Genomic DNA, 50,021 nt, shown 5'->3' with positions numbered 1-50,021 from the left:
ACGACCATGGACGTTGAGACGGGCGTTAGCGTGGGGCACGAGAACCTCCGGACGGTGTGTGACTTCGACAATCCACACCTCACCCGGAGGTTCTCCTCGTCGTCAACGCCTACGTGTCACCAACGTCCAGGCCGAGTACACCTAGCGGTCGCCCACGAGCTCGCTCACTCGACCACGACGGGGTCGTCGCCGGCTCGCGGTCGAGCGCTCGCCGACTCGGTCGGCGCGGCGCTCGGCGGGCCGCCCTTCCCGCGCCTCTCGGCGCGGAGCGCGTGGCGGTAGAACCACGCGCCGGCGATGCTGAAGGCGCCTGCACCCACCATGGCGACCTGCGTGGAGGTGCGCTCGGCGAGGAGGCCGAGCAAGGGAGCGGCGAGACCGAATGCGACCGAGGCGACCATCGAGTTCATCGACAGGACGGTGGCACGGTTGCGCGCCTGCGCCTCGCGGTGGAGCAGGGCCGAGTGCATGGGGCCCGCGGAACCGTGCACGAGGTAGGTCACGCCGTAGGCGGCGATGAGGGCGGCCGGGCCCGCCACGAGCCCCATGACGACGGCCCCGAGCCCGTTGAGGATGCGCGCGACGATGGCGGTCCGGGCCACGCCGATGCGCCGGCTCGACCACCCGCCCAGTGCCGCGCCGACGGCGAAGACCGCCCAGCCGGCCGCGGCCACCGGGCCCATGATGGCCCCGGCGCGCTCCTCGCCGCCGACGAGCTCGGCGAGCCGGATCGGCTGGAAGGTCTCGAAGACGATCATCGCGACCGACCAGAAGAGCTCGACGGTGACGATGCCGCGCAGCACCGCGTTGTCGCGCAGCAGGCCGAGGCCCTCACGGACGACGCTCGGGGACTGCTTGGCCGAGGCCAGGGCCCGTCGTGCCGCCGACGTGTCGAGGTGCTCGGCCGAGCGCGGCTCCCGCAGCAGCACGAGGACGGCGAGCAGGTGGAGGACGTTGAGGGTCACGAAGACGGCGACCGGCAGGACGAGCGCCGACGCGCCGGCGAACGGGTGCCACCACACGAGGCCACCCGAGACCAGCGCACCGGCCGCGATGCCGACACCGACCACCGTGCCCTGCGCGGAGAGCGCGCCGTCCACGTCGGCTCCGGGCCTGCTCGCGTGCACCGTGTCGACGAACCATGCCTCGAGCGGGCCGGAGTCGAGGGCCCGGAAGATCCCCGTGAGCACGGCGGCGAGCAGGAACGCCCAGAACGAGTGCGCGACGAGCAGGGTCCCGCTCGCGACGACGTTGACGACGGCGGAGACGACGAAGACGGGGCGGCGCCCGAAGACGTCGGCGAAGCCGCTCGTCGGCAGCTCCAGGGCGAAGATCGTCAGTCCGGCGGCCGACGTGACCGTCATCGCCTGCGCGACGGTGAGGCCCCGCTCCAGCTGCCAGAGCGTGAGCAGGCCGACGACCAGGCCCACCGGGAACCAGCGGGTGAAGGTCAGGACGACGAAGACGCGGCGCGCAGCGTCGGGGGACAGGACGGCATACGTGCTCGGCGCGCTCATCGGGACGACTCGCGTGCAGGGTCCGCCGGCGGGCGGTCGAGGTCGAGGGGGTACGCGAAGGCGTACACCGCGATCCGTCGGGCCTGCGGGTTGCCCTGTCCGACCCGGCGATAGCGCTCGATGAGCTCCCACATCTCCTCGCGCATGGCCTCGAGGGACTCCGTGGTCACGAGGACGGAGGCGTCGCTCGATCCGCACGCGTCCTGCCAGGCAGTGGGCCACGTCGTGGAGACGTCGAGCCAGCGGTCGTACTGCTCGCTGAAGTGACGGGCGTAGTCACGGGTCAGCCAGTTGAGGGCGGTCTCGGAGTCCTCGTCGCCCTCGAAGTCGCTCGGGTGCCACGAGTGGTACTCCGAGCTGGCTCGCCACAAGCGCCGTTTGCCCTCGCCCTCCTCGGTGTCCTGGACGAGCCCGACCGACTCGAGCTTGCGCAGGTGGTAGCTCGTCGCGCCCGAGTTCGTGCCGAGCAGGCTCGCGAGATCGGTGGCCGTCGAGGGGCCGTGCCGCCGCAGGGCACCGAGCAGGCGGGAGCGGAGCGGGTGGGCCAGCACGCGCAGGCTCGCCGGAGTGAGCCAGACGCTGTCGTCACCGGGAGCCTTCGAGGAGTCATCTGCAGCCATAGTGTGCACAATACCTTTGCATAGTCTCGCTGCACAAGATGTGTGCACAAGTGGGACATGCCGGCATCAGTGCAGGTCAGGCCGGGTTTCCGTGCCTGGTGCGCGGGATTTGAGGGCGTGACCCAGAGCCCGTAACATGGGTGAGGTTGTGCACCGGGCCGTCAGGCGAACCCGCCACACCCCACGGGAGCGGGCGACGCGGACCGAGCCCAGCGGCATTCACTGCTCCACCATTTCTTAAAGCGAAGGCAGACTCCATTGCGCACGTACACCCCGAAGCCCGGCGAGGTCACTCGCACGTGGCACGTCATCGACGCGACCGACGTCGTGCTCGGCCGTCTCGCGAGCCAGGCCGCTGTCCTGCTCCGGGGCAAGCACAAGCCGCAGTTCGCGCCGCACGTCGACACCGGTGACTTCGTCATCATCATCAACGCCGAGAAGGTCGCCCTCACGGGAGCCAAGCTCGAGCAGAAGAAGGCGTACCGCCACTCGGGCTTCCCGGGCGGTCTGCGTTCGACCTCCTACACCGAGCTGCTCGCCCAGAGCCCCGAGAAGGCCGTCGAGAAGGCCATCCGCGGCATGCTCCCGAAGAACTCGCTGGCCCGCCAGCAGCTCTCCAAGCTCAAGGTCTACCGCGGCGCCGAGCACCCGCACGCGGCGCAGCAGCCCGTCCCCTTCGAGATCACCCAGGTTGCGCAGTAAGCCCCCGGCTGCTGCGTAGAAAGCGACAAGACACGTGACTGACATCGTGAACGAGGAAGTCCTCGACACCGACGAGCCCGAGCTGACCGAGTACACCTCGGAGTCCGACGGCTCCGTGGTCGGCGAGCCGAAGCGCGCCCGTGAGGTCTCGACCCCCGGTGCCGCCACCGGCCGACGCAAGCAGGCCATCGCCCGCGTGCGCATCGTCCCGGGCACCGGCGAGTGGAAGATCAACGGCCGCACGCTCGACGCCTACTTCCCCAACAAGGTGCACCAGCAGATCGTCAAGGAGCCCCTGACGCTCCTCGAGCTCGACGGCTCCTACGACGTGCTCGTGCGCGTGCACGGCGGTGGCCCCTCCGGCCAGGCCGGCGCAGTGCGCCTCGGCGTCGCCCGCTCCCTCAACGGCATCGACGAGGAGCTCAACCGTCCCGCCCTCAAGAAGGCCGGCTTCCTCACCCGTGACCCCCGCGTCCCGGAGCGCAAGAAGGCCGGTCTCAAGAAGGCCCGCAAGGCGCCCCAGTACAGCAAGCGCTGACCTGGCTGCCCCAGCAGGACAGTCGAAGGCCCCCGAGCACTGCTCGGGGGCCTTCGTCGTCCACTGCGGGCGTCTGCGTCGGGTGGAGGAACGCTCACGGCCCACGGATGTTGGCTCGCTGCATCAGGGCGCGCGCCTGCGTGGCACCCTTGGGAGCATGCAGGCGTCCGTGGGCACTCCGGACCGCCGGGCCACGGGCGGCCTCGTCTCCGTCGTCGGCCTGCTCGCCCTGAGCGGCGCCGGCCTGGGTCTCGCGTGGACGACCACCGGCTCCGAACCTGCGGTCGTCGGCTGGTGGCTCGCCGTCGTCGGACTGGGGGTGCTCCTGCCGGGATGGGCGCTCACGCGCTGTCTGCACGCCTCGTCCGCGAGCCCCACCGACGTGGGTTGGGCCGGCCCGGTCGGAATCCTGGTCGCCCTGCTGACCTGGCTCGTCGCGCACCTGCTCGGAGTCGACCTGCCCAGTCTGGTCGTCGGACCCGCCCTCGCTCTGCTGCTCGTCGCGCTGCCGGCGACGCGACGGCGTCTGGTCGGATCGTCCGCCGCGAAGGTTCGCTGGCCCGTGGGGGCCTGGGCGGCTCTCACCGTGACGACGCTCCTGACGGTGCGGTGGATGTGGGTCGGCGGCCTCGCCGACACCGCGCCGACCCCGACGGCCCGGTTCCGGCACTACGACCAGGACCTGCTCTACCAGACCGCCCTCACCGGCGAGGCGCGACGCAACCTCGTGCCCGGCTACCCAATGGTGGACGGCGAGCCCTTGGGCTACCACTGGTTCTTCCATGCTCTCGCAGCCCAGCTCGGCGGCTCCGGACTGCACGACCTCGATGTCGTGACCAGGTTGCTCCCTGCGACGCTCGTCGTCATGGTGACGCTGCTGGCGGCAGCCGTGGGGTCGCAGGTGACCGGCCACTGGACCGGGGCCGTGGGAGCCACGGTCGCGGTCACGCTCGTCCGGCCGTTGGCCCCCGACCCGTGGCTCCAGGGACCGCTGGCCGTCGTCGGCACGTACTGGCAGCTGAGCCCGACGGCCACCCTGGGCTGGGTGCTCGGCCTGGCCCTCACCGGCTGCCTCGTCGCCGTCCTGCGCCGAGGCCCCTTCGACCGTCCGGTGCCCGTCTGGCTCCTGCCCCTCTTCGCGATCGGCGCGGCCGGGGCGAAGTCGGCACAGGTGCCCGTCATCGCCTGCGGGGTGGCCCTCGCGGGACTCGTGTGGGTGGTGGCCGCCCGGGGCCGGGGTGGGTGGCGGCGGACGGCCGCGATCCACGGCGGTGCTGTCGCCGGCCTTCTCGTCGTGATCGCCCTGGCGGTGCTCTTCCTCTATCCGGGTTCCTACGGCCTTCGTGTCGACCTCGGGGCGTGGCCGGCCAGCGCTGCCGAGCAGGTCTACGGCACCACGGGCGTGAGTCCCGTCGCCGTCGCGGCCGCGTCCCTCGTGGCGCTGGTGCGCCGCTGGGTCCCCATGCTGCTGCCGTGCGCGGGCCTGCTCGTCCTGCTGCGTCGTCGGCCGCTCGAACCTGCGGGGTGGATCGGCCTCGGGACGGTGGTCGGGGGACTGCTCCCTGCGCTGGTACTGACCCATCCGGCCGGTAGTCAGGTCTACTTCGCGGTGGCGGCTCTCCCGATCGGACTGGTGCTCTCGGGTGCCGGGGCGGGACTGTTCGTCCAGCACGTCGTCGCCGCTGACGGCCTGCACGGCCTGTCGAGGCCGCCGGGCCTGTCCGGCTGGGCGGGACCGTTCCGGCCGGGACGTGCCCTGTTCGTCCCGGGTGTCGTCGTGATCGGGGCGCTGGCCCTCGTCGCCGTGTGGCGGGTGACCCATGCCGCCTCCACGGCAGCCCCGGCGCCTCCGGCTCCGGCCACCCCCGGAGCGTCGGACAAGGGGTACCTGCTCTGGGGGTGGGCGTCAGGCACCCTGCTGCTCGTCGGGATGATCCTGCTCATCGTCACCCTCGGCTGGGCAGCGGTCGCCCGCCGCCGAGGCAGAAGACCGGCTGGTGCCTGGGGCGGCCTGCTCGCCCTCGGCGTCTTCGGCTGCGGACTGTGGGCCCTGACACCCGATCTCCGGATCGGCGTCGTCCCGGGGCCGCCGGTGTCGGCCGAGCCGGTGCCCGGCTCAGGAGAGCCGGTCATCAGCCCGGCACTCTTTGCCGCCGGGCAGTACCTTCGGGAGCACGCAGATCCTCACGACGTCATCGCGACCAACCGGGTCTGGAACGGGCCTTGGCCGGGCCCGTACGACCATCATGACAACCGCGACTTCTCGGTCGCCGCCCTGTCGGGCCTGCGCACCGACGTGTCTGGCTACGGCTACGCGCCGCGGATGGTCCGGTCACCCCCATCAGCCGACCTGCCCCCATTTCAGCAGCCCTTCTGGGACCCGGAACGCCTCGCCGAGGAGCTGACGCTCGTGACCGACCCGACCCGGGCGAGGCTCGACGCGGCGTATCACGGTCGCGGCGTGCGCTGGATCCTGGCCGATGAACGGTCCGGTCCCGTCTCGACGGTCCTCGCACGGCTCACCGACGTCGTCATGCACCGGGACGGAGTCTGGCTCGCACGGCTGCGCCCGCCCGGCTCGTGATCAGGTGTCGTCCGTGGTCGCGGCCCCACGACGGAGCACCAGCCGGAACCCCACACGGGCTCGGCGCGCCTCGTCGGGCGGTATTGTCGTGCGAGCACATCTGCGACCGCCCCCCCGGCCGCAACCCCTCGGGAAGGCAGAACACGCGTGGCTCGACTCTTCGGCACGGACGGCGTCCGTGGTGTGGCGAACAAGGACATCACCGCCGAGCTCGCGCTCGATCTCTCTGTCGCCGCGGCGCACGTGCTGGCGGAGGTGGGGGCCTTCAACGGCCACCGACCCGTTGCGGTCGTCGGGCGGGACCCGCGGGCGTCGGGGGAGTTCCTCGCGGCAGCGACCATGGCGGGCCTCGCCTCGGCCGGCATCGACGTGCGTGACGCCGGCGTGCTGCCGACCCCCGCCATCGCCTACCTCGTGGGGGAACAGGACGCCGACCTCGGTGCCATGCTCTCGGCCTCGCACAACCCCATGCCTGACAACGGCATCAAGTTCTTCGCACGGGGCGGCCACAAGCTCGCCGACGACCTCGAGGACCGCATCGAGGACCGGTTGCGCGACGAGTGGCAGCGCCCCACCGGGGGTGACGTCGGCCGCATCACGCCGCTCGCCGACGGCGCTGATCGCTATGTCGCCCACCTGTTGGCCTCCCTGCCGCACCGGCTCGAGGGACTGCACGTCGTCGTCGACGCTGCGCACGGAGCTGCCTCGCAGGTCGCCCCCCGCGCCTTCCGCGAGGCGGGTGCCCGGGTCACCGTCATCGGCGGCGAGCCCGACGGGCTCAACATCAACGACGGCTACGGCTCCACCCACACGGGGCGACTCAAGGAGACCGTCGTCGCGACCGGCGCCGACTTCGGCATCGCCCTCGACGGCGATGCCGACCGCTGCCTCGCGGTGGACGCCACCGGCTGCGAGGTCGACGGCGACCAGATCATGGCGATCCTCGCCCTGGCCATGAAGGAGCAGGGAGTGCTGCGCGGTGACACGCTCGTCGCCACCGTGATGTCCAACCTCGGCATGATCCAGGCGCTCGGCGGCGCCGGCATCAAGGTGCTGCAGACCGCCGTCGGTGACCGCTACGTCCTCGAGGGGATGAAGGGGGGCGGCTACTCCCTCGGCGGCGAGCAGTCCGGTCACGTCGTCATGCTCGACCACGGGACGACCGGCGACGGCACGCTCACCGGCCTCATGCTGGCCTCGCGGGTCGCCGCCACCGGCCGCACGCTAGCCGACCTCGCCGGAATCATGACCCACTTCCCGCAGGTGCTCGTCAACGTCAAGGACGTCGACAAGTCAGCGCTGGAGGCCAACGCCGCCGTGGCCGATGCCGTGCGCGCGGCCGAGGGCGAGCTCGGCGACACCGGGCGCGTCCTGCTGCGCAAGTCCGGCACCGAGCCGGTCGTCCGCGTCATGGTCGAGGCCGCCGACGGCGACCAGGCCGCTGCGGTCGCCGAGCGGCTCGTTGGCGTGGTCAGGGCTGAGCTCTCCCTCTGAGGCGGGCACGGCGACCTCACGCCCTGCCGCTGGCAGAATCGAGCACGTGAGCCACGCCAACGTCGTGCCCCTGCACCGGCGGATGCAGCCCCGGGACCCGCACGAGACGCACCGTGTGGCGACCCCGCTCGAGCTGTTCTTCGACCTGGTGTTCGTCGTGGCCATCGCGGGCGCTGCGGCCCAGTGGCACCACGGCCTCACGGAGGGCCGTCTCGAGGACCTCCTCAGCTTCGTCATGGTCTTCTTCGCCATCTGGTGGGCGTGGATGAACTACACGTGGTTCGCCTCGTCCTACGACTGCGACGACGTCCCCTATCGGTTGCTGACGTTCGCCATCATGACCGGTTCGCTGATGCTCGCCGCCGGCATCCCGGATCTCTTCGCCACGGAACAGTCGGGACTCGTCGTCGGCGGCTACGCCGTCATGCGCTTCGCGATGGTCGCCATGTGGCTCCGGGCCGCGGCGAGCCACCCCCAAGGCCGCGCGACCGCGCTGGCGTATGCCGTCGGCATCTCCGTCGTGCAGGTGCTGTGGATCGCCCGGTTGCTGCTCCAGGGCCACGCGGTGCTGCTCGGGTCCTTCTTCGCGCTGGTCGTCCTCGAGCTGCTCGTGCCGATCCTGGCCGAGCGGCGGGGCATCACGCCCTTCCACCCGCACCACATCGCCGAGCGCTACGCCCTGCTGACGCTCATCGTGCTCGGCGAAGTCATCCTCGCCTCGGTGCAGGCCGTCCAGGCAGCGCTCGGACAGGGCGCCGACCCAGGCCTGCTGCCACTGGTGGTGGGGGGACTCTTCGTCGTCTTCTCGATGTGGTGGCTCTACTTCAAGCGGGATCACGCCGGACTCTTCGGGCGCAGCATCCGGAGCACCTTCCTCGCCGGCTACGGCCACTACCTGGTCTTCGCCTCGGTGGCCGCCACCGGGGCGGCCCTCGCGGCGGCCGTCGACCGCGTCCAGGGCGAGGGGCACGCCTCGGTGCGCGTGGTCGGGCTCGCGCTGGCGGGGGCGGTCGCGGTGTACCTCTGGGGCCTCACGGCGATGCACGCCCTGGCCGGGGCGCCGACGTCGGAGACCCGGGTCGGTGTGGCGGTCGGTGTGGCGGTGCTCCTCGTCGCGGCGGTCGTGCCGGCGATCGGCATCACGGTGCTGATGATCGGCCTGCTGCTCGCAGCCGCAGTGGCCCACCACGTCTGGAGCACCCGCGACGCCGCCTGAAGGTGACGGGGAGTGAGCACTCGACACAGGGATCGCGTCGAGTGCCCACGTGCCCACGTGCCCACGTGCCCACGTGCCCACGTGCGTCCGGCGCGGTTAGTCGACGAGCCGGAGCAGACCCGAGTCGACGTCGTAGATGAAGCCGCCCACGAGCGTCCCCTCGGCGATGAGGGGATGGCTGCGGACCGTGGCGAGGTCCGCACGCAGGGCGCGCTCCTGGTCGGAGATCGCGTGGAAGCTCATCCAGGACGCGTCCTTGCCGGCGCTGGCTCCGACCCGCTCGCGCAGCTCCGCCTCGGTGTTCAAGGCCATGGCGCACCTGGTGTGCGGCACGATGAGGATCCGGTCCACGTTGAGCAGGTGCGTGGCGAGGACCAGCGCCTCGAGGGCTTCGGAGGCGACGCGACCGCCCGGGTTGCGGAAGATCTTCGCGTCCCCCGCCTTGAGGCCGACGAGGTTCAGGGGGTCGATGCGGGAGTCCATGCAGGTCACGATCGCCACGCCGGCACGGGCGATGCCGTCGAAGCCGGCCAGGTCGAAGCTGTCCGCGTAGGCTCGGTTCGCGGCGAGCAGGTCATCGAAACCCTTGCCGGCAGAAGCGACGTCGCTCATTCTGTGTCCTCTCTCGTCTGTCACTGGAGTCCGGGTCGCCGGGAGATGGTGAAGGCCATCGGCTTGCCCACCTCGGCGAAGAAGTCGTTGCCCTTGTCGTCGACGACGATGAAGGCGGGGAAGTCCTCGACATCGATCTTCCAGACTGCTTCCATGCCGAGCTCTTCGTATTCGAGCACCTCGACGTGCTTGATGCAGTCCTGCGCCAGCCGGGCGGCCGGACCGCCGATCGAACCGAGGTAGAAGCCGCCGTGCGCGTTGCAGGCGTCGGTGACCTGCTTGCTGCGGTTGCCCTTGGCCAGCATGACCTTCGAGCCTCCGGCGGCCTGGAACTGTTCGACGTAGGAGTCCATGCGGCCCGCCGTGGTCGGCCCGAAGGAACCGGAGGGCATGCCCTCCGGCGTCTTGGCCGGACCGGCGTAGTAGACCGGGTGGTCCTTGAGGTACTGCGGCATCTCCTCGCCGGCGTCGAGGCGTTCCTTGATCTTCGCGTGCGCGATGTCCCGGGCGACGACGAGCGGTCCGGTGAGCGACAGTCGCGTCTTGACCGGGTGCTTCGAGAGCTCGGCGAGGATGACGTCCATCGGCTGGTTGAGGTCGATCTTCACGACGACGTTGCGGCTCGTCGAGCTGACACCGACCGCGTCGTCCTCGTGCTCGCCGAGGTCGACCGACGCGGCGTCGGGAAGGAACCGCGCGGGGTCGGTCTCGAGCTGCTCGATGAAGACCCCGTCGGCGGTGATCTTGCCGAGCACCTGGCGGTCGGCCGAGCACGACACCGCGATCGCCACCGGCAGCGAGGCGCCGTGGCGGGGGAGGCGCACGACCCGCACGTCGTGGCAGAAGTACTTGCCGCCGAACTGCGCACCGATGCCGAACTGGCGGGTCAGCTCGAGGACCTTCTCCTCGAGCTCGGTGTCGCGGAACCCGTGGGCACTGATCGACCCCGACTTCGGCAGCGTGTCGAGGTACTTCGCCGAGGCGTACTTGGCTGTCTTCAGGGCGAACTCGGCGCTCGTGCCCCCGATGACGATGGCGAGGTGGTAGGGCGGGCACGCCGCCGTGCCGAGCGACCGCAGCTTCTCGTCGAGGAAGCGCATCATCGCCTCCTCGTTGAGGATGGCCTTGGTCTCCTGGTAGAGGTAGCTCTTGTTGGCCGACCCGCCGCCCTTGGCCATGAAGAGGAACTTGTACTGCGCCTCGTGGCCCGGGAGGGTGTCGGCGTAGAGCTCGACCTGGGCCGGGAGGTTGGAGCCGGTGTTCTTCTCCTCCCACGTCGTGATCGGCGCCATCTGCGAGTAGCGCAGGTTGAGGCGGGTGTACGCGTCGAACACACCCTCGCTGATCGCCCGCTCGTCGGTGCCCGCCGTCAGCACGTGCTGGCCGCGCTTGCCCATGACGATCGCCGTGCCGGTGTCCTGGCACATCGGCAGCACGCCACCGGCCGCGATGTTGGCATTCTTGAGCAGGTCGAGCGCGACGAACTTGTCGTTGTTGCTGGCCGCCTCGTCCTCGAGGATGTTGCGCAGCTGCTGCAGGTGGCCGGGCCGCAGGTAGTGGGCGATGTCGTGCATCGCCGTCTCGGTCAGCAGCCGCAGGGCCTCCGGGTCGACCTCGAGGAAGCTGCGTCCTCCCGGTCCCTCGACGGCGCGCACGCCCTCGGTCGTCAGCAGCCGGTACGGCGTCTCGTCGGCGCCGATCGGCAGCAGGTCCTCGTAGACGAAGTCGGGCACGACGTGCTCCTCGCGATCTTGGTGGGCTCGTGGTGATGAGGTATGCCGCCGAGCCCCGCGGCATACGACAGTCCCCTCCCAGCCTAGTGACGGCCGGGAGGGGACTGGCGAGCAGGTCGGTGCGGGGTCGCCGAGGCGGGTGCCTCAGCCCTTGACCGCGCCGGAGGTCATGCCACGGATCATGAACCGCTGGAGCGTCACGAAGACGATCATCGGGACGATGATCGTGATGAACGCGCCGGCCGTGAGGAGCTCCTGGCCCTGACCCTGCGTGCCGAGGAGCTGCTGGAGCTTGACGATGACCGTCGTGTTGTCGCTCGTGAGGAACAGCTTGGCGACGAGCAGGTCGTTCCAGACCCAGAGGAACTGCAGGGTCGCGAACGCCGCGATGGCCGGGATGGACATCGGCGCGACGAGCCTCCAGAAGGTCTGGAAGTGGCTGCAGCCGTCGATCTTCGCCGACTCGACCACGCTGCGCGGCAGCGTGCTCATGTAGTTGCGCAACGTGTAGATGCACAGCGGCATGCCGAAGCCCGTGTGGAGCAGCCACACCGCGATGTACTGGCCGCTGATGCCGAGGCCGCGCGGACCGAGGACGTTGAGCATCGGCTGGAAGGCCGCCTGGATGGGAACCACCATCACGGCGATGATGAGCAGGAAGAAGAACTCCTTGAACGGGAAGTCCATGAAGGTGAACGCGTAGGCGGCGAACGCCGCGAACATGATCGGGATCACCGTGGCCGGGATGGCGACGACGATGCTGTTGATGAAGCCGGAGCTGAGGTCGGCCCCCGTCCACGCGCCGGCGTAGTTGCTCGTCGTCCACTGGGAGCTGAACGGGTGGAGCAGCGCCGTCCACCAGCCGGAGGTCGCGGCGTCGTCGCGGGTGCGGAACGACGTGACGAGCAGGCCCAGCGTGGGGATCGTCCAGAGGAGCGCGAGGATCGTCATGGTGACGATCGAGAAGGGGCTCCTGGGTCGCCCGTCCTTCATCAGCTTGCGGCTCATCGCCCTGCCTCCTCGTCGCGGAAGTGCTTGACCTGATACCAGATGAGCGGGATGACGGCGATGAGGAGCACGACGACGATGGCCGTCGCCTGCCCGGCCTCGCTCGCCGCGAACAGCTTGTTGAAGAAGAGGTTCGCGATGACGTTGGTGCCGTAGGCGCCGTTGGTCGTGACGTAGACGATGTCGAAGATCTTGAGCACGGTGATGAAGACCGTCACGAAGACCGTGATGATCGTGCCCTTGATCTGCGGGATGACGACCCGCCAGAAGATCTGCAGCTCGCTCGCGCCGTCGATGCGTGCCGCCTCGACGGTGTCCTCCGGAACGCCCTTGATGGCCGAGCTGAGCAGCACCATGGCGAAGCCCGCCTGCAGCCAGATGAGGATCATCATGAGCAGGATCGAGTTGAGCTTGACGGTGTCGATGGCGAGCCACGTCTGCGGCTGACCGCCGAGGCCCACCCAGATCGCGTTGAGGAGACCGGTCTGGGCCTGACCGGGGTTGTTGTAGGCGTAGATGAGCAGCCACACGGCCGAGGCGCTCACGGCCGAGATCGCCATCGGCAGGAAGATCATGCTCTTGGCGACCTTCTCACCACCGGCCGACAGCTTGTCGGACAGGACGGCGACGATGACACCGAACGCCACGACGATCGCGGGGACGATGAGCAGCCACAGGATGTTGTTGACGACCGACTGCCAGAACTCGGGGTCCCCGAAGATCGTCTTGTAGTTCTGGAACCCGACGTAGGCGGTGCTGTCGGAGTTGGCGAACGAGTAGTTGATCGTCTGGAAGGTCGGGTAGATGAGCATGAGCCCGACGAGCAGCAGGCCCGGCAGCAGGAATGCGTAGGGGATGACGCCCTCAGACAGCCGCCGCGGCAGAGCCTCCACGAACATGTTGAGGAAGAAGAAGATCAGCGCTGCGCCGCCCACTCCGCCGACGATCGCGAGGACCGCGATGACGAACTTGCTGCCGAACTTGTCCGGGTAGTACCCGAAGGCGAGGAAGAGGTTCGCCAGGAACCAGACGACCACGATCATGCCGACGAGACCGAGGGCGATCTTCGCGGGGTTGGCCCGCAAGGCGGCGTTCGGATCCTCCACCCGCAGCTTCTGGCGCGGCGTTGCCGCGCTGGTGTCGGCGGTCATGACTTGGGCCAGGAGGCTTCGATGTTGTCAGCGGTCTGTTGCGACGACTGGCCGTTCTCCCACTTGACCATCTCGGTCCAGAACGTGCCCGAACCGACTGCCTTCGGCATGAGGTCGGAGCCGTCGAAGCGCAGGACGTTGGCCCTGTTGGCGATGGCCGCGATCTTCTTCGTCGTCTCGTTGGGGTAGTTGCTCGTGTCGAAGGTCTTGTGCGGCGAGAGCCAGCCCCCCGCCTTGGCCCACGGGCCGCCGAACTTGTCGGAGGTCAGGAACTGCATGACCTTCTGCGCGTCGGGGTCGGGGCCGTTGAAGAGCGCAGCGAGGTCGCCGCCACCGATGATCGCCTGACCGTCGAAGCCGCCGGCAAACTTCGGGAAGACGTAGATGCCGACCTGGTTGTCGAGGTCCGCCTGGACGTTCTTCGGGTAGAAGGTCGTGGCGAAGTTCCCTTGCCGGTGCAGGAGGCACTTCGGCGGGTTGGAGAAGGCCGGGGTCATCGCGTCGGCGAAGGCCGTGTTGAGCACGCCCTTCGTGCCGCCGAGGACCATCTTCGGGTCCTTGTTGAACTTGGCGGCCTCGTCGAGCGCTTTGACGACGCGCGGGTCGTTGAAGGGGATGCGGTGCGAGGTCCACTGGTCGTAGACGTCGGGGCCCCACATGCGCAGCATGAGCTCCTCGACCCAGTCCGTGCCGACCCAGCCGGTGGCCTGGGCGGACCCCCAGCCGATGCACCACGGGGTGACCCCGGTGGCCGCGATCTTGTCGGCGACGTTCTTCTGGAGGTCCTGGATGGAGGCCGGCGACGTCTCGTAGGCGGCCTTCTCGTAGGCCGCCTTGGGGTACCAGACGATGCTCTTGACGGCGTTGCGCATGGGCGCGCCGTAGACGCGGCCCTTGTAGCGGCCGGCGTCGAGGAAGCCGGGGAGTAGGGTGGCCTGGAGCTTGTCGTAGTCCAGGTAGGTGTCGATCGGCCAGACCTTCTTCTGCGCCGCGAACTCGAGCATGCCGCCCGGCTGCGGGAAGAGGCCGATGTCCGGGGCGTCGCCCGAGTTGACCTTCTGCTTGATGGTCGTCGTGAAGTCCTGGTCGGACGTGTACTTGATCTTGATGCCCGAGGTCTTCTCGAAGTCGGCCAGGGACGCGTTGAAGTTCTTCTCCTCGTCGCCGCCGAAGGCGCCGAGGATCGTCACGACCTTGTCGTTGGGGGCCGTCCCTCCGGTGATGAAGCCACCGGCCCCGCCGCCCGCGCCGCCACCGCCGGAGGCGTTGGGGTTCTGCAGGCAGCCGCCCAGCACCAGGGCTGCCGCGGCGACCACCCCACCCGCCTGCAGTGCCCGCCTGGGAAATCCGCTCATGGTCGCTCCTCGTCGTTGAGTTGTGCGTCGATCCCCACCAGATCAACGTGACCTGCGTCACGTGAAGGTAAGTCATTCCTACCGCGTCGTCGCAGGTCGGTCCAGTGATTCGGGTGGCCGTGACCTACCCGGTACCTGCGTTTGACCATCGTGCTGGGCCAGGGCAACCGCGGGGGAACCGGTGGGTCGTGCCTGCGTCGCGTGTGAAAGGTGTGACGGGAGGGGTCGAGCTGCGCTACGTGAGAACGGCGCGCGTCGGGGCGTAGGCCCCGGCGCGTTCGACGGTGAGCGCCCCGGCGCGCAGCGCGCGCTGCACGGCAGGCACCACGTCGGCGAGGACCGCGTCGTGGAGTCGCCCCCTCGCCGCCGGCCCGCCGAGCAGCCCGGCGTCGAGCAGACCCGAGACGAGACCGGCCATGAAGGAGTCGCCGGCGCCGACGGTGTCGACGACGTCGACGCTGGTCGCGGGCAAGGCCTGCCGCTCGCCGGTGCGGGAGACGTGGACGACGGCGCCAGCACCGCCGCGCGTCACGACGACGACGGCCGGGCCGAGCTCTGCCCACCTGCTCAGCACCTCGTCGAGCGCCTCGCCGGGACAGAGCCACTCGACGTCCTCGTCGCTGAGCTTGACGACGTCCGCGAGGGCGATGGAGCTCTCGACGAGGCGGCGGGCCTGCTCCGGTCGGCCCATCAGGGACGGCCGGGCGTTGGGGTCGTAGGACACCGTCGCGCCGAGCTCGCGGGCCGCCGCCAGGAGGGCGCGCACCTGGCTGCCGCCGGGTTCGAGGACGGCAGCGATGCTGCCGGTGTGGACGTGGTCGTATGCCGTGAGGCCCGGGACCGCGGCCACCTGCCACTCGAGGTCGAACACGTAGGTCGCGGCGCCGGTGGCGTCGATCGTCGCGTGGGCGACGGACGTGAAGGGCGCGCCCTGGGAGCCGGCGGTGAGTGTCACGCCGCGCTCGCGGCATACGTCCTCGATGCGCCCGCCCCGCTCGTCGGTCGCGATCCACGTCGCGAGGTCCACGGGGTGCTCGAGCGCGGCCAGCCCGAAAGCCACGTTGGCCGGGCTGCCACCGACGTGCTCCTCGGTCTCGCCGTCGGGTCTCGTGACGGCGTCGACGAGGGCCTCGCCGATGACGAGGGTGCGGACGTGCCCGGTGCGCTCGCTCACGTCGTGCGCCTCAGGCGTCGATCATGTCGGTGCTGCCGAACCAGCCCGGCCGGTCGAAGCGGTGCTCGCTGTCGATGGTGCGGATGGTGCCGCTGCGCGAGCGCATGACCAGGGAGTTGGTGCGCGCCGACTTCGCGCCGTAGCGCACGCCGCGGAGCAGCTCGCCGTCGGTGATGCCGGTCGCGACGAAGAAGCACTCGCCCACGACGAGGTCGTCGGTGGACAGGACGCGGTCGAGGTCGTGACCGGCGTCGAGGGCCTTCTGGCGCTCCTCGTCGTCCTTGGGCCAGAGCCTGCCCTGGATGACGCCGCCGGTGCACTTGATGGCGCACGCGGCGATGATGCCCTCCGGGGTGCCGCCGATGCCGAGGAGCAGGTCGACGCCGGTGTCGGGACGGGCCGCCATGACGGCACCCGCCACGTCACCGTCGACGATGTAGCGGATGCGGGCACCAGTGTTGCGGATCTCCTCGGCGAGCTGGTCGTGGCGCGGACGGTCCAGCATGACGACCGTGACGTCGGCCGGGGTCTCCCGCTTGGCCTTGGCGATGCGCCGGATGTTCTCGGCGACCGGGAGCCGGATGTCGACGACGTCGGCCGCATCGGGTCCGGTCGCGAGCTTGTCCATGTAGAACACGGCGGACGGGTCGTACATCGCGCCGCGGTTGGCGACCGCCATGACGGCGACGGCGTTGTTCATGCCCTTGGCGGTCAGCGTCGTGCCGTCGATCGGGTCGACGGCGACATCGACCTCGGGGCCGGTGCCGTCACCGACCTGCTCGCCGTTGAAGAGCATCGGGGCGTTGTCCTTCTCGCCCTCACCGATGACGACGACCCCGCGCATGCTGACGGTCGAGATCATCGCGCGCATGGCCTCGACGGCGGCACCGTCGGCCTTGTTCTTCTCGCCGCGGCCGACCCAGCGACCTCCGGCCATGGCTGCCGCCTCGGTCACCCTGACCAGCTCGAGAGCGAGGTTGCGATCCGGCTGGCTGTGCTTCATCAAGGTCCTCCGTCGGCGCAGAACAAGTCCGCGCCAGCCTAGCGGTGAGCACGGCCGGGTTTGGATGGTGTCCGGGAGTCGGGGACGATGGGGGGCATGAGCACCCCGTCGACCCCGTCGACACCCCCGGCAGAGAGCACCACGACCCCGGCGAGCGAGCCGACGGAGTCGACGGAGGCGGGGGAGGCGGTGCAGGCGACGGAGTCGGTGCAGGCGACGGTGCCGGCTGCTCCGCCGAGCCGCTACTCGCTCGGCACGTTCCCCAACATGTTCCGCTCGATGTTCGTCATCGCGCTGCTGGTCCTGGCGCTCGTGGCCATCGTGCCGCGCATCACGCACGTCCAGCGACCGGCGGTCGACGCGGCCGCGAAGGCGAGCCAGGTCGCTGCGCAGACGACCTGGCCGATCGAGCTGCCCACGGGCCTCGGCGACGGCTGGGTGCCGACGGTGGCTACGTACGCGCCTGGCACGGAGAAGGTGCCGACGTTCACGACGGTCTGGAGCACTCCGAGCGGCGCCGACATCGCCCTCAAACAGGCCGTCGGTGCCACGCAGGGCTGGGTCGGCCGCTCCGTCGACGACGGCGCGGCCGCCGGCACCGTGACGGTCTCGGGTCGCACCTTCGAGAAGTTCGTCGCGAGCGACAAGGGCCAGCTCGCCTACGTCGCCAAGGGCCAGGGAGCCAAGGGGCTGACCCTCGTGGCGAGCGGGACGGCGCCGGAGGACGAGCTCAAGGCCTTCGTCGCGGCTCTGGGGCCGGTGAAACCGGCACCGGGCGTCCGGCCTGCGCCCGCCAGCCCGACCGGCTGACCGGAGCGTGCGTCAGGAGCCGTCGTCCTCGTCGAAGATGTCGTCGTCGGCGTGGAGCTCCCCCGCGGCAGCGGGTGGACGGGTGGCTCGCTCGACCTCGGCTTGCGCCCCGTCGAGCCACGTCGCGCAGTGCGCGGCCAGTGCCTCGCCGCGACGCCAGAGCTGCATCGAGTCCTCGAGCGGCGCCTGACCCGCCTCGAGCTTCGCGACGATCGCGATGAGCTCCTCGCGGGCGTCCTCGTAGCGCATGCCGGCGATGTCGGGGAACGAGCCGTCGGTCGTCGTCGCGTCAGCCATGGGCGTCACCCTACGACGTGCTGTCGTCTGCGCCGGCCGACACCGGCCGCACGCCGAAGTCGCCCCGGGCCACGCGGACCCGCAGCAGCTCGCCCACCCCGACGTCGTCCTGGTCCATGACGATGCGCCCGTCTCGGTGCTGCACGACGGCATAGCCCCGCTCCAGGGTCGACTGGGGGGAGAGGGCGACGACCTGCCGGCGGAGGTGCTCGGCCTGGTCGGCGGCACGGTGCAGCCGCGCCTCCATGCGACTCGTGGCCCGCGCCCGCAGGGCGGCCACCTCCTGTCGTCGGACCCGGACGAGCGCGACCGGGTCGGCCATGACCGGACGAGAGACGAGGGAGCGCAGCCCCGACCGTTCCGCCTCGACCCGGCGGACCAACGCCCGTCGGACGCGGTCGCGGGCGGTGTCGACCAGAGCCCGCTCGTGGGCCGCGTCGGGGACCACCTTCTTGCCGGCATCGGTCGGCGTCGACGCGCGCCAGTCGGCGACGAGGTCGAGCAGGGGCGTGTCGACGTCGTGGCCGATGGCGCTGATGACGGGCGTCCGGGCCTGTGCGACGGCGCGGATCATGGCCTCGTTGGAGAAGGGCAGCAGCTCCTCGAGCGCCCCGCCACCGCGGGCGATGACGATGACGTCCACGGCTGGGATGGCGTCGAGCTCGCGGAGTGCCTCGACCACCTCGGTGACGGCCGAGCTCCCCTGGACCGCGACCTCGCGGATCTCGAAGACGACTGCGGGCCAACGACGCCGGGCGTTCTCGACGACGTCCTTCTCGGCCGCGGAGTTGCGGCCGGTGATGAGGCCGACGCGGTGCGGCAGGAAGGGGATCGGTCGCTTGCGCCCGACGTCGAAGACCCCCTCTGCGGCGAGCGTGCGCTTGAGGATCTCGACTCGGGCGAGGAGGTCGCCGATGCCGACGGGGCGGATCTGACGGGCCTCGAGCTGCAGGGTGCCGCGCTTGGTCCAGAAGGTCGGCTTGGCCTGGAGCACGACCCGAGCGCCCTGCGCGAGCGGGATCGGCATCGCGTTGACGGCGTTCATCGGCACCGACACCGACAAGGACATGTCGACGTCGGGATCGCGCAGCGTGAGGAAGGCGGTGCCGCCGCGTGGGTTGAACTGCACGACCTGGCCCTCGACCCACAGCTGGCTCATCCGGTCGACGTAGTCGGAGATCTTGAGACTGAGCACGCGCACCGGCCAGGGCTGCTCGGCCGTCGTGTCGGCGGCCTTGTCGGGCAGCGGGCTCGTCATGCTCACCCGCGCCACCCTAAACGTGTTGCCGTCCCGGTGGCGCCCACCAACCGTCGGCGCGGTGACTGTCGATGCCGTCGACCCCACCCCCTGGATCGCGGAGCAGCTCGCGCTCGGTCGGGTCAGCTCGACGGAGTGGGTGGCACGGGGCGCCATCGCGGAGGTCCACCGACTCGTCACCGATGCCGGGGCGTATGCCGTCAACCGGGCGCCGTCCTGCTCCACCACGTGCCGGACGAGTAGCGCTCGCGACGCTCGACGTGCTGAGGCGGTGCGCGTTGGTTGCCGCGGGGACGACGAGTCGGGAGTCACCGACCGCTCCCCGTACGATGAGGCCATGAGTGAGCCAGTCGACCAGACGTCCGGCAAGAAGGTCCTCCTCGCAGCGCCACGCGGCTACTGCGCCGGTGTCGACCGTGCCGTCGTGACCGTCGAGAAGGCCCTGGAGCTCTACGGTCCGCCCGTCTACGTGCGCAAGCAGATCGTGCACAACAAGCACGTCGTCAGGACGCTCGAGAAGCGTGGGGCGATCTTCGTCGACGAGACGGACGAGGTGCCCGAGGGCGCCACCGTGATCTTCTCGGCCCACGGCGTCGCTCCGGTGGTCCACGACGAGGCGAGGGCCCGCAGCCTCAAGACGATCGACGCGACCTGCCCGCTCGTGACCAAGGTGCACCGCGAGGCCGTCCGCTTCGCTGACGACGACTTCGACATCCTGCTCATCGGCCACGAGGGCCACGAGGAGGTCGTGGGGACCTCCGGGGAGGCGCCCGACCACATCACGCTCGTCGACGGGCCCGACGACGTCGAGAACGTCACCGTCCGCGATCCGGAGAAGGTCGTCTGGCTGTCGCAGACCACGCTCTCGGTCGACGAGACGATGGAGACGGTGGCTCGGCTCAAGGAGAAGTTCCCCCTGCTGCAGAGCCCGCCGTCCGACGACATCTGCTACGCCACGCAGAACCGACAGCTGGCGGTCAAGCAGATGGCCAAGGACACCGATCTCATGATCGTCGTGGGGTCGCGCAACTCGTCGAACTCCGTGCGTCTCGTCGAGGTCGCGGTCGAGCACGGCGCCCGTGACGGGCACCTGGTCGACTTCGCCGACGAGATCCACGAGGAGTGGCTCGAGGGCGTGACGACGGTCGGCGTGACCTCGGGCGCCAGCGTCCCTGAGGTGCTCGTCCGTGACGTGCTCTCGTGGCTCGCCGAGCGCGGCTACGGCGAGGTCGAGGCCGTCATCGCGGCAGAGGAGTCGCTGCTCTTCTCGCTGCCGAACGAGCTCCGCCGCGACCTCAAGGCCCGCAAGGGTGAGGACGCCGGGAACGTGCGCCACGACGCCGCGTTCGAGGACTCCGGCTCCCTTCACTGAGCCGCCGCGTCAGGCGGAGGCCTCTGCGCTCGAGGCGTGCCCGGGCGGGGACTCGCGCGCCAGGAAGGCGTCATCGCGTGCGTCGCGGCCGAGGTCGTCGGTCAGCTCGGCCGCGCTGAGCGAGCGCGGAGCGACCTCGAGGGGCGTCAGGGTCGGCGGGGCGTCGCTGGCCAGGTGCAGCTCGTGCATCCGGCGCGCCGTGACGAGCACTCGCGACTCCAGCGTGCCGACGAACTTGTTGTACTGCTCGACCGACCGGGACAGCGACTGGCCCATCGTCGTGACGTGACCGCCGAGGGTGGCGAGGCGGGCGTAGAGGTCCTGGCCGATGGCGAGGAGCTCGCGGGCGTTCTGCTCGAGCGCGTCCTGCTGCCAGATGGCCCCGATGGTGCGCAGCACCGCGAAGAGGGTGCCCGGCGAGGCCAGGACGACCTTGCGCGAGAGCGCGTGCTCGTAGAGGCCGGGGTCGTCGGCGAGTGCCGTGGCGAGGATCGCCTCGCCGGGGACGAAGCAGATGACGACCTCGGGGGAGCGGGTGAAGGCGGTCCAGTAGGCCTTGGCCGCCAGGCCCTCGACGTGTCGCCGCAGGGCGGTCGCGTGGGCGGCGAGCAGCTCGGCCCTCTCGACCTCGTCGACCGTCTCGCTGTGCGCCTGCAGGAAGTGCGCCATCGGCGCCTTGGAGTCGACGACGACGTGGCGCGCGCCGGGCAGGTTGACGACGGCATCGGGCCGCACGGTCGCCCCGTGCCGGCTCACGCTCGTGACCTGCTCGTCGAAGTCGCAGCGTGCAAGCAGTCCGGAGAGCTCGAGCACCCGGCGCAGCTGCACCTCGCCCCACGCGCCGCGGATCGTCGACGCGTTGAGCGCTGTCGCCAGGGTCGCGGTCTCGGAACGCAGCGACTCGGTGGACCGGCTGACCTCGGTGAGGCGTTCGCCGAGCTGGCCGAACTGCAGCGACCGGTCCCGCTCGAGCGCCCCGACCTGCCGCTCGACGCGACCGATGGTGTCGCGCAGGGGAGTGAGCAGGGCAGCGGTCGTGTCGTCGACGTCGCGGGCGGCCTCGAGGTCGGCCACCCGGTCGCGCAGGACGTCACGCTCGGCCTCCGCCCCCGCGGAGCGGGCGAGCAGGGTCGAGCGGGCCGACAGCCACGCGAGCAGGCCGCCGACGAGTGCGCCGATGACGAGCCCGACGAGCAGAGCGGTGAGGTCCATGCGAGCACCGTCCCAGACGCCGCCGACAGGAGGGGTCCGCGACACCCGGTGGCGGGCGACCCGGCCCTGCCGACCGACGTGGCCGACGGCATACGCCCGGGGTGCCTGCGAGGTCGGCAGGGTCTGTTAGACCTGTCCCGTGACCGAGTACGACGACGCGACCCGGCTCGAGGCCGGCAACGACCCCACGCAGCGCCACGGCGCCTTCCACGAGGACTGGATGATCGGCAACGCCGTCAACGGAGGCCTCGTCATGACCACGGCGCTGCGCGCGCTCGGCGAGCACCTGGCCGCCGACCCCACCGAGACGACAGAGCACGTGGATCCGGTCGTGCTCTCGGCGTACTTCATGACGGCGTCGCAACCGGGCCCGTTCACGGTGACGACCGAGGTCGTGCGCTGTGGCCGCAAGCTCTCCACCGGGCAGATGGCGATCCACCAGACGGACGACGACGGGCAGCCCGTCGAGCGGATGCGCGCCATCGGCTCGTTCGGCAACCTCACCGATCTCGACGTCCAGCGCCAGGCGTCCCCGCCCGAGATGCCGCCGCCCGAGCAGTGCGTCTCGGCCGACCAGGCGCCTCCGGACTTCCTCGCCAACGCGAAGTTCCTCGAGCGCCTCGACCTGCGCCTCGACCCGAGCACGGCCGGGTGGGCGATGGGCAAGCCGTCGATGCGGGGCGTCATGCGCGGCTGGCTCCGGTTGCGCGACGGCCGCGAGCCCGACACCACGATGCTCGTGATGGCGCTCGACGCGCTCCCGCCCGTCGCCTTCGACCTCGGGCTCTTCGGCTGGACCCCGACGCTCGAGTTCACGGGCCACGTGCGACGCCGGCCCCAGCCGGGCTGGCTGCAGGTCTCGCTCGGCAGCGACACCCTCGGCGGCGGCATGATGGAGGAGGACGCCATGATCTGGGACTCCGCAGGCAACCTCGTCGCCCAGTCGCGCCAGCTCTGCGGCGTCCGGCTGCCCCGAGGTGGCGCCCGGGACGGCGCGTGACGGTCGAGCTGGTCTACGAGACGCACTCCATCACCGAGGACAACGAGCAGGGCATCGCGACCGGCTGGCGCCCCGGGCGACTCTCCGACCAGGGACGCCGCCTCGCGGTCGCGCTGGGAGAGCGACGTCCCGCGGACGGTTTCGCGGCCGTCTACTCCTCGGACCTCGCGCGTGCGCTCCAGACCGCCGAGCTGGCCTACGGCGGCAGCGCCGTGGCCGTGCGTGTCGACGCCCGGCTGCGTGAGTGTGACTACGGCCGCCTCAACGGCTGCCCGGTGACCGAGCTCGAGCGCGTCCGGCTCGCCCACATCGAGGTGCCGTTTCCCGGCGGGGGCCAGAGCTACCGCGAGGTCGTCCAGGCGACGGCCTCCTTCCTCGACGACGTGCGGCGTGACCACGACGGGGAGCGGGTGCTCGTCATCGCGCACTCGGCCAACCGATGGGCGCTGCAGCACCTGCTCGACGGCACGCCGCTCGAGCAGCTCGTCGGCGCGCCGTTCGGGTGGCAGCCCGGCTGGGAGTGGACGCTCATCTGAGCGCCCGGTGCCGGCATACGCCCTCGTGGTCGGCACCACGCAGGATCGCCACTAAACTCTTGTCCTCGTGGCACTCACCATCGGAATCGTCGGTCTCCCCAACGTCGGCAAGTCGACGCTCTTCAACGCGCTGACCAAGAACAACGTGCTCGCCGCGAACTACCCGTTCGCGACGATCGAGCCCAACGTCGGCGTCGTCCCGCTGCCGGACGCGCGCCTGGGCGCGCTCGCCGAGATCTTCTCCTCCGAGAAGATCCTGCCCGCCACGGTGAGCTTCGTCGACATCGCGGGCATCGTCCGCGGCGCCTCGGAGGGGGAGGGGCTCGGCAACAAGTTCCTCGCCAACATCCGTGAGGCCGACGCGATCTGCCAGGTCGTGCGCGCCTTCGAGGACGGCGACGTCGTGCACGTCGACGGCAAGGTGAGCCCCGCCAGCGACATCGAGACGATCCACACCGAGCTCATCCTCGCCGACCTGCAGACCCTCGAGAAGGCCGTGCCGCGCCTCGAGAAGGAGGCCCGGGTCAACAAGGACAAGAAGGCGGCCGTCGACCTCGCGCTCGCCGCGCAGAAGGTCCTCGAGGCGGGCGACACGCTGTATGCCGCGGGGCCGGCCGCCGGGGTCGACCTCGCCGAGGCCAAGCAGCTGGGACTGCTGACGACCAAGCCCTTCATCTACGTCTTCAACCTCGACGAGGAGCAGCTCGCCGACACCGAGCTGCAGGCCTCGCTGCGCGAGCTCGCAGCGCCGGCCGACGCGGTCTTCCTCAACGCCAAGCTCGAGATGGATCTCATGGAGATGGAGCCCGACGAGGCTCTCGAGCTGCTCCAGAGCTTCGGCGCCGAGGAGTCGGGGCTCGACCAGCTCGCCCGGACCGGCTTCCACACGCTCGGCCTGCAGACCTACCTCACGGCCGGTCCCAAGGAGTCGCGCGCCTGGACGATCGGCAAGGGCTGGACCGCCCCGATGGCCGCCGGCGTCATCCACACCGACTTCCAGCGCGGCTTCATCAAGGCCGAGATCGTCAGTTTCGAGGACCTCGTCGCGGCGGGGAACATGAACGCCGCCAAGGCGGCCGGCAAGGTCCGCATCGAGGGCAAGGACTACGTCATGGCCGACGGCGACGTCGTGGAGTTCCGCTTCAACGTGTAGAGCCGCAGGTAGAGCCTGATCAGTGGAGCAGGGTCGTTCTTACAGGCCTCTTACGAGCGGCGAGAGCACGGAGTGCCGGCCAGCGGACGGCGGTTGACTGGGACAACCCCAACCGCCACTCGAAAGGCACGGCTCATGAACACCACCCGCACATCGATCCTCGCGGCAGCCACCGCCGCGGCGGCTGCCGCGATGCTCGTCGGCGCAGCGGGCACCGCGCCCGCCGCCGTCCAAGCAACCGGGTCTCGGGCCGTCGTCGGGCACGTCTACGAGGCGACCAACGCGTCGGGGAACAATGCCGTCGCCGTCTTCGACCGCTACCGGGATGGCTCCCTGCACCCAGCCGGGACCGTCGCCACCGGTGGCGCCGGCGCCGGTGCATCGCTGCACTCCCAAGGAGGTCTCGTCCGTGACGGCCGAATCCTCTTCGTGGTCAACGCCGGTGACGACTCGGTGTCTGCCCTGGCGTCAACCGAGCACGGCCTCGTCCTGCGCGACCGGATCAGCTCCGGCGGCGATTTGCCGGTGAGCGTCACCGTCCGGGACGGAGTGGGCTACGTGCTCAACCAGGGCAACGACACCATCAACGGGTTCCGCTACGACGCAAGCGGTCACCTGAGCCGGTTGCCCGACTCCACTCGGCACCTGACGCCCAATCCCGCAGGTGGCACCACCGACGCGGCGCAGGTCTCCTTCACCCCCGACGGGCGCTCGCTCGTGGTGACCGAGAAGGCGGCCAACCGCATCGAGACCTTCGGCGTCGTCGGTGGCTCCGCCGCTCACGCGCGACCGCACGCCTCAGCAGGCACGACGCCGTACGGGTTCGACTTCGACCGGCGCGGGAGGGCCATCGTGTCGGAAGCCGTCACAGGGTCCGTCTCGTCCTACCGCGTTCGACCGTTCGGCGTGATCACCAGTGCCCTGCCGGACACGCAGCTGGCCGCCTGCTGGGTGGTCGTCGCCGGTGATCTGGCCTACGTCGTCAACGCGGCGAGTCCGTCGATCTCCTCGTACCGCATCGCCCCCGACGGCTCGCTCACGCTCGAGGCGGCAGTCGCCGCCACCACCGGTGCCGGCCCGACCGACGCAGCCGTCTCGCCCGACGGGAGGACCCTGTCGGTGCGACTCGGGGACGGGTCGGTGTCCTCGTTCGCGATCGGCGGCCACGGGCAGCTCACCCCCGCCGGAACCGCTGCCGGCACCGCATACGGCCCGGCCGGCCTCACCGCCGACTGACCGTTCGTCCGCGTCAGCAGGGTGTCCGCTCCACGAGCGGGCACCCTGCCCGGCACCCCGGAAGGCCCGAGCGGGCCCACACTCGCAGCACTAACCTTTGGAGAGGCCGGTCCGCAGTTCCCCTGCGGGGCAAGGAGCTGAGCGTGGCTGAGGTGCTCGTCGTCGACGACGACCAGACGGTGCGCGAGGTCGTGGTGTCCTACCTTCGGGCCGGCGGGCACGAGGTCACCGCGGTGGGCAACGGTGAGGCCGCGTTGTCGGCGATGCAGCGCCGTCGCGCCGACCTCGTGGTTCTCGACCTGATGCTGCCCGGGGTCGGTGGCCTCGAGGTGTGCCGGCGGCTGCGGGAGAGCACCGACGTGCCGATCATCATGCTCACCGCCCTGGGGTCCGAGTCCGACCGTCTGGTGGGGCTGCGGCTCGGGGCGGACGACTACGTCACCAAGCCGTTCAGTCCGCGCGAGCTGGCCCTGCGGGTGGATTCGGTCCTGCGCAGGGTGCAGATGGGCAACATGCGCGGGGCGCGCGTGAGCGACGGCACGCTCGTCGTCGACCCCACCGCGCACGTCGTGACACGGGACGGGCAACCCCTTCCCCTGACGGTGCGCGAGTTCGACCTGCTGCACTTCCTCGTGTCCCATGCTGGTGAGGTCTGGACGCGCGAGGATCTGTTGCGCGAGGTCTGGGGGTGGTCCTTCGGTGACCAGTCGACCGTCACGGTCCACGTCCGGCGACTGCGCGAGAAGGTCGAGGCCGACCCGACGCGGCCGACGCGGTTGCTGACCGTCTGGGGGGTCGGCTACCGATGGGAGCCGTCGTGACGCACGACCAGCTCGTCATCGTCCTCATCGCGGGCGGCTGGTCCCTGGCGATCGGGCTGATCGGCGCGCTGGTCGGCTGGCGCACGAGGCGCGCGCCGATCCAGTGGTCGGCATGGCTCATCGCCGCCGTCGCGATCGGCGGAGTCGTGGCCGGGGTCGTCGGCACGGCGCAGGCGATGTTCCTGTCCCGGCACGACCTCGCCGTCATCGTCCTCGTGTGCGCCGTCTCGGGAGCGGTGTCGATGGCGTTCTCCCTGCTGTTGGCCCGGACGCTCGTCAGCTCGACCCTCCGGTTGCGGGCCATGGCCGCCGAGCTCGGAGCCGGGGAAGTCGTCATGCCGACGGGTGCCGAACCGCGCGAGATCCGGGCGGTTGGTGACGAGCTGGCCCGGAGCGGCGACCTGCTGCGCGCTGCCCAGGCGCGCGAACGTCAGCTCGAGCAGTCACGGCGCGAGCTCGTGGCGTGGGTGTCGCACGACCTCCGGACACCGTTGGCCGGACTGCGCGCGATGGCCGAGGCGCTCGAGGACGGCCTGGCCCCCGATCCTGCCCGGTACCACCACCAGATGCTCAAACAGGCCGACCGCATGACGGCCATGGTCGACGACCTGTTCGAGCTGTCCCGGATCCACGCCGGCACTCTCAACCTCTGCGTACAGCCGTTGGCGCTGCGCGACGTCGTGAGCGAGTGCATCGCCGGTGCGAGCCCGGTCGCCGCTGCCGGGCGCGTCGTCATCGACGGCGAGGTCGGCCCGGACCTCGAGGTGCGCGCCGACCCCGACGCCCTGTCGCGGGTGGTGGGCAACCTCGTGATGAACGCGATCCGGCACACGCCCGCCGACGGCGCGATCCTCGTGGAAGGGCGCCGGGACGGCGCCGCCATCGAGCTCAGCGTCACGGACGCGTGCGGAGGAATCCACCCGGACGAGCTCGAGCGCGTGTTCGACGTGGCCTGGCGAGGCAGCTCAGCCCGAACCCCGGAGACCGGGACCGGCGCGGGGCTGGGACTGGCGATCGTCCGGGGCCTCGTCGAGGCGCACCGGGGGACCGTGAGCGTGAGCAACCACGGGCCCGGGTGCAGGTTCCTCGTGCGGCTGCCGGCCTGACGCCAAACGCGAAACCCCCGACCGGGTGGTCGGGGGTTTCGCTCGGGACCGAAGTCACCGGAGGTGTCTTGGGGTCAGATGCCCTTGACCTTCTCGGCCTGGGGGCCCTTGGGGCCCTGCGTGACGTCGAACTCGACCTTCTGGCCCTCCTGCAGCTCGCGGTAGCCGCCGCTCTCGATGGCCGAGTAGTGAACGAAGACATCGGCGCCGCCGCCGTCCTGCTCAATGAAGCCGAAGCCCTTTTCGCTGTTGAACCACTTCACGGTGCCTGTTGCCACTGGTGTTGCCTCTTCTTGTCAGCGAGGCCTCCCGTGTGGAGACCTCAGGCTGCCGATGGTCACGACGAGCGCGACACGCGAACCTTCGCGCGGTGGCTCAGTCGAGCCGAGTCCGTTCGTACGTGGACTCGGACGGCAACCGGGACTGACGGTAGCAGCCGCCGGCGTCTTTGCCCCGGTCAACCGCGTTATGGGACAACGCCATGACCAGCGATATGGGAAGAGCGTGGGGCATCTGGCGGTTTTGCGTACCAGCGACGGACCCCGCCCTAGCCTTGACGCATTCGGGTCCAGGGTCGTCTCCCTCAAGGAGCGCAGAATGTTTGCTCGCGTAGCTGTTGTCCGGTCAGCCTTTGCCGGTGTCGTGGCTGTTGCGCTGGCGGTGGTGGCAGCAGCGGCGGCGCAGGCCGTCGTGCCGACCGCGCCGGCCCAGACGTGGGGGGTGAACGGGAGGGTGTCGGCCATCCTGCCCCTCCCGAGCGGCAGGGTGGTCGTCGGTGGGTCGTTCACGGCCGTGGTCGACAGCGTCGGGACCACCCAGTTCGCTGCCACCAACGTCGCCCTCTTCGATCCGGCCACCGGTCAGTTCGACTCGACCTGGCGCCCCAGCGTCAACGGTTCGGTGAACGCGCTGGCAACGGATGGCAGCAGGCTGTTCCTCGGCGGCACATTCAGCAAGGTCGGTGGCGTCAACCGGGACAAGCTGGCTGCCGTCACGCTGAGCAGCGGCGCGCTCGAGCCCGGCTGGGTGGGCCCCAAGCTCGACGGCCCGGTCGACGTCATGCGGCTCAGCGCCGGCGCGCTCTTCGTTGGCGGCAACTGGAACACCGTCACGTCGGGCACCACGACGTATGCCCAGGCGAAGGTGGCGAAGGTCAGCGCCTCGACCGGTGCCTTCGACACGGCGTTCCGGCCGACCGCCAACCCGACCCCGAGCGACGTCCCTCCGAGCGGGCGGGTCTGGGCGCTTCTCGTGCTGAACAACGGCAATGTCGTGCTCGGCGGGGACTTCGGGGACATCAACGGGGTGGCATCCACACGGCGAATCGCCGTCGTCGATCCCAGCACCGGCACCCCGGTTCGAGGCTTCCTGTCCAAGCCCAACAACGGCACCAGCACGGCGACCATCCTTGACCTCGCCACCGACGGCACCACGATCTACGAGGCCGTCGCGGGCAGCGGGGGCGCCTGCACCGCGGTCGACGCGGCCACCGGTGCCGTCCGATGGACGTGGCACTCCAACGGGAACATGCAGTCGGTCCGAGTCGTCGGCACCACCGTCTACTGCGGCGGACACTTCGGCGGAACCGCCTCGTTCGGCGACCAGACGCGCAACAAGATCGCCGCCGTCGACGCAGGGACGGGAGCCATCCTGCCGTGGGCCCCCGTCATCAACAGTGCCCTCGGGGTCTGGTCCATGGGATCCGACGCCACTCGGCTCTACCTCGGCGGCGACTTCACCAAGGCCGGCGGCGTGGCGCAGCAGCACTTCGCCATGTGGATCGACACCGCGTCGACGTCCGTCCCGGGAGCACCCGTGCTCAGCGGGACCGCGGGCGACGGCGTCGTGTACCTGAGCTGGCAACCTCCCTCGAGCGACGGGGGATCGACGATCCTGCGGTACAAGATCTGGCGCAAGCTGGCGAGCGCGACGACGTATCCCAACGCGGCGCTGGCCACCGTCTCCAGCGGGACGATCTACACCGACACGACAGTGACCAACGCAACCGCCTACTCGTACAAGGTGCTCGCCGTCAACGGTGTCGGTAGCGGCCCCTACAGCAACGAGCTCACGGTGACACCGGGGGCCACCGCCCCGGCGGCCCCGTCTGCGCCCTCGGCCCTGACCGCGACGTTGGACAGCTCGGGGGTCACGCTCAGCTGGACGGCGCCGACATCGCCCGGCAACCCCGCTCTCACGAGGTACGACGTCTACCGTGGCACGACATCGGGGCAACGCAGCCTCCTGGCCAGTGTGCCGGCAGGCACCACCACGTTCGGTGATGCCCTGCCCCCGTCAGGCACGACCTACTTCTATGCCGTGAGAGCGGTCAACACCGTCGGCTCCAGTCCCGACTCCAACGAGGTGAGCGCCGACAGCTCCTTGGTGGGTGCGCCGACCCAGCCCACCTTGAGTGCCACGACCGGGACCGCGAGCATCAACCTGTCATGGGTCGCGGGAGGCGGTGGCGGAGCTGCGGACAAGTGGATCATCCTGCGCGACAACGTCCAGCTCGCCCGGGTCACCGACCCCAACGCCAGGACCTACAGCGACACCACCGTCGTCTCGGGCACGACCTACACCTACAAGGTCAGGGCGGTGAACTCGGTCGGGAGCAGCCCCAACTCCAACCCGGTCACGGTGACGGCGCCCTAGCGTGGGCAGGCCCGGACGCCTGGTCAGGCCGACGGACGCCAGGGCTGATGGTGGGGCTCTTCCCAGCCCATCGCATGACGGTGAGAATGGGGAGGTGTTCATCACACCCGTGAGCGAGGACGATGCTGCAGGCGACCTCGCCGAGTACTACCGCACCCAACGTGCCGCGTGGGGCTTCCTGCCCAACTACGCCGCAGCGTTCTCGACCCGCCCCGACGTGGCGCAGGCCTGGAACGCGCTCAACGCGACGATCCGCGACGGCATGAACCGGCGCCGCTTCGAGATCGCCACCATCGCTGCCGCCCGTGCGGTCCGGTCGACGTACTGCACCGCGGCCCATTCGAAGTTCTTGAGGGACGTCTGCGCCGACGAGACCACGATGCGCTCCATCACCGAGCACCCCGACGGAGCGGCACTCGACCTGCAGGACCGCGCCGTCTACCAGTTCGCGGCGAAGGTTGCCGCGGACGCGGCCTCGGTCGGTGCGGACGACGTCGAACGCCTGCGGACCGTCGGACTCACCGACGAAGAGATCGCCGATGTCGTGTTCGCCGCCTCAGCTCGCTGCTTCTTCACTGCCGTCCTCGACGGGCTCGGCGCCCAGCTCGACGTCCAGACCGCGGAGACGTTCCCGGAGGCCCTGCTGAGCTCCATGGTCGTCGGCCGACCCGTCGCAGAACCGTGAGCAGCCGACGTCACGGATCCTGACGTCCTGACGCGACCGGGTCGGGGGCCGTGCTGATCGTGCACCTACGCCTCGTGCGGGTAGTCCTCGTCGTCCGCACCGGCCACCAGCTCGCGCTGCTCGAGCCGGTCCGCCTCGTCGGCCTCGTCGGCCTGGTCCGCAAGGGCCCCAGGGCCGGTGTCGGCGACGTCGACGATGGCCTCCTGGTCGGAGGGCGGTGGCGGGTCGACCGGGGCCTGCTGCTCGAGCCGGTCCGCCTCCGGGACCTCGTCGTGGCTGGGGTGCTGTGCGGTCACGGTCGTTCCTCCTCCGTCGCCGGCTGGTGCGCCCCGCTGCCGCCGTGGGCGCTCGCGGAGCCGCTGTGCCTTCGAACCCTGTGGTGCCAGCATCCCACGAGCCGTGCGTGAGGCCAGCGGAGACAAGGTCAGGTGTTACGCGTCGTCACCGGCCGCGAGCGCAGGTCGGGACTCAGCCCTCCGGGGGCAGCACGACGCCGAAACCCGCGATCGCCAACCGGAGCAGCACCTGACCCGGCGCGAGCAGGTCGGCGATGCGAGCGGCACTCAGCACCTCCAGCTCGGCGAGCCGGACGGCATACGCCTCCGGGCCGACGACGCGGGCCCGCTGGAGCTCCATGGTGTTGTGCCACACCTTCGTGCGGGCCTCGCGCAGGAACCGCGTCGACGCCGCGCGGTTGAGCGGCGTCAGCACCCGGTCGATCACGCTCTTGGCACTCTGGGCGCTCAGCTCGTCGTCCTCTGCCGCGACTCGGGCGGCGAGGACCCCGTCGATGCGCTCGTGGTCGCGCCGCCGTCTGTCGAGCAGGACCGGGTCGGTGAAGTCCGCGTCGCTGATGACACCGAGCAGAGCCTGCGGCAGGTCGTAGTTGATGTGGGCATTGATGCCGAGGAGCACCTGCCTCAAGGGCGGCAGGGTCGGGGGAGCGTCGAAGGCGAGACGCCAGGGCCGGGGCGCCCGATGCCGCGGGTCGCCCGCGAGGTCGGCCTCGAGCGCGTCGAGGTAGAGGTCGGCGAAGACGACGTCCCAGGCCTCCACCCAGCCAGGGTCCTCGAACGCGGCGGCCTCGAGGGCCTCGGCGACCGCCCGCGTCGTGCGCTGGTAGGTGGCGAGGAAGGTGCGCCGCGCCGCCAGCTCCCGGGGCATCGCCGAGAGGGTCGCGGTCATCCGGGTCAGGACGTCGTCGATGGTCCGCCCGCCCACGGCCTCGGTCATCGCGTTCTCCTCACGCAAGCCGTCCCTCGCTCCTATTCTGGAGCGAGAGTCGCACGGCGTCAGTCGAATCCGGACGTCGTCGCGCGGGGCGCTCCTGGTCGAGGAGGCCGGATGAGAGCACGGACGCCTGGACCGAGGTCCTTCGATGCCGTGGCTGTCGGACGGCGCGAGACGAACGCGTGGGTGGCCTACTACCGGCACGAGTGGGTGATGTTCCTGCGCGCCTCGGTCGGGATGGTGGCGGCCGGTTTCGGCATGAACCGTCGCGACACGCTCCGCGGGGCTTGGCTCGTCCTGCGCGCCAACCAGGCGTGGGCACCCTTCCCGGACAACGACCCTGACCGCGCACGCGAGCTGATGCGAGAGTTCTATGCGCTCGTTGCGAGCAGCAGCGGGCTCGACCTCGATCCCACCCGGGCGGCGGAGCTCGAGGTCGAGTGGTGGCGCGTGCACCGCGCGCACCAGCACGACGACGACGTGACGACCGAGGATCTGGTGGGTGCGCTCAGCGCCCTCTACGCCTACGTCTACGCCGTCGACCCGCAACGTGTCCGACTTGCTGCGACGAGGCGTGTCGAGGCCATGGACCTGTCGGACGCCTGGGTTCGGCGCGGCTGCTCGATGTCGGATCCGCTGCTGTCCCGAGAGCGCCGGGCGCTCGTCGCGTCGTATGCCGCGCTGCTCGACGCCGTCGACCGGTCGAGGACGTGAGCGTCCGTGACACCGGCCGCCTCGCCGTCCCCGTCCGCGGCCCTGGCCCAGCGTGACGACCGGGTCCTGCCCGCCACGCGGGCCCTCGCCGTCGTGCTCGTGCCGATCCTTCTCACGGCCTTCGTCATCCTCTACGGGTTCCCGGCCGACACCGGCCGCCTCTTCGCCTGGACCATCAGACCGGACCTGACCCCGATGGTGCTCGCTTCCGCCTACCTTGGCGGTGCGTGGTTCTTCATCCGGGTCGTGCGTGAGCGGCGGTGGGCCCGGCTGAGCGCGGGGCTGGTCTCGGTCACCCTCTTCGCCGCCCTGCTCGGCGTCGCCACGGTGATCCACTGGGACCGCTTCAACCACGGCCATGTCGCCTTCTGGCTCTGGGCCGGGCTCTACTTCACGGCCCCGTTCCTCGTGCTCGCCGTCTGGGTCGCCAACCAGCGCGTGGCCGCGCCCCCACACCCGGACGAGCTGCGCATCGGCCGGGTGGCCCGTGTCGTCGTCGCGGCCGGTTCCGGGCTGGCGCTCGTGCAGGGACTCGTCATGTTCGCGGTCCCGTCGGTGGTCATCCCCGTGTGGCCCTGGCTGCTGACCCCGTTGACGGCCCGCGTGGTCGGTGCGGTCTTCTGCCTGGGCAGCGCCGGTCTCGTCGTGCTCCGCGACAGTCGGTGGGTGCGCCTGAGGCTCATGGTCGAGGTCGAGGTGATCATGCTGACCTTGATGCTCGTCGGCGCGGTGCGGGCGCGCACCGACCTCTACACCGACCGCCCCCTGACCTGGCTGATGCTCGGTGGCTTCGTCGCCACGCTCGCGGCCTCACTGTGGCTCTGGCGCGCCATGGCGACGCGCGCTGAGGCCGGCTGAGTCACCTCGAACCGCAGGACACCGCCGAGCTCCCCGAGGCGAGTGGTGACGCGGTCGCGCGCTACCTCCGCGGACACGACGACGACCAGACCGGCCGCTGACGATCGAAAGAGCATTCCGTCCGCCCGGCGGCCCCGCCGAACGCGGACGGATCGCTCTCTCGATCAGGTAGGGAGTCCCCCGCCACGATCGAAAGCGCTGCGGTGACGTCAGGCCGTCCGCCGTGCGGTGACGAGGAGGTACTCCCAGCCCATCCGTCCGTCGGCATCGAGGTGCCCGCGGGCCAGGTCGGCCAAGGCCGTGTCGAGGGCGGCGACCTTGTCAGGGTCGTCGGCGATGCCACGGTAGGTGGCGATCGTCGGACCGTAGGTGCGCTTGAAGAAGTCGCGGAAGTCCTCCGGACGGTCGAAATGCACTGGGAGCGAGCGCTTCTCGGCCGTGAAGCCCTCGACGCGGTCGCGGAGCAGGTCGCGTACGTGCGCCTCGTCGCCCCACAGCGGCGGGGGCTGGGCGCCGGGAGGCGGCGGCGCGGCATACGGCTTCATCGCCGCGAACATCTGCCCGATGAATCCCCCTGGGGTCCAGCTGGCGAGCCCGACGGTGGCCCCTGGGCGTGCGACGCGGACGAGCTCGTCCGCTGCCGCCTCGTGGTGCGGTGCGAACATGACGCCCACGCTCGACATGACGACGTCGAAGGATGCGTCGGCGAAGGGCAGGGCCTCGGCGTCGCCCTGCTGCCAGTCCACCGTGACCCCGGCGTCGGCGGCCAGTCGCCGCCCCACGTCGAGGAGCGCGGGCGAGAGGTCACAGGCGACGACGCGCGCCCCGGCACGTGCGGCCGGGATCGAGGCGTTGCCCGTGCCGGCGGCGACATCGAGGACGTCCTGGCCCGCCGTCACCCTGCAGCCGTCGACGAGGACCCGCCCCAGCTCCGGGATGATCTCCCGGGCCACGGCGGCGTAGTCGCCGAGTGCCCACATGGCGGCATGCCGGGTCTTGAGTGCAGCGTCGGCGGTGGTCTCCGGCGTCTGGGTGTGCGTGGTCATGCTGGTTCCCTCCATCGGTGGCGGGCCACGGTCTGGCCCGGAGGCCCACTGGGCCGTCCGTCTCCAGATTCCGCCGCCGCGGCTGCCGTCTCCAGTACACGTCGTGGACTGATGCGGTCCAGATCCGGGACCGATACTGGACGGTGGGGCGCGGCCCAGGACGGCTGCGACCGCCGACCGGAGGTGGGACATGGGACGACACGATCCCGGCGCAGGCCAGTACTGCCCGATCTCGCGCGCGCTGGACGTCGTGGGGGAGCGGTGGTCGCTGCTCATCCTGCGCGACATGATGACCGGCACGACGCGGTTCAACGACCTCGCGCGTGGCCTGCCGGGTCTCTCGCGCACGCTGCTGACCAAGCGCCTGCGCCATCTCGAGCGCTTCGGCGTCGTCGGGCGCTCGGGAACGCAGTACGTGCTGACCCCCTCGGGGCGGGCCCTCGAGCCGGTCGTCTTCGGCCTGGCGCAGTGGGGCGCCGAGTGGACGTTCGGCGACCCTCTGCCGGACGAGCTCGACGCGCAGCTGCTCGTCTGGTGGATGCACAGCCGTGTCGACACCTCAGGCCTCGTCGGCGAGCGTCACGTGCTCCACCTGCGTTTCGCCGACGACGCACGCCGCTTCTGGATCGTCGTCGAGCACGGCACCCCGTCGGTCTGCATGAGCGACCCGGGGTTCCCGGTGGACGTGACGATCAGCAGCGACGTCGCCTCGTTGTATGCCGTGTGGCTGGGCCGTCTGCCGCTGCCGGCGGCGCTCCGGTCTGGCCGTGTGCACGTCGAGGGGCCCACGACGATGACCCGCCGGCTCGACGAGGTGCTGCAGCTGAGCCCGGTGGCCCCGTTCGTCGCCGCCGCGAGGCGGGCGGCCACGGTCTGACCCCTGCAGGCCGCCAGGCCGCCCGACCGGGCGGTCAGGCGGTGAGGCGGTCAGGCGGTCAGGCGGGAGAGTCCCCACCCTCTCCCGAGGTGTCCAGGTCGGGCGTGACGGGAGCTCCGGCCGCAGCGGCAGGGGCTGACGGGGCGGCCGGGGGAGCGTCGACGTTCTCGGGGAAGTGGCAGGCGACCTGGTGCAGCGGCGCGAGCTCGACGAGCGGCGGCTCCTGCGTCTTGCAGATCTCCTGGGCCTTCCAGCAGCGGGTGTGGAAGCGGCAGGCCGGCGGCGGGTTGACCGGGCTCGGCACGTCGCCCTCGAGGCGGATCCGCTCGCGCTTGGTCCGGCGCTGCGTGTCGGGGACCGGCACGGCCGACAGCAGAGCCGTCGTGTACGGGTGCATCGGCCGGATGTAGAGTTCGTCGCGGTCGGCGACCTCGACGAGCTTGCCGAGATACATCACGGCGACGCGGTCGGACATGTGGCGCACCACCGACAGGTCGTGCGCGATGACGACGTAGGTCAGGCCGAACTCGTCCTGGAGGTCTTCCAGGAGGTTGATGACCTGGGCCTGGATCGACACGTCGAGGGCCGAGACCGGCTCATCGGCGATGATCAGCTTGGGCTTGAGCGCGAGGGACCGGGCGATGCCGATGCGCTGGCGCTGGCCGCCCGAGAACTCGTGGGGGTAGCGGTTGTAGTGCTCGGGGTTGAGCCCGACCAGCTCGAGCAGCTCCTGGACGGTGGCCTTGACGCCCTTCTCGGGCTTGATGCCCTGCAGGTGGAAAGGCGCCCCGACGATCGTGCCGACCGTGTGACGGGGGTTGAGCGAGCCGTAAGGGTCCTGGAAGATCATCTGGACGTCCCGACGCAGCGGACGCAGCTTGCCCGCCGACCAGTGCGTGATGTCCTCGCCTTCGAGCAGGATCGTGCCGGCGGTGGGCTCGAGCAGGCGCGTCAGCATGCGGCCCGTCGTCGTCTTGCCGCAGCCCGACTCGCCGACGAGCGACAGCGTCTCGCCTCGCGCGACGTTGAAGGTCAGGCCGTCGACGGCCTGCACCGCGCCGACCTGGCGCTGGAGCAGGCCCCGGCGGATGGGAAAGTGCTTCGTCAGGTCGGTGACCTGCAGCAGCGACTCGCCCGCCTGCTTCGACGCGGTCGGCTTGACGTGGGTGGTGGTCACGATGGGGCTCCTGTGCTGAGGTCTCGCGGCGCTCGACCGGGCGCGGTGGGGACGGACGGTGCGGGCATCACAGCGTCGGCTTGATGTCGTTCTCCCAGATGGTGGTTCGCTCCTCGCGGGTGAGGTGGCACGCGGAGTAGTGCCCCGGGTGCGTCTGGGCGAAGGGCGGCCGCTCGGTCTGGCTGAGGCCTCCGGTGCGGTCGGCATACGCGCAGCGCGGGTGGAAGGGGCACCCCGGCGGCACGTTGATGAGGCTGGGCGGGGCACCCTTGATCGGGCGCAGTCGCTCGGTGCGGACGCGGTCGAGGCGCGGCATCGAGCTGAGCAGACCCCACGTGTAGGGGTGCTGGGGACGGGTGAAGACGTCGTCCGCGGTGGAGTACTCGACCGCGCGACCGGCATACATCACCATGATGTCGTCGGAGAGCTCGGCGACGACCCCGAGGTCGTGCGTGATGAGGATGACGGCCGAGTTGAACTCCGACTGCAGGTCGCGGATGAGGTCGAGGATCTGCGCCTGCACGGTGACGTCGAGCGCGGTCGTCGGCTCGTCGGCGATCAGCAGGTCGGGGTCGCACGACAGTGCCATGGCGATCATCGCGCGCTGACGCATGCCGCCCGAGAACTGGTGGGGGTAGTCGTCGACACGGCTGGACGGCTGGGGGATGCCGACGCGGCCGAGCATGTCGATGGCGTGCTTCTTCGCGACCGAGGCGCTCACCTGGTTGTGGATCCGGTAGGCCTCGATGATCTGGTGACCCACCGTGTAGAAGGGGTGCATCGCCGAGAGCGGGTCCTGGAAGATCATCGCCATCCGCTTGCCGCGCAGCTCGCGCACCTGCTCGGGCTTGGCGCCGATGAGCTCGGTGCCGTCCAGCTTGACCGAGCCGGTCATGCGAACCGTGCCGGGTTTGTGCAGGCCCATGATCGACATGCTCGTGACGCTCTTGCCGGATCCGGACTCGCCGACGATCCCCAGCGTCTTGCCGCGTGCGACGTCGAACGAGATGCCGTCGACGGACTTGACGATGCCGTCGTCGGTGGGGAAGTGCACGCGCAGGTCACGCACCGACAGGAACGCGTCCGGAGCCGGCGCGCCGAGGCCCCCGATGCCGTCGAGCGCGTTCGCCGGCCGGGCGGCGCCCTTGGCCCCGCGGCGGGGCTGGTCGTCCGGCCGGCTGGTCGTGTCGTTGGTGGACTGGCTCATGAGGTACGCACCCTTGGGTCGACGACGGCGTAGAGGAGGTCAACGACGAGGTTGGCCACGATGATGAAGCCGGCACCGAGGATCGTCACCCCGAGGACCTTGGGCAGGTCGTTGTTGGCCACGGCGTCGACGGCGTACTTGCCGATGCCGTTGAGCGAGAACGTCGATTCGGTGAGGATGGCGCCGCCGAGCAGCAGGCCGAGGTCCAGGCCGAAGATCGTGAGGATCGGGGTCAGCGCCGCACGCAGTCCGTGGCGGACGACGACGTCCCGCTCCTTGAGCCCCTTGGCGCGCGCGGTGCGGATGTAGTCCTCGTTCATCGTCTCCAGCATGCCCGCGCGGGTCAGTCGCGCGTAGGCGGCGGCGTAGAGGAAGGACAGCGTGATCCACGGCAGGAGCAGGTCGTAGGCCCACTTGGCGGGGTTCTCCTGGAACGGGGTGTAGGACCCGCCCTGCGCGGTCCAGCCGAGGCCGTAGCTGAAGATCGACAGGGCCAGCAGACCCGTGAAGAAGATCGGCAGGGAGACGCCCGCCAGCGCGACGCCCATCGCGGTGCGGTCGAGCGGACTGCCACGTTTGAGCGCCGAGACGACGCCGGTGGCCACGCCGCCGAAGAGCCACAGGACCGCGGCGCCGGCGGCGAGCGACAGCGTGACGGGCAGGCGGTCCAGCAGGTCGGGCAGCACGGGGTTCTGCGTGATGAAGGAGTAGCCCAGGCAGGGCGCGGGGCAGGACTCGACCGATGCGCCGGTGTTGTACTCCGACCCGACGACGAGGCCCTTGGCGAAGCGGCCGTACTGGACCCAGATCGGGTCGGTGAAGCCGAGCCGTACGGCTGCGGCGTGGATCTGCTCCTGGCCGGCGCTCTTGCCGACGTAGCGCGAGGCGAGGTCGTCGGCGGTTGCACCAGCGATTCGCGGGAGCAGGAAGAAGATGGCGAAGGTGATGGCGCTCACGACGAAGAGCAGCACGATGGCGCTGATCAAACGCCGAATCATGTACGTCAGCAAGGGATTCGGCCGGACGCGGTGGCGGTGGGACGAACATCGTCCCGCCGCCACCGGTCTGCGCCTTCACCTACTTTCGGGTGGGTTGGGGCAGGGTGCGGCGAACTGCTGGTGGTGCTACTGCTTGACGCCCATGGCGGCGTAGTCGTACATCGTGAAGCCGTCGTTGACGAAGACGTTGGTGATCGTGTCGGGACGGAAGAGCAGGCCCTTCGACCAGACACCCGGGATCACCGCAGCGGCCTCCATGACGGACTTGTCGACGTTGCCCCAGATGGCCTCACGCTTCGTGATGTCGTTCTCGGCCATGGCCTGGTCGATGCCCGCGTCCACCGCCGGCACCTTGATGCCGAGGTTGGTGTTGCCGGACGGGCGGATGACCCGGCTGTCGACGATCTGCGAGAGGAAGCCGAAGCCGTCGGGCCAGTCAGCACCCCAGCCGTAGACGATGATGCCGAGCTTGTTGGCCTTGGCGTAGTCGGGCTTGCCGGCGTAGAGCTTCGTGTAGTCGGCCGTCGGGTAGGCCTTGATGTTGAGCTTGATCCCGACCTTGGCGAGCGACTGCTGCAGCGACTCGGCGGTCGCCTTCTCCTTCGGGCGCTCCGCGCGGTAGGAGATGTTGGTCTCGAAGCCGTTCGGCTGGCCGCACTTGGCGAGCTCGGCCTTGGCAGCGTCGGGGTCGCCCTGCGGCTTCGCCTTGAAGTTGTAGAGGTCGAAGTCGGCGTGACCCGGCACGCTCGGCGGCATGAGGCTGGTCGCGATCGCGCCACCGGTGTTGCCACCGTAGGCCCGCTGGTAGCCGGTCTTGTCATAGGCCAGCACGACGGCCTTGCGGCAGTCGATGTTGTCGAGCGGCGCGACGTCGCTGTTGAGGACCGAGAACCACGTGCGCGCGGCCTGGGCGTTGTCGGTCTTCGCCTTGAGGGTCGGGTCGGCGAGGATCTTGCCCTGCGACTCGGCCTGCACACCGGTGCCGGCGATGTCGACGTCGAGGCCGCCACTCTGGAGCCGGTTGTCGACGTCTGCGGCGTTGAGACCGAGCTCGACCGTCAGCTTGTCCGGTAGGGCCTTGCGACCAGACTCGGGGTCCGTCGCGGGGTCGTAGTTGGGGTTGCGGTCGAGCTCCATGTTCTTGCCCTGTGAGTAGGACACGAACTTGTACGGACCGCTCGAGACGACGTGCTCCTTGTACTTCGTGCCGGTGTCCTTGGCCGCCGGAACGGGAGCCGTGGCGGGCAGCTGCGCGAAGTAGTCGAAGCCGGAGAAGCCCGTCTTCAGCTTGAAGACGATCGTCTTGGCGTCGGGCGTCTCGATGGACTTCAGGTCGTCGAGGTTCTTGTCCTTGTAGACCGAGTAGCCGGAGGGGATGTCGGCGAGGAAGTCGTTGAAGTACGTCGGGCCGTTGGGGAACGTGTCCTTGTCGAGCTGGCGCGCGACGGCGTACTTGATGTCCTTGCTCGTGATCGGGGAGCCGTCCTCGTACTTCAGGCCGTCACGCAGGGTGTAGGTCCACGTCTTGTTGCCGTCGCTGGGCTTGCCGAGGCTCGTGGCGAGGTCGGGCACGAGCTTGGCGCCCTCTGCTCCGGGGGCCGCCTTGAAGACGACGAGGGTGCGAGCGTAGTTGCGCAAGAAGTTCCACGAGAGGCCGTAGTACGTGTCACCAGGGTCGACGGAGTCCCAGTCGCCGGCCATCCCGAAGCGGAGCGTCCCGCCCTTCTTGTCGGAGGCGTTGTAGATCTTGCCGATCGCCGCGTCCGCCGTTGGTGCGGCAGAACCACCGCCGCCCCCGGTTCCGTTCGAGCCGTTGGAGCCATTGCTGGCGCTTCCGCCACAGGCGGAGAGTCCCAAGGCCAGAGCGGCCGCGGCTGCGACCGCCATCATGCGGGTGTTCTTCATGGGTGAATGCGCTCCTTGCTTTCGGTCGAGCGAGACAGCAGGTCGCGGAGGTTACCGAGACCGTGGGTCGAGGGCGTCACGCAGACCGTCCCCGAAGAGGTTGAAGGCCAGCACCGTCACGAAGATGGCCAGGCCCGCCGGCAGCATGAACCAGGGGTCGATCTGGTACCACTTCGCGGCGTCCGCCAGCATGCCGCCCCAGGTGGCGCGTGGGGCCTGCACGCCGACCCCGAGATACGACAGGGCCGCCTCGAAGAGGATGTTGCTCGGGATGAGCAGAGTCGCGTAGACGAGGATCGGCGCGACGAGGTTGGGCAGCAGGTCCTTGCGCAGGACGTAGGGCGCCTTGGCCCCCATGATGCGGGAGGCGTCGATGAACTCGCGCTCGCGCAGCGACAGGGTCTGGCCGCGGACGATGCGGCCGATGTAGGGCCAGTTGAAGAAGCCGATGATGAAGACGATGACGGCGATGCGCAGGGTGTCGCCCGACAGGCCGAAGGAGTTGTCCGGGATGACGCCGACGAGGGCGAGGGCGAAGACGATCAGCGGGAAGGCCAGGAAGATGTCCATCAGGCGGCTGATCGTCGCGTCGACGGCTCCGCCGAAGAAGCCCGCGACGACGCCCATGACGGTCCCGATGACGACCGAGAGCAGGGTCGCGAGGAACGCGATGAGCAGCGAGATCTGCGAGCCGTAGAGGATGCGACTGAACAGGTCCCGCCCGTTGACCGGCTCGAGACCGAAGAGGAAGTCCCGGGAGACGCCGCCGAAGGGTGCCGTGGGGACCTGGAGGTCCGGGTCGATGAGGTCCTGGTGGAACTCGTTCGGTGGGTGGCCCAGCACGTTGACGATGAGGGGCGACAGGATCGCGACCACCACGAGGAACACCACGAAGAACCCGCCCGCGAGCGCGATCTTGTCGCGCTTGAGGCGTGCCCAGGCGATCTGGCCGAGCGAACGCCCCTCGATCCGCTTCTCGCCCTCGAGCACTGCCTCTGGTGCCACTGACGCGGCTCCGGGCTCGGTCTCCAGTGGAGTGCTCATGGGTGCCGTCACCTCCGGGTCATGATTCGTGCCGGAGACCGGGTCGGCCCTCCAACATGCTTCGCAGCAGCCGCAACCTATCGCCCCCATGACTGCGCGCCCCATCATTCAGCGGCATGTCACGCTCAGCAACCGACTTGGCCGAATCGTGACGCGGTGGAGATCTTTCGGCGTCCTGCCCCGCGGGACCGGAAGATCGCCCGCACCGGACATTCCTCCCAGCAGGCGTTCAGGCACGGCCCCCGGGGCTGTGGCTACGCGTCCGTCTCGTCGTCGAACCGACCGAGGACGCGCTCGAGCAGGTCTTCCATCGTCACGAGCCCGACCGGCGTGGAGCCGTCGTCCACGAGGACGAGCTGGGCGTGCTGGGCCCGCATCACCGACACGGCGTCGAGCAGGGAGAGCCCCGCGTCGACGTGGACCACCGGCGTCGTGACGGTCGTGACAGGGGCTGCGGGGGCGGCACGCAGGATGTCGCGGACGTGGGCGATGCCCACGGCGTCGTCTCCCTCACGGACGACGAGCCTGGAGCGGCCGCTGTCTCGCGAGACGGCCTCCGCCTCGGCGCAGGTGGTGGTCGTGGCGACCGCGACGAACGCCTCGACCGGGACGACGACATCGGTCAGCGGGGTCGTGTCGAGGTCGATGGCGCCAGCGAGCACCCGGTGCTCCGGCTCGGCCAGCAGGCCGTGGTCCTTGGAGCTGGCAATGAGGAGCTGGAGCTCCTTGGGACTGTGCACCTGGCCGAGCTCGTCCTGCGGTGTGACGCCGACGAGGCGAAGGCAGCCGTTCGCCATGGCGCCCAGCAGGCTGAGCGCAGGGCGCATGACCCACGCGAACCCGCGGAACGGCAGCGCCAGCAGCACCGCCGACCGCTCGGGGTGGGCGATGGCCCACGACTTCGGGGCCATCTCGCCGACGACCATGTGCAGGAACACGACGATCGCCACGGCCAGCACGACCGAGACGACGTATGCCGCCGCGTCCGGGACGCGGACGAAGGTGAACACCGGCGTGAGCAGCTCGGCCACGGCGGGCTTGGCCAGGGACCCGAGGCCCAGCGTGCAGAGCGTGATGCCGAGCTGCGCGCCGGCCAGCATGAGCGACAGCTCGCGACTGCCGCGCACGGCAGCCCGTGCCGCCACGCTGCCGCGCTCGGCGAGGACCTCGAGGCGGTGCCGCTTGCTGGCCACGAGGGCGAACTCCGCAGCGACGAAGAAGGCGTTGAGGACGAGGAGCAGGAGGGAGACCAGCAGGGCGGTGGTCATCGGCCGGCCTCCGTCCCGGCGTCTGCCGCGCGGTCGGTGTCGAGCGCCTGGAGATCCGACATGAGGTCGAGCACCTCGACGCGCACCGACGACGGGACGTGCCGCTCCACGGCCTCGACGGTGAGGCGCACCGACACCGGCAGGTGCCGGCTCTCGGGCTCGTGGTGGTGCTCGCGCGCGTCGACGGGTTCGCCCGGGAGGGACTCGTCCTTGCTGCCATCACCGTCGCCGGGGTGACGGTCCGGCGCGGTCTCGCGGCGCGCCACGAGGTGCACCTCGTCACCAACGAGGGCGGTGCGCCCGAGGTCCGCGAGGATGAGCCCGCTGATCGTCGAGTACTCGTCGCTGCTCTCGAGTCGCAGGTCGGTGGCGGTGTCGAGCTCGTCGAGCCGCAGGTGCCCGGGCACGCTCCAGGTGTCAGGGGAGGTTTCGACGACGCCGGGCTCGGGCCCGTCGTCCTCGTCGAGGATCTCACCGACGACCTCCTCGGCGATGTCCTCGAAGGTGACGATGCCGGCGAAGCCGCCGTGCTCGTCCACGACGACGGCGAGCTGCCGGTGGTCGGCCCGGATCTGCTCGAGGACGCGGGGGAGCGGAGCGCTCGTCGGCACGACGGTCGGGTCGGACACGACCGAACCGACCGTGGTCGTCGCGCGGCGGTCCGGTTCGACCGCGAGCACCTCGGCGATACCTGCGACACCGACGATGTCGTCGCCGTCGCGGCCGGTCACCGGGAAACGCGACCAGCCGCTGTCGAGCAGGCCGACGAGGTCGGAGACCATGGCGTCCGCGTGGACCGTCGTCACGCGCACGCGCGGCGTCATGACGTCTCCGGCGTCGAGCTCGCGGAAGCGCAGCCCACCCTCGAGGACGTCGGACAGGTCGTCGTCGAGCAGGCCGCCGGCGTGCGACTCGTCGATGATGCGGGTCAGGTCCTCGGCCGTGGCGCCCTGCTCGAGCGCCTCCACCGGTTCGATGCCGACCGTGCGCAGCAGGGTCGTCGACGCCCGGTCGAAGAGGCGCACGAGAGGTCCGGCGAACCTCAGGTACACGAGGGTCGAGCGGCTCAGCGACCGGGCGAGCGGCACGGTGCGCGCGATGGCGAGGTTCTTGGGCGCGAGCTCCCCGAAGACCATCTGCACGACGGTCGAGAAGACGAGGACCGCGGTGACCGAGAGGCTGAGGCGGGCGGCATACGACATCGAGGGGTCGAGCAGCTCGGCGATCCCGACCCCGACGAGGGGCTCGGAGACGTAACCGACGAGCAGGGCGGTCACCGTGATCCCGAACTGTGCGGCGGACAGGGTGAAGGACAGCTGCGACGTGACGCGGAGGGCGCGCTGGGCGGAGGCGTCACCGTCGTCGGCAAGCTGCCGCAGGGCGTTCCGGTCGACGGCGACGTAGGCGAACTCCTGGGCCACGAAGTAGCCCGTCGCCGCCGTCAGCGCGAGGATCAGCACGATCCCGAGGCCGATGCCCAGGGCGGTGCTCATGCGGTCACCACCCGGGTGGGCAGGCGGTGGGTCAGGGGTGGCCGGACAGGGTCCGGCCAGGGACTATGGCCCTCCCGGGACTCGGCGCGCGAGTCGGAGCGTGAGCGGGATCGCATGAGGCGATCCTAAGTTACGGGTGGGACCCGTCCTTCCGCGCGACGTCAGGTGGTCGCGGCGGCGCCCTTCCGGGCGGCCTCCTGGCTGATCTGGTGCGCGAGCTCGACGTCGAGCTGGGTGAGGCCACCCTCGGAGTGCGTCGAGAGGGCGAAGGCGACGGTGCGCCACCGGATGTCGATGTCGGGATGGTGGTCCATCGTCTCGGCCGCGGCCGCCACCTCCTGGACGAGCGCGATCCCGGTGAGGAACGCAGGAGCCTCGAAGGAGGCCCGGATGGTGTCGCCGTCACGCGTCCAGTCGGGCAGGTCGCCCAGCTGGCGCTCGATCTCCTCGTCGGTCAGCCGTCGTGTCATGCAGTCCAGTAAACGCCCCGCCGTGCCCGCCCGGCCCGTCCGGACGCTCCGCTGTGGCACCATCGGGGGCGCCATGAGCAGCACAGACCTCCGCCCGCACCCGGTCCGCCTCGTCGTGGGGGCGGCCGTTGTCGACGACCTGGAGTGGCCGACCCGGCTCCTGGCGGCGCGGCGCACCGAGCCCTCGGCCCTCGCCGGCGGCTGGGAGCTGCCCGGCGGCAAGGTCGACGACGGCGAGTCGCCCCTCTCCGCCCTGCACCGGGAGCTGTTCGAGGAGCTGGGGGTGCGCGTGCGCCTCGGCGCGCACGTGCCCGGCCCCCAGCCGGGTGCGACGTGGCCCCTGGGCGATCGGTACGAGATGCTGGTGTGGATGGCGGAGGTCGTCGAGGGGACGCCCGAGCCCCTCGAGGACCACGACGAGCTGCGCTGGCTGGGGCTCGAGGAGCTGCGCTCCGTCGCGTGGCTGCCCGCCGACCTGCCCATCGTGGAGACGCTCGCGGCGATGCTGCGGTGACGCCCCGCTCGGGAGTCGACCGCCCGTGTGCACCCACGACGAACACCCACGACGACGTGGTCCGAACCACCCTCCAAACCCTGAGAGACTGTTCCTCATGCCCATGAAGACCCGCGCGGACATCCGCAACGTCGCCATCGTCGCCCACGTCGACCACGGCAAGACCACCCTCGTCGACAAGATGCTCTGGCAGTCCGGCGCGTTCGGCGAGCACCAGCACGTCGACGAGCGCGCGATGGACTCCGGTGACCTCGAGCGCGAGAAGGGCATCACGATCCTCGCGAAGAACACCGCGGTGCACTACACCGGCAAGGCCGCCCAGGACCGCGGCCTGACCGAGGGCGTCACCATCAACATCATCGACACCCCCGGCCACGCCGACTTCGGTGGCGAGGTCGAGCGCGGCCTGTCGATGGTCGACGGCGTCGTCCTGCTCGTCGATGCGTCCGAGGGCCCGCTGCCCCAGACCCGTTTCGTGCTGCGCAAGGCGCTCGCCGCGAAGATGCCGGTCATCCTCTGCATCAACAAGGTCGACCGCCCCGACTCCCGCATCGCCGAGGTCGTCGACGAGGCGTACGAGCTCTTCATGGACCTCGACGCCACCGAGGAGCAGATCGACTTCCCGATCGTCTACGCGTCGGCCAAGGCCGGCCGTGCCTCGACGGAGCGCCCCGACAACGGCGGCCTCCCGGAGGGCGAGGACCTCGAGGCCCTCTTCGAGACGATCCTCGAGACGATCCCCGCGCCGACCTACGACGACGAGGCGCCCCTGCAGGCCCACGTCACCAACCTGGACGCCTCCAACTTCCTCGGCCGCCTCGCCCTGCTCCGTGTCTTCAACGGCACGATCAAGAAGGGCCAGCAGGTCATGTGGTGCCGCCACGACGGCTCGCAGCAGCGCGTGAAGATCACCGAGCTGCTCATGACCGAGGCCCTCGAGCGCAAGCCCGCCGAGGAGGCCCGCCCCGGTGACATCATCGCCGTGGCCGGCATCCCCGACATCACCATCGGCGAGACCCTCGCCGACCCCGAGAACCCGGTCCCGCTGCCGCTCATCACGGTCGACGAGCCGGCCATCTCCATGACGATCGGCACCAACACGAGCCCGATGGTCGGCCAGGTGCGCGGCTCCAAGGTCACGGCCCGCATGGTCAAGGACCGCCTCGACAAGGAGCTCATCGGCAACGTGTCGCTGCGCATCCTCAACACCGAGCGTCCCGACGCGTGGGAGGTCCAGGGCCGTGGCGAGCTGGCCCTCGCCATCCTCGTCGAGCAGATGCGCCGCGAGGGCTATGAGCTGACCGTGGGCAAGCCGCAGGTCGTGACGCGCGAGGTCGACGGCAAGGTGCACGAGCCGGTCGAGCGCCTGACGATCGACACCCCCGAGGAGTTCCTCGGCGCGATCACGCAGATCATGGCCGCCCGCAAGGGCCGCATGGAGCAGATGACCAACCACGGCACCGGCTGGATCCGCATGGAGTTCCTCGTGCCGAGCCGTGGCCTCATCGGCTTCCGCACCGAGTTCCTCACCGAGACCCGGGGCACGGGCATCGCCCACCACGTCTTCGAGGACTACGAGCCGTGGTTCGGCGCCATCACGACCCGCACGAGCGGTTCGCTCGTCTCCGACCGCAAGGGCGTCGTCACCTCCTACGCCATGGTCAACCTCCAGGAGCGCGGCACGCTGTTCGTCGAGCCGACGACCGAGGTCTACGAGGGCATGATCGTCGGCGAGAACTCCCGCGCCGACGACATGGACGTCAACATCACCAAGGAGAAGAAGCTCACCAACGTGCGGGCCTCCTCCTCGGACAACTTCGAGAAGATCGTTCCGCCCCGCAAGCTCAGCCTCGAGCAGAGCCTCGAGTTCTGCCGCGAGGACGAGTGCGTCGAGGTGACGCCCGAGTCGGTCCGCATCCGCAAGGTCGTCCTCGACGCCGGTGAGCGCGCCCGCACCGCGTCCCGCGCGCGTTCGGCGGCGAAGGCCGAGGGCTGACCGAGCGGTGCCTGTCGGAGGGCGAGGCGTGGTCCGTGGGCTGACCAGGTCGGTCGTCGCCGGGTGCGGCGCTGCCCTCCTGGCGGCGGCCGCAGCCGCGTGCACGGGCTCGGTCGAGTCCGGCGGCACGCAGGCGACGCTGGGCGACGCCCCGCCGGTGTCGAACGGGGACGCCCAGCGCGGCGGCTCCCTGCAGGTGCTGGTCGCGGGCACGGTCGCGACGTGGGACCCGCAGCTGATGTACGTCGGGCCGGAGGCGTTCTTCGCCCAGCGCACCTTCGCCCGCGGCCTCACGGCATACGGCACGGGGGCCCACCAGCGCGACATCCTGGGCGACCTGGCCACCGACGCCGGCACGCCGAGCGATGGCGCCCGGACGTGGGCGTTCACCCTGCGTCCGGGCCTGACGTGGCAGGACGGCTCGCCGATCACGTGCGGCGACGTGCGTCACGGCGTGGCGCGCACCTTCGACCGGCGCACGCACATCGGCGGCACGAACTACGCGAGCTTCCTGCTCGACATCCCGACGCAGGTCACCCCCGAGGGCCTGGAGAAGCCGGTCTACGCCGGCCCCTCCGACAAGGCGCACGAGGCGGACTTCGAGCGAGCCGTCTCGTGCAACGGCCGCACCATCACCTTCCGGCTGCGGGACTCCGAGCCCGACTTCCCGCGCATCGTGGCGCTCCCGGAGTTCGCACCGCGCAAGGCGTCCGCCGACACCACGAGCGACAAGGCGTCGTATGCCGTCATGTCGAGCGGGCCCTACCGACTCAAGGAGCCGTGGGTGGTCGGTCAGGGCGGCACCTTCGTGCGCAACGAGCACTGGGACCCACGCACCGACCCCATCCGCCAGGCCTACCCCGACGAGATCCACGTCTCCTCGGGGCTCGGGGAGACCGCCGTCATCCAGCGACTGCTCAACCAGCAGGACGACGACGCCTACGCCGTCTCGTGGGTGCAGGCCAGCCCCACGCTGCGCAACCAGGCGGGGACCGGGCTGCAGGCACGGCTGACGTTCCCCTACACGGGCAACGTCGACTACCTCGCCGTCAACATGCGCAGCAAGGTCATGGCGGACCCGGCCGTGCGCAAGGCCCTCGAGCTGTCGACGAACCGCGCGACGTACGTGACCGCCACGGGTGGTGAGGGCGCCGGGACGCCGGCGTGGTCGATCCTGTCGCCGACCGTCGACCCCACGTCGGTGACGCCACCTCCGGGCGCCCGTGTCGAGGGCGACCCCGAGGGGGCCCGCCGGATCCTCGAGCGGGCGGGGGTGAAGCTGCCCGTCCCGCTGCGCGTCGTCTACGCCCGCTCGGTGCTCGGCGACAAGGCGTATGCCGCCCTGGCCGCCGGGTGGGAGCGCGCGGGCTTCGACGTGCAGCTCACGGGCGTGCCGCCCGAGGAGTACTACGAGACGATCGAGAAGCCGACGTCGGTCGCCTCCTACGACGTCTTCCGCGGCGTGTGGACGCCCGACTGGCCCTCCGCCGGTGGTGTCCTGCCCGCGCTGTTCGACTCGCGCATCAACATCGACTCGTCAGGCCCCGGTCAGGACGTCGGCTACTTCAGCAGCGACGCCGTCAACGCCCTCATCGACAAGGCCGACGCCACGGCCGATCCTGCCGCCCGCGCGAAGGTGTGGGAGCAGGCGGACGCCGCGGTGCGCGGAGCGGGCGGCTACATCGCCCTCTCGGCGACCAAGGCTCTCTACCTGCACGGCTCGGGCGTCCAGTCCTACGAGGACCACCCGGTCGGCGGGATCGTCGACCTCGCCACGGTGGCCGTGCGCTGACCATCCCCGATCCGAGAGGCCCCCACCGTGCCGCGACTGCTCTTCGTCCACGCCCACCCCGACGACGAGACGCTGACGTGCGGCGTGACGATGGCCCACCACGTCGCTCGCGGTGACGAGGTCCACGTCCTCACCTGCACCCTCGGCGAGGAGGGCGAGGTCATCCCTCCCGGACTCGCCCACCTCGAGGGTGACCCGGACGACCGTCTCGCCCCGTACCGCCACGGCGAGCTGACCCGTGCGCTGTGCCGCGTCGGCGCGGTCATGCACGTGCTCGGCGAGGACCCCGGGACGGGTCGGCTCTCCCGCTACCGCGACTCGGGCATGGTGGGCTCGCCGGCCGCGGCACGACCCGAGGCGTTTGCCGCCGCGGACCTCGACGTGGCGGGCGGTCTCGTCGCCGACGTCATGCGCGAGGTGCGGCCCGACGTCGTCGTGACCTACGACGCGCACGGCGGCTACGGCCACCCCGACCACGTCCAGACCCACCGCGTCACGCGGCGGGCGCTCGAGCTGCTCGACGACACGGACCGCCCGGGCCGCGTCTTCGAGATCCTCACCCCGATCGGCTGGGCGCGGGAGGA

General features: G+C 70.4%; 46 protein-coding genes (1 of these 46 running past the window's edge). 22 read left to right on the top strand and 24 right to left on the bottom strand.

Annotated elements, in window-relative coordinates:
• Window positions 1-164: 164 nt before the first annotated feature.
• Window positions 165-1,517, bottom strand: a complete 1,353-nt coding sequence (locus AB4030_RS15055) for an MFS transporter (RefSeq protein ID WP_442280020.1) — start codon at window positions 1,515-1,517, stop codon at window positions 165-167.
• Complete coding sequence (locus AB4030_RS15050) at window positions 1,514-2,137, bottom strand: ArsR/SmtB family transcription factor (protein WP_442280019.1); 624 nt, start codon at window positions 2,135-2,137, stop codon at window positions 1,514-1,516. The genes AB4030_RS15055 and AB4030_RS15050 overlap by 4 nt, the downstream gene beginning before the upstream one ends.
• A gap of 258 nt (window positions 2,138-2,395) precedes the next feature.
• Here AB4030_RS15050 and rplM point away from each other — a divergent pair, with 258 nt between their 5' ends.
• The 5 genes from rplM (at window position 2,396) to AB4030_RS15025 (ending at window position 8,671) form a co-directional block, all read left to right on the top strand.
• Entirely contained in the window at window positions 2,396-2,839 is a 444-nt protein-coding gene (gene rplM / locus AB4030_RS15045) for a 50S ribosomal protein L13 (RefSeq protein ID WP_442280018.1), read from the top strand.
• 34 nt (window positions 2,840-2,873) lie between these two features.
• A complete protein-coding gene (gene rpsI / locus AB4030_RS15040; protein WP_442280017.1) occupies window positions 2,874-3,377 on the top strand; it encodes a 30S ribosomal protein S9 in 504 nt (167 codons plus the stop codon).
• Window positions 3,378-3,534: 157 nt separating this feature from the next.
• Entirely contained in the window at window positions 3,535-5,961 is a 2,427-nt protein-coding gene (locus tag AB4030_RS15035) for a hypothetical protein (protein WP_442280016.1), read from the top strand.
• 147 nt (window positions 5,962-6,108) lie between these two features.
• Window positions 6,109-7,455 carry a phosphoglucosamine mutase gene (glmM, locus tag AB4030_RS15030; RefSeq protein ID WP_442280015.1) on the top strand — a complete coding sequence of 449 codons (1,347 nt, stop codon included), beginning with the start codon at window positions 6,109-6,111 and terminating at the stop codon, window positions 7,453-7,455.
• 46 nt (window positions 7,456-7,501) lie between these two features.
• Complete coding sequence (locus AB4030_RS15025; RefSeq protein WP_442280014.1) at window positions 7,502-8,671, top strand: low temperature requirement protein A; 1,170 nt, start codon at window positions 7,502-7,504, stop codon at window positions 8,669-8,671.
• Window positions 8,672-8,767: 96 nt separating this feature from the next.
• On the opposite strand, the gene AB4030_RS15020 is transcribed toward AB4030_RS15025, so the two are convergent.
• From AB4030_RS15020 to glpX, 7 genes are all read right to left on the bottom strand, one after another.
• Entirely contained in the window at window positions 8,768-9,283 is a 516-nt protein-coding gene (locus AB4030_RS15020; protein WP_442280013.1) for a beta-class carbonic anhydrase, read from the bottom strand.
• 20 nt (window positions 9,284-9,303) lie between these two features.
• On the bottom strand, window positions 9,304-11,016 hold the full coding sequence (locus AB4030_RS15015) for a fumarate hydratase (RefSeq protein WP_442280012.1): 1,713 nt from the start codon (window positions 11,014-11,016) through the stop codon (window positions 9,304-9,306).
• 144 nt (window positions 11,017-11,160) lie between these two features.
• Complete coding sequence (locus AB4030_RS15010; protein WP_442280011.1) at window positions 11,161-12,024, bottom strand: carbohydrate ABC transporter permease; 864 nt, start codon at window positions 12,022-12,024, stop codon at window positions 11,161-11,163.
• Entirely contained in the window at window positions 12,021-13,175 is a 1,155-nt protein-coding gene (locus AB4030_RS15005; protein WP_442280010.1) for a carbohydrate ABC transporter permease, read from the bottom strand. Before AB4030_RS15005 ends, AB4030_RS15010 begins: the two co-directional genes overlap by 4 nt.
• Window positions 13,172-14,530 (bottom strand): ABC transporter substrate-binding protein, encoded by a 1,359-nt coding sequence (locus AB4030_RS15000; RefSeq protein ID WP_442280009.1) that lies wholly within the window; start codon window positions 14,528-14,530, stop codon window positions 13,172-13,174. The genes AB4030_RS15005 and AB4030_RS15000 overlap by 4 nt, the downstream gene beginning before the upstream one ends.
• Before the next feature lie 235 nt (window positions 14,531-14,765).
• Complete coding sequence (locus AB4030_RS14995; protein ID WP_442280008.1) at window positions 14,766-15,704, bottom strand: carbohydrate kinase family protein; 939 nt, start codon at window positions 15,702-15,704, stop codon at window positions 14,766-14,768.
• A gap of 10 nt (window positions 15,705-15,714) precedes the next feature.
• The gene (gene glpX / locus AB4030_RS14990; protein WP_442280007.1) at window positions 15,715-16,707 is read right to left on the bottom strand and encodes a class II fructose-bisphosphatase; all 993 of its coding nucleotides are present in this window, start codon (window positions 16,705-16,707) and stop codon (window positions 15,715-15,717) included.
• 96 nt (window positions 16,708-16,803) lie between these two features.
• Between glpX and AB4030_RS14985 the strand changes: the two genes are divergently transcribed.
• On the top strand, window positions 16,804-17,517 hold the full coding sequence (locus AB4030_RS14985) for a DUF4245 domain-containing protein (protein WP_442280006.1): 714 nt from the start codon (window positions 16,804-16,806) through the stop codon (window positions 17,515-17,517).
• A gap of 12 nt (window positions 17,518-17,529) precedes the next feature.
• On the opposite strand, the gene AB4030_RS14980 is transcribed toward AB4030_RS14985, so the two are convergent.
• Both AB4030_RS14980 and xseA read right to left on the bottom strand, forming a co-directional pair.
• Complete coding sequence (locus tag AB4030_RS14980; protein ID WP_442280005.1) at window positions 17,530-17,814, bottom strand: exodeoxyribonuclease VII small subunit; 285 nt, start codon at window positions 17,812-17,814, stop codon at window positions 17,530-17,532.
• A gap of 10 nt (window positions 17,815-17,824) precedes the next feature.
• Entirely contained in the window at window positions 17,825-19,072 is a 1,248-nt protein-coding gene (xseA, locus tag AB4030_RS14975; protein ID WP_442280021.1) for an exodeoxyribonuclease VII large subunit, read from the bottom strand.
• 337 nt (window positions 19,073-19,409) lie between these two features.
• Here xseA and AB4030_RS14970 point away from each other — a divergent pair, with 337 nt between their 5' ends.
• The gene (locus AB4030_RS14970) at window positions 19,410-20,444 is read left to right on the top strand and encodes a 4-hydroxy-3-methylbut-2-enyl diphosphate reductase (protein ID WP_442280004.1); all 1,035 of its coding nucleotides are present in this window, start codon (window positions 19,410-19,412) and stop codon (window positions 20,442-20,444) included.
• Window positions 20,445-20,453: 9 nt separating this feature from the next.
• Here the strand turns inward: AB4030_RS14970 and AB4030_RS14965 are convergent, their stop codons facing one another.
• Complete coding sequence (locus AB4030_RS14965; RefSeq protein WP_442280003.1) at window positions 20,454-21,656, bottom strand: DNA recombination protein RmuC; 1,203 nt, start codon at window positions 21,654-21,656, stop codon at window positions 20,454-20,456.
• A gap of 139 nt (window positions 21,657-21,795) precedes the next feature.
• Here AB4030_RS14965 and AB4030_RS14960 point away from each other — a divergent pair, with 139 nt between their 5' ends.
• The 6 genes from AB4030_RS14960 to AB4030_RS14935 all read left to right on the top strand — a co-directional run bounded on the left by AB4030_RS14960 (window position 21,796) and on the right by AB4030_RS14935 (window position 27,508).
• Window positions 21,796-22,656, top strand: coding sequence for a thioesterase family protein (locus tag AB4030_RS14960; RefSeq protein WP_442280002.1), 861 nt, complete (start codon window positions 21,796-21,798; stop codon window positions 22,654-22,656).
• On the top strand, window positions 22,653-23,192 hold the full coding sequence (locus AB4030_RS14955) for a histidine phosphatase family protein (protein ID WP_442280001.1): 540 nt from the start codon (window positions 22,653-22,655) through the stop codon (window positions 23,190-23,192). The genes AB4030_RS14960 and AB4030_RS14955 overlap by 4 nt, the downstream gene beginning before the upstream one ends.
• Window positions 23,193-23,259: 67 nt before the next feature.
• The gene (gene ychF, locus AB4030_RS14950) at window positions 23,260-24,345 is read left to right on the top strand and encodes a redox-regulated ATPase YchF (protein ID WP_442280000.1); all 1,086 of its coding nucleotides are present in this window, start codon (window positions 23,260-23,262) and stop codon (window positions 24,343-24,345) included.
• 135 nt (window positions 24,346-24,480) lie between these two features.
• On the top strand, window positions 24,481-25,581 hold the full coding sequence (locus AB4030_RS14945; protein WP_442279999.1) for a lactonase family protein: 1,101 nt from the start codon (window positions 24,481-24,483) through the stop codon (window positions 25,579-25,581).
• Window positions 25,582-25,724: 143 nt separating this feature from the next.
• Window positions 25,725-26,402, top strand: a complete 678-nt coding sequence (locus AB4030_RS14940; protein WP_442279998.1) for a response regulator transcription factor — start codon at window positions 25,725-25,727, stop codon at window positions 26,400-26,402.
• Window positions 26,399-27,508 carry a sensor histidine kinase gene (locus tag AB4030_RS14935; protein WP_442279997.1) on the top strand — a complete coding sequence of 370 codons (1,110 nt, stop codon included), beginning with the start codon at window positions 26,399-26,401 and terminating at the stop codon, window positions 27,506-27,508. The genes AB4030_RS14940 and AB4030_RS14935 overlap by 4 nt, the downstream gene beginning before the upstream one ends.
• Before the next feature lie 74 nt (window positions 27,509-27,582).
• On the opposite strand, the gene AB4030_RS14930 is transcribed toward AB4030_RS14935, so the two are convergent.
• Window positions 27,583-27,786 carry a cold-shock protein gene (locus AB4030_RS14930; RefSeq protein WP_009777120.1) on the bottom strand — a complete coding sequence of 68 codons (204 nt, stop codon included), beginning with the start codon at window positions 27,784-27,786 and terminating at the stop codon, window positions 27,583-27,585.
• A 319-nt stretch (window positions 27,787-28,105) separates the two neighbouring features.
• On the opposite strand from AB4030_RS14930, the gene AB4030_RS14925 reads away from it, so the two are divergent.
• Window positions 28,106-30,163 (top strand): fibronectin type III domain-containing protein, encoded by a 2,058-nt coding sequence (locus tag AB4030_RS14925; RefSeq protein ID WP_442279996.1) that lies wholly within the window; start codon window positions 28,106-28,108, stop codon window positions 30,161-30,163.
• A gap of 94 nt (window positions 30,164-30,257) precedes the next feature.
• Window positions 30,258-30,848, top strand: a complete 591-nt coding sequence (locus AB4030_RS14920) for a carboxymuconolactone decarboxylase family protein (RefSeq protein ID WP_442279995.1) — start codon at window positions 30,258-30,260, stop codon at window positions 30,846-30,848.
• Window positions 30,849-30,913: 65 nt separating this feature from the next.
• Here the strand turns inward: AB4030_RS14920 and AB4030_RS14915 are convergent, their stop codons facing one another.
• Complete coding sequence (locus AB4030_RS14915; RefSeq protein WP_442279994.1) at window positions 30,914-31,144, bottom strand: hypothetical protein; 231 nt, start codon at window positions 31,142-31,144, stop codon at window positions 30,914-30,916.
• A gap of 172 nt (window positions 31,145-31,316) precedes the next feature.
• Window positions 31,317-32,081, bottom strand: coding sequence for a DUF5995 family protein (locus tag AB4030_RS14910; RefSeq protein WP_442279993.1), 765 nt, complete (start codon window positions 32,079-32,081; stop codon window positions 31,317-31,319).
• A gap of 111 nt (window positions 32,082-32,192) precedes the next feature.
• Here AB4030_RS14910 and AB4030_RS14905 point away from each other — a divergent pair, with 111 nt between their 5' ends.
• Complete coding sequence (locus AB4030_RS14905; protein WP_442279992.1) at window positions 32,193-32,792, top strand: hypothetical protein; 600 nt, start codon at window positions 32,193-32,195, stop codon at window positions 32,790-32,792.
• Window positions 32,793-32,798: 6 nt separating this feature from the next.
• Window positions 32,799-33,650, top strand: coding sequence for a hypothetical protein (locus AB4030_RS14900; RefSeq protein WP_442279991.1), 852 nt, complete (start codon window positions 32,799-32,801; stop codon window positions 33,648-33,650).
• Window positions 33,651-33,859: 209 nt separating this feature from the next.
• On the opposite strand, the gene AB4030_RS14895 is transcribed toward AB4030_RS14900, so the two are convergent.
• Window positions 33,860-34,696 carry a class I SAM-dependent methyltransferase gene (locus AB4030_RS14895; RefSeq protein ID WP_442279990.1) on the bottom strand — a complete coding sequence of 279 codons (837 nt, stop codon included), beginning with the start codon at window positions 34,694-34,696 and terminating at the stop codon, window positions 33,860-33,862.
• 190 nt (window positions 34,697-34,886) lie between these two features.
• Between AB4030_RS14895 and AB4030_RS14890 the strand changes: the two genes are divergently transcribed.
• Window positions 34,887-35,573 (top strand): winged helix-turn-helix transcriptional regulator, encoded by a 687-nt coding sequence (locus AB4030_RS14890; protein WP_442279989.1) that lies wholly within the window; start codon window positions 34,887-34,889, stop codon window positions 35,571-35,573.
• 58 nt (window positions 35,574-35,631) lie between these two features.
• On the opposite strand, the gene AB4030_RS14885 is transcribed toward AB4030_RS14890, so the two are convergent.
• From AB4030_RS14885 to AB4030_RS14850, 8 genes are all read right to left on the bottom strand, one after another.
• Window positions 35,632-36,750 carry an ABC transporter ATP-binding protein gene (locus tag AB4030_RS14885; protein WP_442279988.1) on the bottom strand — a complete coding sequence of 373 codons (1,119 nt, stop codon included), beginning with the start codon at window positions 36,748-36,750 and terminating at the stop codon, window positions 35,632-35,634.
• A 67-nt stretch (window positions 36,751-36,817) separates the two neighbouring features.
• Entirely contained in the window at window positions 36,818-37,957 is a 1,140-nt protein-coding gene (locus AB4030_RS14880; RefSeq protein WP_442279987.1) for an ABC transporter ATP-binding protein, read from the bottom strand.
• A complete protein-coding gene (locus AB4030_RS14875; RefSeq protein ID WP_442279986.1) occupies window positions 37,954-38,955 on the bottom strand; it encodes an ABC transporter permease in 1,002 nt (333 codons plus the stop codon). The genes AB4030_RS14880 and AB4030_RS14875 overlap by 4 nt, the downstream gene beginning before the upstream one ends.
• Window positions 38,956-39,081: 126 nt before the next feature.
• A complete protein-coding gene (locus AB4030_RS14870; RefSeq protein ID WP_442279985.1) occupies window positions 39,082-40,860 on the bottom strand; it encodes an ABC transporter substrate-binding protein in 1,779 nt (592 codons plus the stop codon).
• Between the two features lie 51 nt (window positions 40,861-40,911).
• Window positions 40,912-41,904 carry an ABC transporter permease gene (locus AB4030_RS14865; RefSeq protein ID WP_442279984.1) on the bottom strand — a complete coding sequence of 331 codons (993 nt, stop codon included), beginning with the start codon at window positions 41,902-41,904 and terminating at the stop codon, window positions 40,912-40,914.
• 254 nt (window positions 41,905-42,158) lie between these two features.
• Window positions 42,159-43,172, bottom strand: coding sequence for a hemolysin family protein (locus AB4030_RS14860; protein WP_442279983.1), 1,014 nt, complete (start codon window positions 43,170-43,172; stop codon window positions 42,159-42,161).
• Window positions 43,169-44,665: a hemolysin family protein gene (locus AB4030_RS14855; protein ID WP_442279982.1), complete on the bottom strand. Its 1,497-nt coding sequence runs from the start codon at window positions 44,663-44,665 to the stop codon at window positions 43,169-43,171. Before AB4030_RS14855 ends, AB4030_RS14860 begins: the two co-directional genes overlap by 4 nt.
• Before the next feature lie 161 nt (window positions 44,666-44,826).
• Window positions 44,827-45,135 (bottom strand): 4a-hydroxytetrahydrobiopterin dehydratase, encoded by a 309-nt coding sequence (locus tag AB4030_RS14850; RefSeq protein ID WP_442279981.1) that lies wholly within the window; start codon window positions 45,133-45,135, stop codon window positions 44,827-44,829.
• 73 nt (window positions 45,136-45,208) lie between these two features.
• Between AB4030_RS14850 and AB4030_RS14845 the strand changes: the two genes are divergently transcribed.
• From AB4030_RS14845 to mshB, 4 genes are all read left to right on the top strand, one after another.
• Complete coding sequence (locus AB4030_RS14845) at window positions 45,209-45,649, top strand: (deoxy)nucleoside triphosphate pyrophosphohydrolase (RefSeq protein ID WP_442279980.1); 441 nt, start codon at window positions 45,209-45,211, stop codon at window positions 45,647-45,649.
• A 97-nt stretch (window positions 45,650-45,746) separates the two neighbouring features.
• A complete protein-coding gene (typA, locus tag AB4030_RS14840; RefSeq protein WP_442279979.1) occupies window positions 45,747-47,645 on the top strand; it encodes a translational GTPase TypA in 1,899 nt (632 codons plus the stop codon).
• A 28-nt stretch (window positions 47,646-47,673) separates the two neighbouring features.
• The gene (locus AB4030_RS14835; protein ID WP_442279978.1) at window positions 47,674-49,437 is read left to right on the top strand and encodes an ABC transporter substrate-binding protein; all 1,764 of its coding nucleotides are present in this window, start codon (window positions 47,674-47,676) and stop codon (window positions 49,435-49,437) included.
• A gap of 27 nt (window positions 49,438-49,464) precedes the next feature.
• A protein-coding gene (gene mshB, locus AB4030_RS14830; protein ID WP_442279977.1) for an N-acetyl-1-D-myo-inositol-2-amino-2-deoxy-alpha-D-glucopyranoside deacetylase crosses the window boundary here: on the top strand, window positions 49,465-50,021 show its 5' portion. It continues 376 nt past the right edge of the window; the window shows 557 of its 933 coding nt (coding positions 1-557); its start codon is at window positions 49,465-49,467; its stop codon lies off the right edge, out of view.

It is taken from the genome of Terrabacter sp. 2YAF2 (assembly GCF_052114705.1).
GTDB lineage: Bacteria > Actinomycetota > Actinomycetes > Actinomycetales > Dermatophilaceae > Terrabacter.
Note: the sequence above shows the minus strand (reverse complement) of the source record. Positions and strands in the feature narration are given on the sequence as shown.

Coding starts and splice junctions, on each gene's coding strand:
- AB4030_RS14870 (WP_442279985.1), bottom strand. CDS start 40,860: ATGAAGAACACCCGCATGATGGCGGTCGCAGCCGCGGCCGCTCTGGCC.
- AB4030_RS14910 (WP_442279993.1), bottom strand. CDS start 32,081: ATGACCGAGGCCGTGGGCGGGCGGACCATCGACGACGTCCTGACCCGG.
- AB4030_RS14980 (WP_442280005.1), bottom strand. CDS start 17,814: ATGGCTGACGCGACGACGACCGACGGCTCGTTCCCCGACATCGCCGGC.
- AB4030_RS14850 (WP_442279981.1), bottom strand. CDS start 45,135: ATGACACGACGGCTGACCGACGAGGAGATCGAGCGCCAGCTGGGCGAC.
- AB4030_RS15010 (WP_442280011.1), bottom strand. CDS start 12,024: ATGAGCCGCAAGCTGATGAAGGACGGGCGACCCAGGAGCCCCTTCTCG.
- AB4030_RS15055 (WP_442280020.1), bottom strand. CDS start 1,517: ATGAGCGCGCCGAGCACGTATGCCGTCCTGTCCCCCGACGCTGCGCGC.
- AB4030_RS14890 (WP_442279989.1), top strand. CDS start 34,887: ATGGGACGACACGATCCCGGCGCAGGCCAGTACTGCCCGATCTCGCGC.
- AB4030_RS14865 (WP_442279984.1), bottom strand. CDS start 41,904: ATGAGCACTCCACTGGAGACCGAGCCCGGAGCCGCGTCAGTGGCACCA.
- AB4030_RS15000 (WP_442280009.1), bottom strand. CDS start 14,530: ATGAGCGGATTTCCCAGGCGGGCACTGCAGGCGGGTGGGGTGGTCGCC.
- glpX (WP_442280007.1), bottom strand. CDS start 16,707: ATGAAGCACAGCCAGCCGGATCGCAACCTCGCTCTCGAGCTGGTCAGG.
- AB4030_RS15005 (WP_442280010.1), bottom strand. CDS start 13,175: ATGACCGCCGACACCAGCGCGGCAACGCCGCGCCAGAAGCTGCGGGTG.
- AB4030_RS14965 (WP_442280003.1), bottom strand. CDS start 21,656: ATGGACCTCACCGCTCTGCTCGTCGGGCTCGTCATCGGCGCACTCGTC.
- xseA (WP_442280021.1), bottom strand. CDS start 19,072: ATGACGAGCCCGCTGCCCGACAAGGCCGCCGACACGACGGCCGAGCAG.
- AB4030_RS14895 (WP_442279990.1), bottom strand. CDS start 34,696: ATGACCACGCACACCCAGACGCCGGAGACCACCGCCGACGCTGCACTC.
- AB4030_RS15050 (WP_442280019.1), bottom strand. CDS start 2,137: ATGGCTGCAGATGACTCCTCGAAGGCTCCCGGTGACGACAGCGTCTGG.
- AB4030_RS14985 (WP_442280006.1), top strand. CDS start 16,804: ATGAGCACCCCGTCGACCCCGTCGACACCCCCGGCAGAGAGCACCACG.
- typA (WP_442279979.1), top strand. CDS start 45,747: ATGCCCATGAAGACCCGCGCGGACATCCGCAACGTCGCCATCGTCGCC.
- AB4030_RS14880 (WP_442279987.1), bottom strand. CDS start 37,957: ATGAGCCAGTCCACCAACGACACGACCAGCCGGCCGGACGACCAGCCC.
- AB4030_RS14970 (WP_442280004.1), top strand. CDS start 19,410: ATGAGTGAGCCAGTCGACCAGACGTCCGGCAAGAAGGTCCTCCTCGCA.
- AB4030_RS14855 (WP_442279982.1), bottom strand. CDS start 44,665: ATGAGCACCGCCCTGGGCATCGGCCTCGGGATCGTGCTGATCCTCGCG.
- AB4030_RS14905 (WP_442279992.1), top strand. CDS start 32,193: ATGAGAGCACGGACGCCTGGACCGAGGTCCTTCGATGCCGTGGCTGTC.
- AB4030_RS14845 (WP_442279980.1), top strand. CDS start 45,209: ATGAGCAGCACAGACCTCCGCCCGCACCCGGTCCGCCTCGTCGTGGGG.
- AB4030_RS15035 (WP_442280016.1), top strand. CDS start 3,535: ATGCAGGCGTCCGTGGGCACTCCGGACCGCCGGGCCACGGGCGGCCTC.
- AB4030_RS14925 (WP_442279996.1), top strand. CDS start 28,106: ATGTTTGCTCGCGTAGCTGTTGTCCGGTCAGCCTTTGCCGGTGTCGTG.
- AB4030_RS14860 (WP_442279983.1), bottom strand. CDS start 43,172: ATGACCACCGCCCTGCTGGTCTCCCTCCTGCTCCTCGTCCTCAACGCC.
- AB4030_RS15020 (WP_442280013.1), bottom strand. CDS start 9,283: ATGAGCGACGTCGCTTCTGCCGGCAAGGGTTTCGATGACCTGCTCGCC.
- AB4030_RS14945 (WP_442279999.1), top strand. CDS start 24,481: ATGAACACCACCCGCACATCGATCCTCGCGGCAGCCACCGCCGCGGCG.
- AB4030_RS14875 (WP_442279986.1), bottom strand. CDS start 38,955: ATGATTCGGCGTTTGATCAGCGCCATCGTGCTGCTCTTCGTCGTGAGC.